Annotated in this window: 50 protein-coding genes and 1 riboswitch (2 of these 51 cut by a window edge); of the genes, 25 read left to right on the top strand and 25 right to left on the bottom strand. The window is 44.1% G+C overall.

Annotation, left to right across the window (positions count from 1 at the left end; translation table 11 throughout):
* A protein-coding gene (locus NL643_RS01255) for a DUF3360 family protein (RefSeq protein ID WP_005390668.1) crosses the window boundary here: on the bottom strand, nt 1-19 show its beginning. It extends 1,529 nt beyond the left edge of the window; the window shows 19 of its 1,548 coding nt (coding positions 1-19); its start codon is at nt 17-19; its stop codon lies off the left edge, out of view.
* Nucleotides 20-474: 455 nt separating this feature from the next.
* Between NL643_RS01255 and NL643_RS01250 the strand changes: the two genes are divergently transcribed.
* The 6 genes from NL643_RS01250 (at nt 475) to NL643_RS01225 (ending at nt 8,176) form a co-directional block, all read left to right on the top strand.
* The gene (locus NL643_RS01250) at nt 475-1,932 is read left to right on the top strand and encodes a 54K polar flagellar sheath protein A (protein WP_253643773.1); all 1,458 of its coding nucleotides are present in this window, start codon (nt 475-477) and stop codon (nt 1,930-1,932) included.
* Nucleotides 1,933-2,173: 241 nt separating this feature from the next.
* A complete protein-coding gene (locus tag NL643_RS01245; protein WP_005378438.1) occupies nt 2,174-2,944 on the top strand; it encodes an ABC transporter ATP-binding protein in 771 nt (256 codons plus the stop codon).
* Between the two features lie 82 nt (nt 2,945-3,026).
* A complete protein-coding gene (locus tag NL643_RS01240; protein WP_012841998.1) occupies nt 3,027-3,797 on the top strand; it encodes an ABC transporter substrate-binding protein in 771 nt (256 codons plus the stop codon).
* A gap of 81 nt (nt 3,798-3,878) precedes the next feature.
* On the top strand, nt 3,879-4,619 hold the full coding sequence (locus tag NL643_RS01235) for an ABC transporter permease (RefSeq protein WP_006742137.1): 741 nt from the start codon (nt 3,879-3,881) through the stop codon (nt 4,617-4,619).
* A 3-nt stretch (nt 4,620-4,622) separates the two neighbouring features.
* The gene (locus tag NL643_RS01230) at nt 4,623-5,300 is read left to right on the top strand and encodes an ABC transporter permease (RefSeq protein ID WP_005390676.1); all 678 of its coding nucleotides are present in this window, start codon (nt 4,623-4,625) and stop codon (nt 5,298-5,300) included.
* Between the two features lie 155 nt (nt 5,301-5,455).
* Nucleotides 5,456-8,176, top strand: coding sequence for an ImpA family metalloprotease (locus NL643_RS01225; protein WP_253643772.1), 2,721 nt, complete (start codon nt 5,456-5,458; stop codon nt 8,174-8,176).
* Nucleotides 8,177-8,273: 97 nt separating this feature from the next.
* On the opposite strand, the gene xthA is transcribed toward NL643_RS01225, so the two are convergent.
* The 5 genes from xthA to dinG all read right to left on the bottom strand — a co-directional run bounded on the left by xthA (nt 8,274) and on the right by dinG (nt 12,756).
* On the bottom strand, nt 8,274-9,080 hold the full coding sequence (gene xthA, locus NL643_RS01220) for an exodeoxyribonuclease III (RefSeq protein ID WP_085343555.1): 807 nt from the start codon (nt 9,078-9,080) through the stop codon (nt 8,274-8,276).
* A gap of 94 nt (nt 9,081-9,174) precedes the next feature.
* A complete protein-coding gene (gene rsmS, locus NL643_RS01215; protein WP_005378432.1) occupies nt 9,175-9,339 on the bottom strand; it encodes a pleiotropic regulatory protein RsmS in 165 nt (54 codons plus the stop codon).
* The gene (locus tag NL643_RS01210) at nt 9,339-9,884 is read right to left on the bottom strand and encodes a primosomal replication protein (RefSeq protein WP_048626180.1); all 546 of its coding nucleotides are present in this window, start codon (nt 9,882-9,884) and stop codon (nt 9,339-9,341) included. Before NL643_RS01210 ends, rsmS begins: the two co-directional genes overlap by 1 nt.
* Nucleotides 9,881-10,666 carry a TSUP family transporter gene (locus NL643_RS01205; RefSeq protein ID WP_005390688.1) on the bottom strand — a complete coding sequence of 262 codons (786 nt, stop codon included), beginning with the start codon at nt 10,664-10,666 and terminating at the stop codon, nt 9,881-9,883. The genes NL643_RS01210 and NL643_RS01205 overlap by 4 nt, the downstream gene beginning before the upstream one ends.
* Before the next feature lie 14 nt (nt 10,667-10,680).
* Nucleotides 10,681-12,756, bottom strand: a complete 2,076-nt coding sequence (gene dinG, locus NL643_RS01200) for an ATP-dependent DNA helicase DinG (RefSeq protein WP_253643771.1) — start codon at nt 12,754-12,756, stop codon at nt 10,681-10,683.
* A 515-nt stretch (nt 12,757-13,271) separates the two neighbouring features.
* On the opposite strand from dinG, the gene NL643_RS01195 reads away from it, so the two are divergent.
* Nucleotides 13,272-14,276: a porin gene (locus NL643_RS01195; protein ID WP_005390692.1), complete on the top strand. Its 1,005-nt coding sequence runs from the start codon at nt 13,272-13,274 to the stop codon at nt 14,274-14,276.
* A 264-nt stretch (nt 14,277-14,540) separates the two neighbouring features.
* Nucleotides 14,541-15,206, top strand: a complete 666-nt coding sequence (locus NL643_RS01190) for a DUF2057 domain-containing protein (protein ID WP_005390694.1) — start codon at nt 14,541-14,543, stop codon at nt 15,204-15,206.
* Between the two features lie 70 nt (nt 15,207-15,276).
* Here the strand turns inward: NL643_RS01190 and NL643_RS01185 are convergent, their stop codons facing one another.
* Entirely contained in the window at nt 15,277-15,978 is a 702-nt protein-coding gene (locus tag NL643_RS01185; RefSeq protein ID WP_253643770.1) for a pseudouridine synthase, read from the bottom strand.
* 311 nt (nt 15,979-16,289) lie between these two features.
* Here NL643_RS01185 and NL643_RS01180 point away from each other — a divergent pair, with 311 nt between their 5' ends.
* Complete coding sequence (locus tag NL643_RS01180; protein WP_253643769.1) at nt 16,290-18,515, top strand: NADP-dependent isocitrate dehydrogenase; 2,226 nt, start codon at nt 16,290-16,292, stop codon at nt 18,513-18,515.
* Between the two features lie 187 nt (nt 18,516-18,702).
* On the opposite strand, the gene cspD is transcribed toward NL643_RS01180, so the two are convergent.
* On the bottom strand, nt 18,703-18,921 hold the full coding sequence (gene cspD, locus NL643_RS01175; protein ID WP_005378407.1) for a cold shock domain-containing protein CspD: 219 nt from the start codon (nt 18,919-18,921) through the stop codon (nt 18,703-18,705).
* Nucleotides 18,922-19,625: 704 nt separating this feature from the next.
* Here cspD and clpS point away from each other — a divergent pair.
* Together clpS and clpA are read left to right on the top strand one after the other, a co-directional pair.
* The gene (gene clpS, locus NL643_RS01170; protein WP_031780157.1) at nt 19,626-19,946 is read left to right on the top strand and encodes an ATP-dependent Clp protease adapter ClpS; all 321 of its coding nucleotides are present in this window, start codon (nt 19,626-19,628) and stop codon (nt 19,944-19,946) included.
* A gap of 50 nt (nt 19,947-19,996) precedes the next feature.
* A complete protein-coding gene (gene clpA / locus NL643_RS01165; RefSeq protein ID WP_253643768.1) occupies nt 19,997-22,264 on the top strand; it encodes an ATP-dependent Clp protease ATP-binding subunit ClpA in 2,268 nt (755 codons plus the stop codon).
* 139 nt (nt 22,265-22,403) lie between these two features.
* Here clpA and infA read toward each other — a convergent pair whose 3' ends face one another.
* The 3 genes from infA to aat form a co-directional block, all read right to left on the bottom strand.
* Complete coding sequence (infA, locus tag NL643_RS01160) at nt 22,404-22,622, bottom strand: translation initiation factor IF-1 (protein WP_001040192.1); 219 nt, start codon at nt 22,620-22,622, stop codon at nt 22,404-22,406.
* An 81-nt stretch (nt 22,623-22,703) separates the two neighbouring features.
* Nucleotides 22,704-23,405 carry an arginyltransferase gene (locus tag NL643_RS01155; protein ID WP_253643767.1) on the bottom strand — a complete coding sequence of 234 codons (702 nt, stop codon included), beginning with the start codon at nt 23,403-23,405 and terminating at the stop codon, nt 22,704-22,706.
* Nucleotides 23,402-24,109 (bottom strand): leucyl/phenylalanyl-tRNA--protein transferase, encoded by a 708-nt coding sequence (gene aat, locus NL643_RS01150; RefSeq protein WP_253643766.1) that lies wholly within the window; start codon nt 24,107-24,109, stop codon nt 23,402-23,404. The genes NL643_RS01155 and aat overlap by 4 nt, the downstream gene beginning before the upstream one ends.
* A 39-nt stretch (nt 24,110-24,148) precedes the next feature.
* Between aat and NL643_RS01145 the strand changes: the two genes are divergently transcribed.
* On the top strand, nt 24,149-24,625 hold the full coding sequence (locus tag NL643_RS01145) for a glycine zipper 2TM domain-containing protein (RefSeq protein WP_182032776.1): 477 nt from the start codon (nt 24,149-24,151) through the stop codon (nt 24,623-24,625).
* Between the two features lie 290 nt (nt 24,626-24,915).
* Entirely contained in the window at nt 24,916-26,196 is a 1,281-nt protein-coding gene (gene aroA, locus NL643_RS01140; RefSeq protein ID WP_046874732.1) for a 3-phosphoshikimate 1-carboxyvinyltransferase, read from the top strand.
* A gap of 65 nt (nt 26,197-26,261) precedes the next feature.
* Here aroA and NL643_RS01135 read toward each other — a convergent pair whose 3' ends face one another.
* Complete coding sequence (locus tag NL643_RS01135; protein WP_005387884.1) at nt 26,262-26,510, bottom strand: YciN family protein; 249 nt, start codon at nt 26,508-26,510, stop codon at nt 26,262-26,264.
* 437 nt (nt 26,511-26,947) lie between these two features.
* Between NL643_RS01135 and topA the strand changes: the two genes are divergently transcribed.
* The 4 genes from topA to NL643_RS01115 all read left to right on the top strand — a co-directional run bounded on the left by topA (nt 26,948) and on the right by NL643_RS01115 (nt 33,767).
* Complete coding sequence (gene topA, locus NL643_RS01130) at nt 26,948-29,578, top strand: type I DNA topoisomerase (RefSeq protein WP_253643765.1); 2,631 nt, start codon at nt 26,948-26,950, stop codon at nt 29,576-29,578.
* 610 nt (nt 29,579-30,188) lie between these two features.
* Nucleotides 30,189-31,406 (top strand): glucose-1-phosphate adenylyltransferase, encoded by a 1,218-nt coding sequence (gene glgC / locus NL643_RS01125; RefSeq protein ID WP_005390714.1) that lies wholly within the window; start codon nt 30,189-30,191, stop codon nt 31,404-31,406.
* Nucleotides 31,396-32,853, top strand: coding sequence for a glycogen synthase GlgA (glgA, locus tag NL643_RS01120; protein WP_074191078.1), 1,458 nt, complete (start codon nt 31,396-31,398; stop codon nt 32,851-32,853). Before glgC ends, glgA begins: the two co-directional genes overlap by 11 nt.
* 110 nt (nt 32,854-32,963) lie before the next feature.
* On the top strand, nt 32,964-33,767 hold the full coding sequence (locus tag NL643_RS01115; protein ID WP_006742124.1) for an alpha/beta fold hydrolase: 804 nt from the start codon (nt 32,964-32,966) through the stop codon (nt 33,765-33,767).
* Between the two features lie 37 nt (nt 33,768-33,804).
* Here NL643_RS01115 and NL643_RS01110 read toward each other — a convergent pair whose 3' ends face one another.
* The 5 genes from NL643_RS01110 to torD form a co-directional block, all read right to left on the bottom strand.
* Nucleotides 33,805-34,125 (bottom strand): DUF2007 domain-containing protein, encoded by a 321-nt coding sequence (locus NL643_RS01110; protein ID WP_253643764.1) that lies wholly within the window; start codon nt 34,123-34,125, stop codon nt 33,805-33,807.
* Between the two features lie 20 nt (nt 34,126-34,145).
* Nucleotides 34,146-34,832, bottom strand: coding sequence for a TVP38/TMEM64 family protein (locus NL643_RS01105; protein WP_253643763.1), 687 nt, complete (start codon nt 34,830-34,832; stop codon nt 34,146-34,148).
* Between the two features lie 115 nt (nt 34,833-34,947).
* Nucleotides 34,948-35,538: a TfoX/Sxy family DNA transformation protein gene (locus tag NL643_RS01100; protein ID WP_005390721.1), complete on the bottom strand. Its 591-nt coding sequence runs from the start codon at nt 35,536-35,538 to the stop codon at nt 34,948-34,950.
* 116 nt (nt 35,539-35,654) lie between these two features.
* Nucleotides 35,655-35,744, bottom strand: a riboswitch (cyclic di-GMP riboswitch).
* 285 nt (nt 35,745-36,029) lie between these two features.
* Complete coding sequence (gene purR / locus NL643_RS01095; protein ID WP_005390722.1) at nt 36,030-37,034, bottom strand: HTH-type transcriptional repressor PurR; 1,005 nt, start codon at nt 37,032-37,034, stop codon at nt 36,030-36,032.
* A gap of 466 nt (nt 37,035-37,500) precedes the next feature.
* Nucleotides 37,501-38,148: a molecular chaperone TorD gene (gene torD, locus NL643_RS01090; RefSeq protein WP_006742122.1), complete on the bottom strand. Its 648-nt coding sequence runs from the start codon at nt 38,146-38,148 to the stop codon at nt 37,501-37,503.
* 266 nt (nt 38,149-38,414) lie between these two features.
* On the opposite strand from torD, the gene torR reads away from it, so the two are divergent.
* Nucleotides 38,415-39,125 (top strand): two-component system response regulator TorR, encoded by a 711-nt coding sequence (torR, locus tag NL643_RS01085; protein WP_005390726.1) that lies wholly within the window; start codon nt 38,415-38,417, stop codon nt 39,123-39,125.
* Nucleotides 39,126-39,197: 72 nt separating this feature from the next.
* On the opposite strand, the gene elyC is transcribed toward torR, so the two are convergent.
* The gene (gene elyC / locus NL643_RS01080) at nt 39,198-39,983 is read right to left on the bottom strand and encodes an envelope biogenesis factor ElyC (RefSeq protein ID WP_006742121.1); all 786 of its coding nucleotides are present in this window, start codon (nt 39,981-39,983) and stop codon (nt 39,198-39,200) included.
* A gap of 114 nt (nt 39,984-40,097) precedes the next feature.
* On the opposite strand from elyC, the gene cmoM reads away from it, so the two are divergent.
* From cmoM to mukB, 4 genes are read left to right on the top strand one after another with little or no spacing between them, the layout of a single operon-like run.
* Nucleotides 40,098-40,889, top strand: a complete 792-nt coding sequence (cmoM, locus tag NL643_RS01075; RefSeq protein ID WP_012841987.1) for a tRNA uridine 5-oxyacetic acid(34) methyltransferase CmoM — start codon at nt 40,098-40,100, stop codon at nt 40,887-40,889.
* Between the two features lie 2 nt (nt 40,890-40,891).
* The gene (mukF, locus tag NL643_RS01070; protein ID WP_182032611.1) at nt 40,892-42,229 is read left to right on the top strand and encodes a chromosome partition protein MukF; all 1,338 of its coding nucleotides are present in this window, start codon (nt 40,892-40,894) and stop codon (nt 42,227-42,229) included.
* On the top strand, nt 42,210-42,935 hold the full coding sequence (gene mukE / locus NL643_RS01065) for a chromosome partition protein MukE (RefSeq protein ID WP_168187816.1): 726 nt from the start codon (nt 42,210-42,212) through the stop codon (nt 42,933-42,935). Before mukF ends, mukE begins: the two co-directional genes overlap by 20 nt.
* Nucleotides 42,936-42,937: 2 nt before the next feature.
* On the top strand, nt 42,938-47,401 hold the full coding sequence (gene mukB / locus NL643_RS01060; protein WP_253643817.1) for a chromosome partition protein MukB: 4,464 nt from the start codon (nt 42,938-42,940) through the stop codon (nt 47,399-47,401).
* Nucleotides 47,402-47,543: 142 nt separating this feature from the next.
* On the opposite strand, the gene NL643_RS01055 is transcribed toward mukB, so the two are convergent.
* The 7 genes from NL643_RS01055 to NL643_RS01025 all read right to left on the bottom strand — a co-directional run bounded on the left by NL643_RS01055 (nt 47,544) and on the right by NL643_RS01025 (nt 54,182).
* Nucleotides 47,544-47,696 (bottom strand): hypothetical protein, encoded by a 153-nt coding sequence (locus NL643_RS01055; RefSeq protein ID WP_005390736.1) that lies wholly within the window; start codon nt 47,694-47,696, stop codon nt 47,544-47,546.
* 219 nt (nt 47,697-47,915) lie between these two features.
* Entirely contained in the window at nt 47,916-48,884 is a 969-nt protein-coding gene (locus NL643_RS01050) for an alpha-L-glutamate ligase-like protein (protein WP_006742116.1), read from the bottom strand.
* Nucleotides 48,885-48,887: 3 nt separating this feature from the next.
* On the bottom strand, nt 48,888-50,393 hold the full coding sequence (locus tag NL643_RS01045; protein WP_005390741.1) for an inactive transglutaminase family protein: 1,506 nt from the start codon (nt 50,391-50,393) through the stop codon (nt 48,888-48,890).
* An 11-nt stretch (nt 50,394-50,404) separates the two neighbouring features.
* Complete coding sequence (locus tag NL643_RS01040) at nt 50,405-51,151, bottom strand: ATP-dependent zinc protease (RefSeq protein WP_253643762.1); 747 nt, start codon at nt 51,149-51,151, stop codon at nt 50,405-50,407.
* A gap of 276 nt (nt 51,152-51,427) precedes the next feature.
* Nucleotides 51,428-52,399, bottom strand: a complete 972-nt coding sequence (gene cmoB / locus NL643_RS01035) for a tRNA 5-methoxyuridine(34)/uridine 5-oxyacetic acid(34) synthase CmoB (RefSeq protein ID WP_005390743.1) — start codon at nt 52,397-52,399, stop codon at nt 51,428-51,430.
* An 85-nt stretch (nt 52,400-52,484) separates the two neighbouring features.
* Nucleotides 52,485-53,222: a carboxy-S-adenosyl-L-methionine synthase CmoA gene (gene cmoA, locus NL643_RS01030; protein ID WP_253643761.1), complete on the bottom strand. Its 738-nt coding sequence runs from the start codon at nt 53,220-53,222 to the stop codon at nt 52,485-52,487.
* Nucleotides 53,223-53,315: 93 nt separating this feature from the next.
* Nucleotides 53,316-54,182 carry a DUF72 domain-containing protein gene (locus NL643_RS01025; protein ID WP_253643760.1) on the bottom strand — a complete coding sequence of 289 codons (867 nt, stop codon included), beginning with the start codon at nt 54,180-54,182 and terminating at the stop codon, nt 53,316-53,318.
* Between the two features lie 273 nt (nt 54,183-54,455).
* Between NL643_RS01025 and aspS the strand changes: the two genes are divergently transcribed.
* The 3 genes from aspS to ruvC all read left to right on the top strand — a co-directional run.
* Nucleotides 54,456-56,234: an aspartate--tRNA ligase gene (aspS, locus tag NL643_RS01020; RefSeq protein ID WP_074191083.1), complete on the top strand. Its 1,779-nt coding sequence runs from the start codon at nt 54,456-54,458 to the stop codon at nt 56,232-56,234.
* Between the two features lie 142 nt (nt 56,235-56,376).
* The gene (locus NL643_RS01015) at nt 56,377-57,123 is read left to right on the top strand and encodes a YebC/PmpR family DNA-binding transcriptional regulator (protein ID WP_253643759.1); all 747 of its coding nucleotides are present in this window, start codon (nt 56,377-56,379) and stop codon (nt 57,121-57,123) included.
* Nucleotides 57,124-57,214: 91 nt separating this feature from the next.
* Nucleotides 57,215-57,671 carry the 5' portion of a crossover junction endodeoxyribonuclease RuvC gene (gene ruvC, locus NL643_RS01010; protein ID WP_012841980.1) on the top strand. The gene runs 65 nt beyond the window's last position, so only the first 457 of its 522 coding nucleotides appear in the window; the start codon lies at nt 57,215-57,217; the stop codon falls past the right edge of the window.

Genomic DNA, 57,671 nt, shown 5'->3' with positions numbered 1-57,671 from the left:
TGTTAACTGCGTCTGACATAGATTCCTCATATATTTAAAAGTTATGAATTCTTCATTCAATTGTGTTAATCCGCATCCTGCGGCACGCTTATGCTAGCTATTATTAGATTTGTTACACGTCGACATTGTGCCTAAGCATAGCTAATAACTTATTGTGTTGAGGCACAAAAAAATCCTCATCTTTTGGCAGGAGTCTAGCAAGATAGCCATTTAGGGTGATTGATTTAGATCACTTTAAGAATGGTTGTGAAATAAAACTACAGAAAGTTTCTGGCATGCGAATGAGATGGTGAAATCTTGTGTAATTTCATTACACAAGTTGCATAAAATTAGAATTTGTTGCTCTTATCGTTCTGGGATGCAGGGTAAATATCAATATTCATGATGATTATATAAAGCTGGCTTTATTCTTGCTTTCTACAGGGCAAAGACGATTTTTTGGCTAATCATTGCCGCTCAGTTTAGGAAAAAGACATGAAACAGCTTAAAGTACTGCCACTAGTGGCAATCATCTCAGGGTTAATGGTCGGTTGTGGTGGCGGTGGCGGTGGTAGTTCCACACCAAGAACTACATTCACTTTTACTTTTGCAGCTCCAAATGTCATTAGTGAAACAAATGCACAAAAAGACAGCTGTACTATTTACGACCGTAGAGTAGATGGCAATGGCATCGAGCAGGTATTGACCTATCAACCAGCCGTAAGTGCACAGCTAACAGGAGGTAAGGTTGTCGGTTTCTATTCAGACAAGAATGGTGTCCGTCAAGGCGACTTTATCTACCCATCAGGCACTACTTTGAAATTTGTTCTAGAAGACATTCCTGAGGACGGCTATTTTACTTATCAGTTGCTTGATGCTTCTGGAACCGTATTTACGGCAAACAGCTTCAGTCGAGACTTTTTAAAGGACAATAACCTTAGAAACTCAACGTTCTCAATGAATCGAGAGGCGGTGTCTGCTTGTAATAAAAATGGCAACTTCCGTAAGGCTACCCGAACTGACCTTAAATATGAAGCAACGGAGGCTGGTGGCTTAGAGTACAACTTCATATCTCAAATTGCGAAAGAGTCTAAGCCTACCTATTCTATTGATTCTTTAGATGTAAGAGCAATTGGTTCGAAGATGGAGTCGACAGTCGTGCTGCAATATGCAGACGCAGCGAAAACAGAACTGCACCAGTATGGTATTCGCGATTGGTCGAGTGAATCACCATTGCCATTGGTTGGCATGAATGGTTCTTCTCCAATCTTGAACCCAACATCTTTCAAATATGACACTTTAGACATCAGTGTACTTGTTGGTGATTACAACTACGAAGTTGCAGAGCTACCTATGTCAACGACGAAGTTCTACCACCCGCTTGAGCCAAAAACGGAAACTTGGACTTACAGTGTTGCAGCTGAAAAACCTATCAATGGTTGGACGGTAGCGCTGAACCAAAAGATGTATCAGGACGCAAATTGGGATATCTCAATTGATCCAAGCGCTTACTACAACCTAAATGCTCTGCCTGCGTCGCATGTGGTGAGAGGTTCAACTATTGATACTGGTTTTGCTTTCACTGACCAAGATAAAGGCTTTAGCCGCCTTGCATATCGTGCAGAGTCTAACTCTGGAACACTACACCGAGTAACACACAAGGTATTTACAACTTTAGAGAGTGATGTCGTTGTTCCGGAGTTGTTCTACTACACATTCGATGACAGTGTGAAACAAGATTTGAAAGTTTCTTCTACAAGTGATTACTCACAATCTATTGTCGTGGAGTCTGCTGAAGCAAACCTAAATAGCTATGACTTTGTTTCTCTTTTCTCTCATGGTGATGTGACCGATCTTAAAGTGGATCACGATGGTCTTGTGATCAGTGAAGTTGATTCTGAGAAGGTCAATACGAATGCTCAGAAATCTGATTTTATGGTATTGGTTAAGTAGCGTCTTAACACTTTTGTAAATTTATTAAGCCCCTTCTAAAGGGGCTTTTTTATATTTAATATTCAGCTTTTGAAGAATAAGTTGCTATATATTGCATATTAATTTGGCTATCGTATCTTTCTATTCGAATTATTTAGGTTAATAATTTGTTGCAAGTTTCAGGGTGTGGTGCTAATTTGTTCCGAATTAGAGAGGGCGGAGTCCCTTAATTGCAGTGACAAAAACACAGGGAGTAGAGCGCATGAATGATGTACCAGCGCTAGATATAAAAGACCTGCACAAAACATTTGGACAAAATGAAGTTCTCAAGGGAATTTCTCTTGCCGCGCACAAAGGAGATGTCATCTCCATCATTGGCTCTTCCGGTTCTGGTAAGAGTACCTTTCTTAGATGTATCAACTTGCTAGAAACGCCTACCGCAGGTGAAATTTGGGTGAATGGTGAATTAATCCAAATGAAGAACAACCGAGCAGGGGAATCCGTTCCTGCTAATGAAAAGCAAGTGCAACGTATTCGCTCACGTCTAGCGATGGTGTTCCAAGGTTTCAACTTATGGTCACACCTGACAGTACTAGAAAACGTGATTGAAGCCCCTGTTCATGTTCTAGGCGTGCCAAAAGCCCAAGCGATTGAAAACGCAGAAGTCTTGCTTAAGAAAGTAGGCCTATATGAGCGTAAAGACTATTATCCTGGGCACTTATCTGGCGGTCAGCAGCAACGTGCCGCTATTGCCCGTGCGCTAGCAGTTGACCCTGAAGTGATGTTGTTTGACGAGCCAACCTCTGCGCTTGACCCAGAACTAGTTGGGGAAGTATTAGGGGTAATGAGAGATTTGGCAGATGAAGGACGAACCATGCTGGTGGTCACGCACGAAATGGCGTTTGCGCGAGACGTATCAAACCATGTGATGTTCTTGCATCAAGGCTTAGTGGAAGAACAGGGAAATCCAGCTAAGCTATTTACAAACCCGGATTCGGAACGATTACAGCAGTTTATCTCATCCATTTACTAATATTTTTAGGCGGCAGACTATTGCCTCCTAAGCCAGCACAACAAACAAAACGAAATAAAATAGCAATCACAGGAGTATGGAAATGAAAAAGTGGTTATTAGCAGCAACGATCGCTGCAACGGCAGTATCTGGTGTCGCTCAAGCGAAAGAATGGAAAACAGTTCGCTTCGGCATTGAGGGTGCTTACCCTCCGTTTAGCTGGACAGAAACGGATGGTTCGCTGAAAGGCTTCGACGTAGACATGGCCAACGCGCTTTGTGAAGAAATGCAAGTGAAATGTAAGATTGTCGCGCAAGATTGGGATGGCATCATTCCTTCTCTATTAGCGCGTAAGTACGACGCAATCATCGCTGCGATGTCTATTACTGAAGAGCGTAAGAAGAAAGTCGATTTCACTGGCAAATACGCACTGATTCCAAACAAATTTATTGCCAAGAAGGGTGCGAATCTGGATTTTGACAACCTAGATGGCAAGAAAATCGCCGTTCAACGTGCAACAACACACGACAAATATCTGACAGATAACTATGGCGATAAAGTAGAAATTGTTCGTTACGGTTCTTTTGATGAGGCTTACCTAGATTTAGCCAATGGTCGTGTTGCCGCTGTATTGGGCGACGCCTCTGCTCTAGAAGAAGGTGTGCTTAATAAAGCGGGCGGCGACGCGTACGAGTTTGTTGGTCCGTCATTGACCGATCCTAAGTGGTTCGGTGAAGGTTTTGGTATTGCCGTGCGTAAACAAGATAAAGATCTAACGAAGAAATTGGACGCGGCGATAATTTCTCTACGTGAGAAAGGTGTTTATCAAGAAATTGCTGGTAAATACTTTAACTACGATGTGTACGGTGAATAAACCGTAATTAAGCGACCGTTGGCTTGTTCCTAGAAGTAGTCAACGGTCGATTTTTTGAGTTTAGGGATTAGGAACTCACCTATGCTAGATTTACAAGGATACGAAGCTTCGATTTTAAAAGGGGCTTTAGTAACGATAGAAGTTGCAGTGCTTTCACTCCTTCTTGCGGTGATCTTAGGTATGCTTGGCGCATTAGCTAAGCTAGCGCCTTACAAATGGGCAAGGGCGATTGCCACTCTTTACACCACCGTCATTCGCGGCATTCCAGATTTGGTTCTGATGATGCTGATTTTCTTTGGTGGACAAATACTTTTAAACAATAGCCTGTACTCCATTAACGAAACGCTCAATGAGTGGTTTGCTTCGAGTGATCCAAACCATGAGTGGACGTCTTACTTACCTGATTATATTGATGTCAGCCCATTTATTGCAGGTGTACTCACGATTGGTTTTATCTTTGGTGCCTACATGGCGGAGACTTTTCGCGGAGCGATCATGGCGGTGGACAAAGGTGAACTAGAAGCGGCGAAAGCTTATGGTATGAGCTCAGCCTTATCGTTTAGAAGAATCTTACTACCTCAGATGATTCGTCATGCATTACCTGGATTTGGTAATAACTGGTTAGTGTTACTCAAGACCACAGCGTTAGTGTCCATCATCGGCCTGGATGACATGGTGAGAATGAGCTCGTTGGCGGCAGGTACGACGAAAATGCCGTTTACCTTTTACATGGCTGTCGCGCTCATCTTTCTATTTTTTACCAGCGTTTCGACCGGGCTACTCAAGCTTGTTGAGCGTAAGTTCAGTATTCATGCGAGGTAAGTTATGGATTTTTCTTTGATTATTGAAAGCTTCCCAACTTATCTTCAGGGACTTTGGACGACAGTTTGGCTGGTAGGATTAGCGTTGGTTATCGGTTTGTGTGTCTCGATTCCATTAGCTGTGGCACGTAATAGTACGAATTATGCCTTTAGCTTACCTTCTTGGGGATTCATTTACTTTTTCCGTGGAACACCGTTGTTGGTCCAGTTGTATTTGATTTATTACGGTATGGATCAGTTCTTTCCTGTGAAAGATACCTTGTGGGAAAACGCCTGGTTTTGTGCTTTAGTCGCTTTTATTCTTAATACGTCGGCTTATACAGCAGAAATTATTCGTGGTGCGATTAATGGCTTGCCCAAAGGTGAAGTAGAAGCTGCCAAAGCGTATGGGATGAGTAAGTTTATGACATACAGACGTATTATCTTGCCTAGTGCACTGCGTCGAGCATTACCAGCTTATTCAAACGAAGTGATTTTCATGCTGCACGGTAGTGCGGTCGCGGGTATCGTTACCATTATGGATCTAACTGGCGCTGCGCGCTTAGTTAACTCACGTTACTATGCGCCATTTGAATCTTTCCTAACGGCGGGGCTGTTCTACATGGCACTGACGTTTATGATCTTGTGGTGCTTTAAAGTGGCAGAGAAGCGCTTCTTGGCATACCTACGTCCTTTAAGTTAATAATTAATGTCAGCAATGGTATCGGAATGGGTACCATTGCTTTTTGATGATTTTGTTATCTTCATTCCTATTTTCCCTACCGATACAAAAGACTATTTCTTTTTATTCATGTACTTACATTAATATTTGATAAACCCATTGTTTAGTAAGTAAAAATGAAAAAAACAATTCTATCGTTGGGCCTTGCCGCCGTTGCCACTGGATGTGGTGGGGGAGAGGGAGAGTCACAATCTAATGCTCAAGTAAAACCAACGCCAGCTCCAGTTCAACAAGCTCTGGAAACTGGTAATGCACTGCTCGTTTCTGACCCGAACGATTTCATCCGAGAAAGTCGGCAAGTTGTGGAAGGGCACAAGAAACAGTCGAATACGATCAAATCTGCAATTGCGAAAAACCTTTCTGGCCTTTATTGGGATCCAACCCATGATGCAGCGATCTTGGCACCTCAGTATGGGTTCAACGACACCATCTTGATGACCAACAAGGCCATGGCCAACGGTTATAAAGATCAGGCGTTGTCAATTGGCGTTGCTGGAGAAAAAGCTAATGGTCAACGTTATGCGCTATTAGGTAGTAACCCATTTAGAACGGCACAACGCTTTCCCGAGTCTTCGAATGCAGCGATGACTCAATGGCTAAGCAACCTGGTCACTTGGTTGTCAGGCGGAACTACTTCAAACGTTGTCATCGCGCAAATGGATCAGTCTTATTACTTCCCTGATGAGCAAGCGACTCGGAATTGGCTGAAAGACAATGTTTCACAAGAGTTGGCGTTTAACGAGGCCAACCTATGCGATGGTTCGAAGCTACTTAGCTGCTTGCAAACCAATACTCCAAACTTATTGATCTTGTCACAGCATCTGCAATCTGGCGACACCAACCAACAAGTACTCGATGCTCTGGCATACGCTGAGCAAGCCCAAATTCCTGTTCTATACCTGCATTGGGATGGAGGACTAACTGAACTTGGCCGAGACATTTTGGAAAAATTCCATGTTGATTATGTGGGAGATAACTATTGGCGTAAGTTAGGCTTGGTTGATTGGGCGCCTTCATCACTCATGAACTTCGTGCCAGACTCTGTTGCTATGCAACAAGCGCTGCTGTCTCGTTTTGAATCTCAAAACTTCAATGTTGACTTGTCACAGTGTGATGACAAATCTTGTCCTGACACTGCGAATATGGAAAGTCAATTTTATGCAGGGGCAAACAGTATTCGCCATCGGTTGCAAAAGCTTGATGAACAAAAAGTAGATTTGTTTAATCAAGACGGCTACCAATACGAAAAACTCATGGTATTGCTGGCTGATCATTATCGTCAAACGGTTGTCTTCCCAATGGACAAACAGTCAACCCAAACGACCGAATTCCTAAAGTCGTACTTTGCCGATTACGTGCAATACAACAGCCGAAGCGTAAACCCAAAACAACCAAATATGGGGAACTTCAGCCGTAGTGAGTTTAGCCCTGAAGTAAAGAGAATCAGCGCAACGATTAATATGGAATCAAAGCGTAACTTCCGCTCTGCTGGTGTGTATGCGCTTCCTGGGGAGACCTTTACGGTCACGCGCAATGACAGTAATGAAGTGACGACTAAAATTGTCATCAACAGTTTAAGAAGTGGCGCAACTCATGAGTTCAGCAAAGATGGATACACGCGACCAAAAATGCTGACTTCTTTCGCCTATGAGGTGAAGCCGGGTGAAACCATCACGCTGACTTCACCTTATGGCGGGCCTATCCAGGTTCACTTTAACAATAATGATGTACCAGTAGCTCTAACATTTAGCCATGTAGCGCAACACCCTGTATGGAGAAGTGAAAAGGATAACGATGCGTTTATTCAGGAGCTTGAAGCGAATTTGTTCGATTGGGCTGAACTGATCACGCCTGGATTTGAGGTACATTCTAAACGTGACAAAATGCTTGAATCTGTCAACGATGAGATGTGGTCGACACCAGCTGAAATGGCGCTGGCGACAGAAGAGTATGTTCATAACTACCCACATGTCTTGGCTGGTTTCCAAGGGCCGGGTATCGATGAGGTTCCGGAAATTATCCAGTACGCCAAAAATCAAGGTTGGGAAATCGCCAATATTGATATGGTGAAGCATATGAACGCTGACCAAGCGACGTGTGGTTACGGCTGTTCTGGTAACCCATACGATGCTTACTGGTCATTCAGCCCACTCGGTCACGGTGATTTACATGAGCTTGGTCATGGCTTGGAAAAAGGTCGATTCCGATTTGCAGGCTGGGAAGGGCATTCAACGACTAATTACTACTCGTATTACAGTAAGTCTCGTTTCTTCCAGAATACGGGGAAAGTTTCAACTTGCCAAAGCTTAGATTTCAAAGGCCAGTTTGAATTATTGCAAGCAAGCCGAACTCAAGCGGATCCAAACGCTTACATGGCAGCGCAAAATCAAACTGGTTGGAGTTGGGGAGCTCGCGTTTACATTCAAATGATGATGGCGACGCAGCATGAAGGTGTACTGCAAAATGGTTGGCATTTATTGGCGCGATTGCACCTGATTGAACGTGAGTTTAACCGCTTGAAATCGGATGATGCGCTTTGGAATGAGAGACGATTGAGTATTGGTTTCACCAACTACTCTCGTGAAGAGGCAAATAGCATCTCAAACAACGACTGGTTGCTTATTGCTCTGAGCTACATCTCTCAGCGAGACATGACGAGCTATTTAGATATGTGGGGCTTCTCGTTCACAGAAAAAGCGAAACAGCAGGTTGTGGCGCTGAATCTACCGCCGATGCCTCTCACTTACTTTGCAAGCAGCAATACCGGCTACTGTCTGAACGAATTTGCTCAAACGCCAGTCAGTGTTGATGGTCAAACGGTTTGGCCGCTGAACTAGCTGAGTAGAAAGTAACTTGCATGAAAAAGGGAGACAGAGTCTCCCTTTTTCATGGAGTAAGCTTAGCGTTGAGTCCCGCTTATTGCTCAGTTATGTATTACTTGAACGTCGACCAAATTGGAGCGTGGTCTGAAGGTTTTTCAATACCGCGTAATTCATAATCGATCCCCGAGTCAATACATTTTTTCGCGAGAGAAGGGGTCGCCAAAATGACATCAATTCGTAGACCTCGGTTATCATCAAACCCGCGAGAGCGATAATCAAACCACGAGAATTTATCGTTCACTTCTGGATATAGCTTGCGGAAGGTGTCCTCAAAGCCCCAATCTAGCAAGGTTTTCAGCCATTCGCGCTCTTCCGGTTGGAATGAACATTTACCTGTTTTTAGCCAACGCTTACGGTTTGGTTCGCCGATACCGATATCTGCATCAATAGGGCTGATGTTGATGTCACCCATAACAATCAATTGCTCGTCACTATTGTGATGATCGTTTAGGTAGGTCATCAGATCTTTATAAAACTGACGTTTGTATGGGAATTTTGTTTCGTGGCTGATGTTATCCCCTTGAGGGAAGTAGCCGTTTAGCACTGTGACCTTTTCGCCGTTTTCATTTAAAAACGTTGCCATGATCATGCGCTTTTGGTGCTCTTCGTTATCCGTCGGGAACCCTTTTTGTACGTGTAGAGGTTCTTGCTTACAAAGCATTGCGACGCCGTAATGCGCTTTTTGACCATGGAAATACACTTTGTAGCCCATGGCTTCGACAGCTTCAATCGGGAATGCTTCATCGTGAACTTTAATTTCCTGAAGGCCAATCACATCTGGTTGGTGTTTGTCGATTAGCGCTTGGAGTTGGTGCAGTCGCGCACGTAGTCCATTGATGTTAAAGCTGATTACTTTCATTGTTTATCCTTTTTGAGGGCGTACTTTTTTATGAATAGTATCATTGTGCAAGAGCACTGAAAACGAGTCTCGGTGAAAGGAGCGAAACGTTGGGCTACTTTGCTTTTAATTTGTTTTCTAAGTCGTTTTGCACGATCTTTAAAGCGTTAAGCGCAACTTCTGGATCTATCTCATTGCTCTCAAGTAAATAGATCAAATCGACAGCCAATTTGATCTCTTCAGGTGCGTCATCTAAAGGCGAGGTTGGTTGATCGGCCATTATTGATGTTTTTCCCTATGTGTAATTTGGTTCTCTAGCTTAAGAAGTGCTGCTTCACAACGCGCTAAACGTTGCTCGGTTGCTAGTAACACTTTTTGAGCTTCGGCACGCATAAAACTCGGAGCGCTTTCGACAGCACGTTCTTTTTCTAACACCATCTCGCGCAAGCGTCTTGCCCACTCTTGGTGTTGAGCGAGCTCCTGATAAAGCACGTTGATAGGCTTGCGGAAATGGCTGCTATGTTTGATTTCATTCTTGCGAATTTTGGTGGTAGAAATCTCGCGTTGAATCGCACCTATTTGCGCTACTAACCGTTCAGTGAGGTACTCAGCACGCAGAGCGGTGAGCTTACCTTCATTTTGCTCACGCACAATCGCATCCAGCGTGGCTTTTGCTTCTTTTACGCAAGGAGTAAGTAAGCGAGAGCGACAACCAAATAAGCGCTCATCAAAAAGCGGAACATGGTGTTCGCCTCTTTGACGGTCAAGAACAGCGGCTTGCTTCGCCATTTGTTCTAGGTTTTCCTGGAGTTGAGAAATGTTCATGACAAACCTACAAACCATGCGTCATAAGCCAATTTTATGGCCAGTATACTGACGACAGTAACAAATACAGGGCGAATGAATTTAGAACCAAACCGAATGGCGGAATGCGCGCCAACAAAAGCGCCAGCCATTAAACATACCCCCATTGTTAAGCCTAGCACCCAGTTGATATGACCGAGGACTGCAAACGTAATCAAAGAGGTAAAGTTGCTGGTAAAGTTCATTGCTTTTGCTAAGCCAGAGGCGAGCAAGATATTCAGCCGATACAGAGCCATTGAACTGACCGTCCAAAAAGCCCCAGTTCCAGGCCCTGCGAGCCCGTCATAGAACCCTATGGATAATCCTTGCATGTACTGTTTTCTATGAAGTTTTGGGCAAGGCTCGGGAATTGGACTTTGATGAGGAGAGTGTGGTGTTTTATGGAAGACGGTGTATAACGCCGCCGCTAAAATAACAAGAGGTAACCCTTTTTCTAGCCAATCCGTGCTAATCGCGTCCACAAGTAGGGTACCTAATGTTGCTCCGACAAGCGTCGCTACAAATGCTCTTCCCCAGCATTGAGGCTTGAATAAACGTTTCTTGTAGTACGTAAATGCCGCAGTAGAAGAGGCAAAGGTAGCCGCAAGTTTATTGGTGCCTAGTGCAATATGAGGCGGCAAGCCCAACGATAGTAGGGCAGGTACGGTTAGCATGCCACCACCACCGGCAACTGCATCAATAAATCCAGCGACAAAAGCGACAAGCGCCAACACCAACAGCATAGTTGGCTCAATCATTTCCATAAATGGTGATTCTTCTAATATTCTATTTTACGTTTAAATGGAGGTAGTGAGTCGATTAAGGCTTGTCCGTATCGCTTAGTGACTAGGCGTCGATCAAGAATCGTTACTCTACCAGAATCTCTCTCTTTACGCAGTAAGCGACCTACGCTCTGGATCAGCTTTTTGCTTGCGTCAGGTACAGTTATTTGCATAAATGGGTTCCCTCCTTTTTTCTCGATATATTCGGAGTGAGCCTGTTCGACAGGGGAGGTTGGAACACCAAATGGAATTTTTGTTATCACCAAGTTTTCAAGTAATTCGCCAGGTAAATCTAGCCCCTCAGAGAAACTGCCAGTACCAAATAAGATGCTGGTTTTATTTGATTCTATTAGCTTTTTATGTTTTTTTAGAATTTCTTGACGTGAGCTTTCACCTTGAACTTGCAACGCCCAGCCTTTTTTTATGAAATCCGAAGACAGCGCCTTCGCAACTTGGTTCATCTGCCAATAGGATGAGAATAATACTAAGTTGGCTTTCTTGTCTTCCAAGTACTTAGGCAATATCTCAATAAGATATTCAGTAAATTGAGGCGCTGGTGGTTCATATTTCATCGCAGGGATGAGCAATTCTGCCTGGTTTTGGTAATCGAATGGTGACGCAAGCGCTAAAAACTGTGTGCCTGATTCTGGTTTTCCATCAATACCAACCTGATGGCAAAAGTAATGGAAGGAGTTTAATGCACGCATCGTTGCGGAAACTAAAATGGCGCCAATGCACCTGCTCCAAATTTGTTGGTCGAGTTGCCATCCAATTTCAAGCGGAGAAACACTCACAATGAAATCACCCTCGCGATCGGGGTGGGTTTCTAACCAGCGAGCTAAAGGCGCACCTTTTTCACGAGTTGGCTCAGCCATCAAGTGCCAGACTTGCGCTAGGTTTTCTAACCTTTGAATGTAGAAGCCGAGCTCTGCAAGCGCTGGTTCAGCCAATCTTGTCGCAAGCTCCCCATCTTTTACTCTTTCCGCAATAAGGTCGGCAATTTTTGCCACACTTTGATTTGCTTTTTTACTGAACTGCTTCAACTCTTTGGATTGGTTCTCTAGCCATTCTGGTAGTTCACCGTGCTCAAAGCGGTAGATGCCTTCTTCAAATTGAGCTGGATCGAACTGTTTAGGCAGTTGAGTCAGTGCTGGTATCAAGTTCTGAACCGCGTCTTGAAGGTCGTTGCGAAATCGAGCTACGCGTTTCTCGTCTGCGAGCGACGAAAATTTGCTAATCGACTGATTTAACTTCTCAAGCCATGCTGCCGCACCTTTTAAGCTCGCAGATGCTGAAGCATGATCGCGGGCGACATGAGGCAAGTGATGTGCCTCGTCAAAGACGTATATCGTGTTTTCTGGCTCAGGTAAGATTACTCCGCCCCCCAAGTCTGCGTCTGCCATGACGAGAGAGTGGTTCGCAATGATGACATCATTCTTATCCAGCTCCGAGCGCGCTTTTTGAAATGGGCATCCGCGATGGCCGGGTAAGCTGTTATTACAACTGTGTTTATCACTAACAATCAGTTGCCAAAGCTTATCATCGATGGTTTTAGGCCAAGAATCACGGTCACCGTCCCATTTACCTTGCGCAAGAGAGCGATGCATTGTTTCCAACAGCTCTATATCTTTTTGCTTAGGCTTGGTTTCGAACATGGCTAACTGACCACCATCAGCACCACAAGCTGAAGCAAGTTTTTCTGCACAACAATAGCGTTGACGGCCTTTTGCCAAAATAAAAGAAAACTCTCGGTCGGTAATCCGACGAAAAAGAGGGAGGTCTTTATTTATGAGCTGCTCTTGCAGAGCTACGGTCGCCGTTGAGATAACCACTTTTCTATTGTTATGTACAGCCACGGGGATGGCAGCCATTAGATAGGAGAGCGACTTACCAATTCCAGTCCCTGCTTCTGCAACCAGTATTCGGTTAGATTTGTGGTACTGACCGCACAGTGTTTTTGCAATCTCTGCAACAAGGTAGTTTTGTGCTCTTCTAGGTACAAAGTTATCAAGTTGATCTTGCAGGTTTTGATAGCTATTACGAATCGATTTTTGAATGTTACTGGTCAGCATACGGGCCTCAAATGCGTTGGAGGCGAATAGTAGCACACATCACTAGTTGTACAGTAGTTCACAAAACGGAATGCTTTTATGAGGAATGTAGATCTTCTTCACAAAAAAATATTGAACCTTATCTAAATGAAATTAATTTCATTATATGAAAAATATAAAACTCCAAATATGATATTTGTATGGTTTTTTATCCTATATATTTTGTTTTTTAGTATTTGTTTTGGGTTTAAAATCTCATTGTTAATGGTTTTATAAATTATGAAAAATCAAGAGGATTGATTAGATGTTCGTCGAATAAATAAAGATAAACTTTTCAAGTTATTGTTTTTAAATATTATTTTTGTTTTTTTACATTGGTATTTAGAAAATTTGACAGCCAGAATAATCTTTTGCACTCTTAGCTCCAGATTTTGAGAAGGCGCTGTATAACGTTTTGTTAACGCTCTATCTCAAACATATAAAAAAAGGGAACCGGACAAGGATATCCCGAACTAAGAAAAGGCAGTGGATTAATTATGAAAAAAACTCTAGTAGCTCTTGCAGTAGCTGGCATCTCTACGTCTGCTCTAGCAGCAGGCAACATCTACGACAACGGTACAACTTCTTTCAACCTTAAAGGTGAGATCGATACTTACGTAAGTACTGTTGAACGTAAAGAAAACGGTAAAACTTCTACTAAGCGTGATGTAGACGTTGACCTTTGGGCTAAAGTCCAAGTCGATGCTGAACACAAACTAAACCAAGACGTTAAAGTATTCGGTTCATTTGAACTAGAAAACGGTGAATTCTTCGATAACGACAACAAACTTACTGGTGAAATTGACGGAGAACACGCACGTGTACGCACAGATGATCTTTACTTCGGTGCTTACTTCGGTGACAACTGGGGTGTAGCTGTTGGCGAAGTTGGTGACTTTGGTGATTCTCTGGACGCAATCACTATCGACAACACTAACGAAGGTCTTGGCTACGTTGATGACTTCGTAAAATCAAAAGAAAGTGCTGGTCACGCTGTTTCTGTTAAAGGTAGTTTCGATAAGCTAACTGTTATCGCTGATGCATACTTAGATCAAGACGAGAAAATCGATACTGCATTCGGTCTATCTGCACAATACGCAATCAACGAAATGTTCACTGTTGGTGCTTCTTACCAAGATCAAGAAAACCGTAACCTTGCTGGTGATGACTACCAAGTAATGGGCGCAGCTGTTCGTTTCAACATGGACAACTTCTCTGCTGCAGTTAACTACGTTGCTGAAGAGCTAAACAAAGCTGACCAAGATACATGGTCTGCAGTAGCAGCTTACCAAATGAACGAAGCTCGCGTTTACACTTCATTCGGTTTCACTGAGTACGAAGGCGACCACGACCAATCTTACTACACGTTTGGTGCTGACTACGCTGTAACTGGTAACGTTCTAACGTTCATCGAATACACTGCAAGCGAAAACGATAACAAAGATGCTTCTATGAAAACTGAAGGCGATATCGTAGTTGCTGGTGTTTACTACACGTTCTAATCGCAGAACTTAAGTAGATATAGTAAAGGTCGCATTTATTGCGGCCTTTTTTATATTAATAGCTTGTATCTCCTTAGGCACCTGAAAGCATTGACCAAGTGAGTACATGAAGATTTTTGAGAATTGAATGCGCTTACGAGTTATCTACAGTCAATGATGTAGAAATGATTGGCTTTTCAGCAATGATTTCCTCAAACTGTGATGAATCGTAAGCGATATTTAACTCTTTTGATGTAATTAATTGAATTTTAAGGTTATTAGGATATGAGACTAAAAGCTTGGACAGTAGCATTTGTGCTTGGGTTGTTTGGTACAACAGCGAACGCAGACACAACAAATAAAGCTGATACTTCAGCAACCCTAACTACCGCTCAAGGCGTTCAAGTGCTATTTGTAAATGGCGTTAGTGCGGATGATTTGAGTGAACCGTTTGGTCTTGTTGATGGCTCTAACCAAGTAGTTGTAAAAGTAAACAAAGCGATTGGGCGTGGTGATAAACGTACTCAAGTTTACTCTGCACCATACATTCTTGGCTTTAGTTCTGGCACGGGTGAGCTTTATATTGATGCGCCACCTTTTAGAGAAAAACGTCAGGCAGACAAGCTGTTTGAGCAAGATAAAATGGACTGGAAAGTAAGTTTCAACGATAAGTCTATTGATTACTCGCAATATAAAATGCCAGGTGAGAAAGGCGCGTTCCCATATTCAAACCTTGATGAGCAACTAGCGGAGTACAATGAAGCTCATGGCGTTTTCTTTGCAAACGGTAAGAGAGTCGAATTGTCTGAGCTACAAGCAGCGACGGCTGAAATTGTAACCAGCAAAAGCGCGCAAAGAGTAAAATCACCCGTAACAAAAGCGAAGATTGCCTACCTAGAAATGACAGACGAAGAACGTCAGGCATTCAAGAAGTGGGTTGCTCAACAATAATCGTTATTGGTAACGACAAAAACTAAAAAAGCAGGCGATTGCCTGCTATTATGTTTTTTGAGGTTTAAGCCTAGAGCTTTATTTCTCGCCACTCCCCTGGCTTTAAATCGTCAAGAACAATGCCGCCCATCGAGTAACGAACTAAACGCAGCGTTGGGAAGCCAATGTGTGCAGTCATGCGACGCACCTGGCGATTTCTTCCCTCAATAATGGTAATGGCTAGCCACGTTGTTGGGATATTTGCCCGAAAACGAACAGGAGGGGTTCTATCCCAGACTTGTGGTTCTGGAATCACTTCAACTTCGGCTGGTAGGGTCATACCATCTTTTAGCTCTACTCCCTTTCTCAATTTTTCAAGATCTTGCTCTAGAGGAGCGCCATCGACTTGAACCCAATAAGTCTTCGGGGATTTTGACTTTGGCTGCGTGAGCTTCGCCTGCAAGATGCCATCGTTAGTGAGTACCATCAAACCTTCGCTGTCTCGGTCCAATCGGCCAGCCGCATAGACATCTTTGATTGGGATATAGTCCGCTAACGTTTTGCGACCATCGCCATCGGTAAATTGACTGAGCGTATCGTAAGGCTTATTGAAAATAATGACTTTACGATCTTTTGGATCCACTTTTGGCTTCTGGTTTCTTGCTGAGCGAACAGGGCGACGGTTTGTTTGAGTACGAGTCTTCGAGCCATTGCGAGCTCCTGAGTGTTTAAAATGGCCCGTTTGGGATTGATTGCGACTGCGACCTTTTTCCTGACCTGTACGAGATGACATGTTAACTACCCTGCAAAAATGTAAATGAACTGTGTTTGAAAGTTTTAAGTTTTCTCATGATCGGATATGATTTGCGCGCCTAAAACTAACAAACGCGCACAGAATGATAGACTAATTCGTGTTATTTGTTTAATTATATCAGTGCACTCATGGATTCAGAGCCCAGAGCTTCAAACTACAACAAAGAGTGCGAACCGCATGTGGCGTTAGTGAGGAGACATGTACTGCTAACGTGCAGCAATGCGTCAATTAAACCAACTCAGACGCTGAGTTGATCAGCCAACAAGTTGATTAAAAAATAGGGAAATTTCATGCCTACAGAAAAACCTACAATTATCTACACCATCACTGATGAAGCGCCGGCGCTAGCAACTTATTCATTACTACCAATCATTCAATCATTCACAGCATCGTCTGGCATCAATGTAGATACTCGTGATATTTCACTAGCAGGTCGAATTATCGCTAACTTCCCAGAGCATCTAAAAGAAGAACAGCGCATTGGCGATGCGTTGACTGAGCTTGGTGAACTGGCTCAAACTCCAGAAGCAAATATCATCAAGCTGCCTAACATTTCAGCTTCAGTTCCTCAGCTTAAAGCGGCGATTAAAGAGCTTCAGGCGAAAGGTTACGATTTACCAAACTACCCAGAAGAACCGAGCACGTACGAAGAGAAAGCGATTAAAGCGGCTTACGACAAAATCAAAGGTAGTGCGGTTAACCCAGTACTTCGTGAAGGTAACTCAGACCGTCGTGCTCCAACTTCGGTTAAGAACTACGCGAAGAAAAATCCACATTCAATGGGTGCGTGGTCATCAGAGTCTAAGTCTCATGTTGCGAGCATGTCAGACAATGACTTCTTTGGTAGCGAAAAGTCCACGACTATCTCTGGTGCAACAGAGGTAAAAATCGAGTTTGTTGGTAATGAAGGTACAGTTAAAGAGCTCAAGTCTGCGTTCCCATTACTAGATAAAGAAGTCATTGACACTTCAGTGATGAAGAAGAAGGCGCTGGTTGAATTTTTCGAGAAAGAGATTGCTGAAGCGAAAGCACAAGACGTGCTGTTGTCTCTTCATATGAAAGCGACGATGATGAAAGTTTCTGACCCAGTCATTTTCGGCCATGCAGTAAAAGTTTACTACAAAGACGTTTTCGATAAATACGGTAAGCTGTTTGAAGAACTGGGCGTTGATGTAAACAATGGCATTGGTGATGTTTACTCGAAAATTGAGTCTCTACCTGAAGCACAAAAAGCAGAAATTGAAGCGGCAATTCAAGCGGTTTACCAAACTCAACCAGAGCTTGCGATGGTTGACTCTGATCGTGGTATCACCAACTTACATGTACCAAGCGACATCATTGTAGATGCTTCTATGCCAGCAATGCTTCGCTCTTCTGGTCAAATGTGGGGACCAGATGGTAAACAAAAAGACACCAAAGCGATGATACCAGATCGTAGCTACGCAGGTATTTACCAAGCGGTGATTGATTTCTGTAAAGAGCACGGCGCATTTGACCCGACCACGATGGGTAGCGTGCCTAACGTTGGCTTAATGGCTCAAAAGGCAGAAGAGTATGGTTCTCACGACAAGACATTTATTCTAGACGCAGCGGGTACTGTTCGCGTTGTTGATACTGCGGGTAACGTATTGTTAGAGCAAGCGGTTGAAGAAGGCGATATCTTCCGTATGTGTCAGGTGAAGGACGCACCAATCCAAGATTGGGTTAAGCTAGCAGTGACTCGCGCACGTGCAACAGGTGTTCCAGCCGTATTCTGGCTAGACGAAAACCGTGCGCACGATGCTGAACTCATTAAGAAAGTAAATACCTACTTACCAGAGCACGATACTGACGGTCTAGAGATTAAGATCCTATCTCCTGTTGATGCTTGTAAGTACTCGCTAGAGCGTATGAAAGCGGGTCTGGATACTATCTCTGTAACAGGTAACGTTCTTCGTGACTACCTAACAGACCTATTCCCAATTCTAGAGTTAGGCACGTCAGCTAAGATGCTATCTATCGTTCCATTGATGAATGGCGGTGGTCTATTTGAAACAGGTGCTGGTGGTTCTGCTCCTAAGCATGTTCAACAAGTAGAAAAAGAGAATCACCTTCGTTGGGATTCTTTAGGTGAGTTCTTAGCACTAGCTGCATCCCTAGAACATCTAAGTGTGGTGGCAAACAACCCGAAAGCGCAAGTTTTGGCGGATACGCTAGACAAAGCGACTGGTGAGTTTTTAGATACCAACAAGTCTCCGTCACGTAAAGTGGGCGAATTAGATAACCGCGGTAGTCATTTCTACCTCGCACTTTACTGGGCGAAAGCACTTGCCGAGCAAACAGACGATGCTGATCTCGCTGCTGAGTTTGCACCGATTGCGAAAGCGTTGTCAGAGCATGAAGAAAAAATCGTCGCTGAGCTAAACAACGCACAGGGTGTGAAAGGAGAACTGGGCGGTTACTACCTGCTAGACGATGCATTGGTTTCTAAGTTGATGCGCCCAAGCGAAACCTTTAACGCGATCATTAACAAGTAAAATAGATGAAAAGAGCACGTCGCTTTCGACGTGTTTCTTATTTTATCAATACTTTGTATGTGGTCTATCTGCATTTCATAAGCTACAAATAGTAAGAAACCCGCTATCTTGGCGGGTTTATTTTTCTCTTCAGAACATCAAAATGATGTTTCGAGAGCAATATTTTTATTTTTCGACAGCGCTCTAATTATTTGGCTTGACCTTCAAGAGGCACGACGCTACTCGCGTGACAGCCTTTGGGACCTTTTTCAATCTCGTATGAGACTTGTTGGCCTGCTTTCAGTGTACGATAACCGTCCATCTGGATAGTTGAGTAGTGGGCAAAGATATCTCCCTCTTCTTCATCTGAACAAATAAACCCAAATCCTTTGGCATTGTTAAACCACTTTACTGTACCTGTAGCCATGCTTTTACATCCCTCATGCATTTTTTACTGAGTTGTTACAACAACCAAGTTATACCTTTAACCTGGTACTACTATTGTCAGCGAACGCTAACAAACATCTAGTCAATGAGAAATCACATTCACCAAGCTGCTTAAAAACAAATGGATTCAAAATGACGATTTATGCATCAACACTTTCCACTGTAGTCAATGAATCCCGACAGTCAATAGCATTAAGCAACAAACAGAAACATAATTGAAAACAAATCACTTTTGAGATTAACAAATTTGCAAACAGTTTTTCGTATATACGCGGAAGTTTGGTCAATTAGCCTGCAAAGTAGTATTCACTGGAAAAACCATACTGTTCGTGTTGCTTATGATAGATGAATCCTCTAACTGAATAAAAAATGAAGTTTTCGTGATAATTACCCCATTCTCAGTTAGGAAGTGTGATCTCGGTAGAAGACTGAGAGATGTTTCGCAATAGCACGGAGGGGGTAAAAAGAAAGTTATTTTATAAGTAAAAATGTGTAACTTATCGACAAGCATCTTTTATTTGCGCCCCCTCAAGACCTGCATTAGTCTCTATATTAGGTAGCAACTTTTATCGATCAAAGATCGAATTCGGTGCCATATCTCACTACACCGCGCTGCACGCTTGTGGTAGATTGTTTTTATAGGTCGAAAACATCAACCCTTTGATACGATATCTTTGAATTGCCATGAGTAAAAATTTTGAATGGGTCACTCCGGACTCTGATCTTCTGGAGCGAGAAAGTACGAAAGTTCAGCCACCTAAGCTGTACAATGTTGTACTAAATAATGATGACTATACACCTATGGATTTCGTCATAGAGGTACTTGAGCGATTCTTTTCACATGACATTGATAAAGCGACTCAGATCATGCTCAAGATTCACTATGAAGGAAAGGCAATCTGTGGCACATACAGTGCAGAAATTGCCGAAACAAAAGTAGCGCAAGTTACGATGTACGCAAGGGAAAATGAACATCCGCTACTTTGCACTATGGAGCAAGCGTAAACAAAGAAGACTTGCTCGAACAACCCAAGTTGTTTTTTCGGGAGGTACTTATGCTAAATAAAGAACTAGAGTCAAGCCTTAACGGTGCATTTGCTCGGGCGCGAGATAAACGCCACGAGTTTATGACTGTCGAACACCTCCTACTTGCATTATTGGAAAATGATGCAGCTAAGGAAGCCCTTTTAGCTTGTAAAGCGGATCTTGACGCTTTACGTAACGAACTCGATGTATTTATCGATCAAACTACGCCTCTTATCCCAGACAGTGATGAGACGCGTGAAACCCAGCCGACTTTGAGTTTTCAACGTGTGCTACAACGCGCCGTCTTTCATGTACAGTCGTCTGGCCGCAACGAAGTAACAGGTGCAAACGTGCTTGTGGCGATCTTCAGTGAGCAAGAGTCGCATGCCGCCTACCTACTGAAGAAAAACGACATCTCCCGATTAGATATTGTTAACTTTATCTCCCATGGTATTACTAAAGCGTCAGGTGCAAGCGAAGACCCATCATCAGATTCGTTCAGTTCAGAGAGTGTCGAAGAGCCGAATTCTGAAGAACGTTTGGAAAGCTTTGCGACTAACCTTAATCAGGTCGCTAAAGATGGTAATATCGACCCACTGATTGGTCGCGATAAAGAGCTAGAGCGCACTATTCAAGTACTTTGCCGCCGCCGCAAGAATAACCCATTACTAGTGGGTGAAGCCGGGGTAGGTAAAACAGCCATCGCAGAAGGTCTTGCTTGGCGAATTGTAGAAGGGCAGGTCCCGGAAGTTATTCAAAACAGCGTGATTTACTCATTGGATATTGGTTCTCTATTGGCTGGTACTAAGTACCGTGGTGATTTTGAAAAACGCTTCAAGGCGATTTTGAAACAGCTTGAAAAAGAAGAAGATGCAATTTTGTTCATCGATGAGATACACACAATCATCGGTGCGGGTGCGGCTTCTGGTGGTCAAGTTGATGCCGCAAACCTTATCAAACCTCTACTAAGTAGCGGTAAGTTGCGTTGTATCGGCTCGACTACATACCAAGAATACAGCAACATTTTCGAGAAAGAGCGTGCGTTGTCCCGTCGCTTCCAAAAGATTGACGTTGTAGAGCCTTCTCTAGATGACACAACTAAAATCTTGATGGGCTTGAAGCCGAAGTACGAAGCACACCATGAAGTACGTTACACCAATAAAGCACTGCGTGCCGCGGTAGAACTTTCGGCGAAATACATCAATGAACGTCATTTACCAGATAAAGCCATTGATGTCATTGATGAAGCTGGCGCTCGCAGTCGTCTTGCTCCTGCAAGCCGCCGTAAGAAAACGGTTGGTGTTGCTGATATCGAAGCGATGGTTGCCAAGATGGCACGAATCCCAGAGAAGTCGGTTTCTTCTTCAGATAAAGACATCTTGAAGAACCTAGATAGCAAGATGAAGATGTTGGTATTTGGTCAAGATAATGCGATTGATGCATTATCCGAAGCGATCAAGCTGACACGTGCAGGTTTGGGCGTGGATAACAAACCAGTTGGTTCATTCTTGTTTGCTGGCCCTACTGGGGTGGGTAAAACAGAGGTGACGGTGCAGCTATCTAAGCTTCTAGGGATCGAGCTACTTCGTTTTGATATGTCGGAATATGGTGAGCGTCACTCCGTGAGTCGCTTAATTGGTGCTCCTCCTGGTTATGTCGGTTACGACCAAGGTGGTTTGCTGACAGACGCTGTTATCAAGCACCCACATTCAGTCGTATTACTCGATGAGATTGAGAAAGCGCATCCAGATATCTTTAATTTGCTATTGCAAGTGATGGATAACGGTACATTAACGGACAACAATGGTCGTAAAGCAGACTTCCGTAATGTCATCCTCGTTATGACAACCAACGCGGGTGTGGCTGAAACTGAGAAGAAATCAATTGGTTTGATTCAGCAAGACAACAGTCACGATGCGATGGCGGAAATTAAGAAGGTATTCACTCCTGAGTTCCGTAACCGTCTTGATAACATCATCTGGTTTAACAGCCTTGATGAAAGCGTTATCCATCAAGTTGTTGATAAGTTTATTGTTGAACTGCAGGTGCAACTTGATGCTCGTGGCGTATCAATGGAGGTATCGCAAGATGCACGCCATTGGTTAGCGAATAAAGGTTATGATAAGGCGATGGGTGCTCGCCCAATGGGACGCGTTATCCAAGAGCAACTTAAGAAACCTTTGGCTAATGAATTGTTGTTTGGCTCTCTAGTCGACGGCGGCACTGTGAAAGTAACGCTAGTGAACGACACACTTAAATTTGAATATTTGAGTGAGAAAGAGGCAGCGATGCATTAATCGCTGCCCCGTAAGGGAAGTAAAAGCGCACGATTTTATCGTGCGCTTTTTGTTTGCCTGAACCTACTCGGAAATAAAAATCATGCAATAAAAAACGGAGCAAACTGCTCCGTTTTTTATTGCATCCGAAAATCAGAGATTAACGAGCGCGGAAGACGATGCGGCCTTTTGACAGGTCGTATGGAGTCATCTCTACAGTTACTTTGTCACCCGTTAGGATACGGATGTAGTTCTTACGCATCTTGCCAGAGATGTGAGCAGTCACAACGTGACCGTTTTCAAGTTCAACACGGAACATAGTGTTTGGTAGAGTGTCAAGGACCGTGCCTTGCATCTCGATTACGTCTTCTTTAGCCATTTAATCCTCTTTAGAAATTAGGCAATATTAGCGGGCTATATTCTGCCGCTAAATAGTAATTATGTAAAGTTGAGGCGTATTCTACCCTCGCCAACGCTGATTTACTAGCCTTTGGTGGCGTTGAAAGCGTGTTTTGTAGTTCATTGCTGGACACTCATCAATCTGATAACCCAAATAAAGCCACTGTTGTTTGTTTTCTTGGCAGTATTTTATTTGATAGAGCACTGCCAAAGTGCCAAGAGATAACGGGTAGTCAGGGTCAAAAAAAGTATAAAACGCACTCGAACATTGAGTCATTACATCCGTTACCGCAATGGCGAGTAATTGATTTGACTCATCGTAAATATGCAAAAATGAAGTGGTCAACCAGCTGGTTTGGGCAAACCGATAAAATTCATCACGCTTTGGTGGGTACATAGTGCCGTTTTTGTGTCGTTTGCAGATGTACCGACTGTAAAGCGCAAACCATTCCTCATCCATTTCGGGTTTCATTTCCCAACGTAAAGGCTGTGCTTTACTGAGCAGCCTCTTCTGGCTTTTTGATAGCGTCACATCCGGAATCGAGACTCGAATTGGCTGGCAAGCATTACAATTCTCACAGTGCGGTTTATATATGGTATCTCCGCTACGACGAAAACCGTTGGCCATCAGCAGTTGATAGTTTTCTTCAGTATGCAGCCCTACATCAAGTGCCACCGCCACACGCTCTTGCCGTTCAGGCAAGTAACTGCAAGGGTGATTATTCGTTAATCCAATTCGAATATGTTGTATATCCGTACTCATACTGAATCCTGCAAAACTTGGGGCTTATAGGTATCAAATAGTGTTTGTTTTTCTCTTAAAGATAGTAGTTTTTGCATAAACTCGTTACGCTCTAGTTCAAATGCGCCAAGTGATGCCAAGTGCGAGTTCATAACCTGACAATCGATTAATTGACCTTGCTTTGACGCCAAATGGTTGCATAAGTACCACAATGCAATTTTAGATGCGTCATCTTTTAGGCTAAACATCGACTCTCCGCAAAAAAGTTGACCAACGCAGATGCCATATAGTCCCCCAATGAGCTCGTTGTCATGCCATACTTCTACAGAGTGACAGTGACCAAGTTTAGCTAACTCAATATAAGACGCTTGCATTTCCTCGTTGAGCCAAGTTTCCTCTGCAGGACGTGTTGATGAACATAGTCTAATCACTTCTTCTGTCGCGAAATTGAGCGTTACTTTATAGTTATGTTTACGCTGAAATTTTTTGAGACTTTTAGACGGTTTAAACGCTAAGGGATCAAAAACAGCGCGTGGGGAAGGGCTCCACCATAGAATAGGTTCTCCAGGACCATACCAAGGGAAAATGCCTTGATAGTAACCATTGAGGATTCTCATGGGATCTAAGTCACCGCCAAAAGCAAGCAAACCATTGGGATCGCTGAGTGCTTTATAGGGTGAGGGAAAGTTGAACGTTTCATCGAGTTCAGTTAAATAAATAGCCATAAGAAGTCGTTACCAACATTGGAGTCAGAGGAGTTTATGATGACCTGGTTAAGAAATATCGTAAAAGTATGGCTTGGGATCATACTGTTTTTACCACTTGTCGCCAACGCAGCCTATGAAAGAAATGTTGCCAAGCCGGTAAATGAAGTGGTGTATGGGAAGGTTGACTCTGTCCGTTATATTACTCAGCAAGAGGTCGTTCAATCGAAAAATAATGGTTGGAAAACGCTACTTGGTGCCACAATAGGCGGTTTAGTCGGCAATCAATTTGGTGGTGGTACTGGACGAGAAGTTGCGACGGCAGTTGGTGCACTTGCAGGTGCAGCGGTTGCACAAAATCAAAGTAATTACCAATACACGGTTGAATATAAGTTAGTTGAGCTACTCATCAAAGTGAAGGGCGACAAGCTGATTAATGTTATCCAAGATGTTGATAAAAATATGCTATTTAGTCGAGGGGATGAAGTTCGTATCTTATATTTTGATGATGGAGTCAGGGTTGATATCGCTTATTAATCCTACGTTATTTTAACCTAAGGTAGCCTAACCAGGCATGCACAGTAGGGCTGGCTTATCGTCAAATAAAGTCGAAATAGCTTGCTGTTTCGTCGCGCCTCTTTCGCTCTTATTTACATCGCTGGCAATGCCTTTAATTCTGCATCTTTAGGCTACTTGAGTATATTCATAAATTAGCGCCGATTTGCTCTGGTTTTGTCGTGTTTTTTTGGGTAGTCTGAATTCACGAAGAATTGTTTAGCTCTCATAAAAAATCGTATGTTGAGGGCACAAAGGATTATCAACTTTTAATGGAAAGCCTAACGTTACAACCTATCAATAAAATTCAAGGGGAAGTGAATCTTCCTGGCTCTAAAAGCGTTTCTAATCGAGCTCTTTTACTTGCTGCTCTTGCTAAAGGCAGAACTCGCCTTACTAACCTCCTCGACAGTGATGATATCCGTCATATGCTGAATGCGCTGACTAAACTCGGCGTTCAATACCAACTTTCCGAAGATAAAACAGAATGTCTCGTTGAAGGCCTTGGTCGTCCGTTTTCTGTCTCAGAACCGGTAGAGTTATTTCTCGGTAATGCTGGCACTGCGATGCGACCATTAGCTGCGGCTCTTTGTCTTGGAGAAGGGGAGTATGTACTGACGGGCGAACCTCGTATGAAAGAGCGTCCAATTGGTCACCTTGTCACGGCACTGAAAGATGCTGGTGCGAACGTTGAGTACATGGAAAACGAGAACTTTCCGCCTCTCAAAATAGTCGGTACTGGCCTAAAAGCAGGTACAGTTTCTATCGATGGATCCATTTCAAGTCAGTTCTTGACCGCTTTCTTAATGTCTGCGCCATTGGCTGAAGGTGAAATTCGCATCAACATCGAAGGCGAGTTGGTTTCTAAGCCTTATATCGATATCACCCTGCATATCATGAAGCAGTTTGGGGTCGATGTGATCAACAACGACTATCAAGAGTTTGTGATTCCTGCCGGTCAGCAATACATCGCTCCAGGTGATTTCTTGGTTGAAGGTGACGCGTCTTCTGCTTCTTACTTCTTGGCGGCGGCAGCCATCAAAGGCGGAGAAGTTAAAGTCACGGGTATCGGTAAAAACAGCATTCAAGGTGATATTCAATTTGCTGATGCGCTTGAAAAAATGGGTGCAGAAATTGAATGGGGTGATGACTACGTAATTTCACGTGTTGGTCAATTGAAAGGCATCGATATGGATTACAACCATATCCCTGATGCTGCAATGACCATCGCGACAACAGCGCTATTTGCCGAAGGCACTACTGCTATTCGTAACGTTTATAACTGGCGTGTAAAAGAAACAGACCGTTTGTCAGCTATGGCGACGGAATTACGTAAAGTTGGTGCGGAAGTGGAAGAAGGGGAAGACTACATCATTGTCAAACCTGTCTCTCAGTTAAAGCATGCTGCAATTGATACTTACGATGATCATCGAATGGCGATGTGTTTTTCTCTGGTGGCACTTAGTGATACGCCTGTGACGATTAACGATCCAAAGTGTACGTCGAAAACGTTCCCTGACTACTTCGACAAACTTAAGGCTTTAAGCTGCTAAATATTCTGACCTGAAACAGGAAAGCCAGAGTGAATAACACTCTGGTTTTTTTTTGTTTTCCGCTACTATTTAACCAGCGTAAATTCCTTGGAAAGGTGATGCGCTAAGTATTTGAACATATTGAATACTGCAGTCGTATTTGAAGTTGGTAAACCTTTGTCATCAAGGAAGTATTCACCTTTAAAAACTAAAACACCTTCTTTTTCTTCTACGCTTGTTGCTCGCATCCCTTCGATGTAATCATCGTGTTCTTGGATGATTTGGTTAGCGATCAAAAGAAGGTCGAACTCTTCGATAAACGTTCTATCAGACATACTTTTTCTACCATTCATTTCAGTTGAGAACGCTGAGTATACCTACAACTAAAATGGGTTTGCATGATTAATTCAGTCAATCGTTCACTTAGCCTAAACAGATCAATTTTTAGAGTGTAAGTATGATTAGTTGGAGGATATGGAAGAGCCACTGAACGAAACTATTTTGTGATGGGTAACAAAATTTATTGCATTGGATTAGCGGATGCTAAGTTTGCCTGTTTAGATATGCCGCTCAATACCTTTCAGAACCCTGTCTCTTTGAAGTATAAAGACGATGAATTGTCAACCAATCGGATCTGAATTTCAAAAAAGCAGTTGATCTTCTTTTCATCTCGCACAATAGTAAAAAAAGAAGCAATGAAATAGAACATTATGCGGGTGGCCTTTAAACAAGGTTTCTACCCGCATTATTATGAAGGACGTTAGAGTCAGTTATGGGTAAATCACTCGTTATAGTGGAGTCACCAGCCAAGGCAAAGACGATAAATAAGTACCTTGGTAAAGACTTTATTGTTAAGTCTAGTGTTGGTCATGTGCGTGATCTGCCTACGGCCGGTCAAAGCACTGGTGAGAAAAAAGCCGCAGCCATCTCAACAAAAGGGATGAGTCCGGAAGAGAAAGCGCGCGTTAAAAAAGAGAAAGACCGCAAAGCGTTGATCAAAAAAATGGGGATTAACCCATATCATGACTGGGAAGCGAATTACCAAATCCTTCCAGGCAAAGAAAAAGTTGTCAACGAACTACAAAAACTCGCCAAAGACGCAGATTGCGTTTATCTCGCAACCGATTTGGACCGCGAAGGGGAAGCAATCGCATGGCACCTTCGTGAGATCATCGGTGGCGATGAAGAGCGATACAAACGTGTAGTTTTTAACGAAATTACGAAAAACGCGATCCAACAAGCTTTCCAGACACCTGGTGAGCTGAACATGGATGGTGTTAATGCCCAACAAGCGCGTCGCTTCATGGACCGTGTCGTTGGTTTTATGGTTTCACCTTTACTTTGGAAGAAAGTGGCTCGTGGTTTATCTGCTGGTCGCGTGCAGTCTGTTGCGGTGAAACTATTAGTTGAGCGTGAGCGTGAGATTAACGCGTTTGTACCAGAAGAATTCTGGGATATTCATGCGAATACGAAAACGAAAGACAAAGCTGACTTTAAACTGCTTGTTGCTCAGAAAGATGGTTCTGCGTTTAAGCCAGTTAATGAGGCAGAAACCAAAGCAGCGATGTCTGTGCTTGAGAATGCAAGTTACGAAGTATGTAAGCGTGAAGATCGCCCTACAAAGAGCAAGCCTTCAGCACCTTACATCACCTCTACGCTTCAACAGGCAGCAAGTACACGTCTGGGCTACGGCGTGAAAAAGACCATGATGCTAGCTCAGCGCCTCTATGAGGCCGGTTACATCACTTATATGCGTACTGACTCGACTAACCTAAGTGCCGAGGCTGTGGACGCTGTACGTGACTTTATTGGTTCTGAGTTTGGTGATAAGTACTTACCAGCGAAACCATTGATGTACGGTAGCAAAGAAGGGGCACAGGAAGCGCACGAAGCGATCCGTCCTTCAAATGTGGGTGTTAAAGCGGAAGACCTGCAAGGTGTCGATGCTGATGCGCACAAACTTTACGCTTTGATTTGGAATCAGTTTGTCGCGTGTCAAATGACGCCAGCAGAATACGATTCAACAACCATCAGCGTAAAAGCAGCAGAATACACGCTTAAAGCGAAAGGCCGTATCCTTAAATTTGACGGCTGGACTCGTGTACAACGTCCAATGGGCAAAAACGAGGATACAATCCTTCCTGCGGTACAACTTGGCGATAAGCTAAGTTTAGAGTCACTTGACCCTAAACAGCACTTTACAAAGCCACCTGCGCGCTACACTGAAGCAGCACTGGTTAAAGAGCTGGAGAAACGAGGTATTGGTCGTCCGTCGACTTACGCATCGATCATTTCTACGATTCAAGATCGTGGTTACGTGAAAGTTGATCAGCGCCGTTTCTACGCTGAAAAAATGGGTGAAATTGTTACTGACCGCCTTGATGACAGCTTTAACGATTTGATGAACTACGACTTTACTGCGCGTATGGAACAGAAATTGGACCAAATCGCTGAAGGTGAAGTGAACTGGAAAGCTGTGTTAGACAACTTCTTTGCTGATTTTACTGGCGATCTTGAAAAAGCGGAGCTGGATGAGTCAGAAGGCGGTATGAAGTTAAACCACATCGTCATGACGGATATCGAGTGTCCGACGTGTAGCCGTCCAATGGGTATCCGTACTGCTTCGACAGGTGTGTTCTTAGGCTGTTCTGGTTACGCGTTACCACCAAAAGAGCGTTGTAAGACAACCATCAACTTGGGTGACGAAGAAGGTATTATTAACGTTCTAGAAGAAGACGTTGAAACGGCCGCGCTTCGTGCTAAAAAGCGTTGTCCGATCTGTGAAACGGCGATGGATGCATACCTGATTGATGACAAGCGTAAGATGCATGTTTGTGGTAATAACCCGAATTGTGAAGGCTACCTTGTTGAATACGGTGAGTTCAAAGTCAAAGGCTATGATGGTCCAGTTGTTGAATGTGACAAATGTGGCTCAGATATGGTGCTTAAGAACGGTCGCTTTGGTAAATACATGGACTGTACGAGTGAAACGTGTAAGAACACTCGTAAGATTCTGAAGAATGGCGAAGTCGCGCCACCGAAAGAAGATCCTGTTCATTTCCCCGAGTTACCATGTGAAAACTCAGATGCGTATTTCGTACTTCGTGATGGTGCTTCAGGTCTATTTATGGCGGCAAGCAACTTCCCGAAATCGCGCGAGACACGTGCTCCTTTGGTTGCTGAACTGGCACGTTTTGAAGAGCGTTTACCTGAGAAGTTCAAATACCTAGCGACCGCACCGCAAGAAGATCCTGATGGTCGTCCTGCAGTTGTACGCTTTAGTCGCAAAACAAAAGAGAACTACGTTCGTTCGGAAGAGAACGGCAAACCATCTGGTTGGACAGCGCTCTTTGTTGAAGGTAAGTGGGAAGTCACAGATAAGCGTAAAAAAGCGAAAGCATAAAAATGCACCATTAAGGTAATGTAAAAAGGCAGCGATATCGCTGCCTTTTTTGCGTAGGGGCCGACAGTTTTCTCCTGCGCATTCTTCCTCTAATCGACCTTTCCTCACTTTAACAAGCACCATTGTCGCTAGAAAACACCAGAGTCACGATTTATTAGTAGCGAACGTATTTTTTATGTAAAAAACATTCGTCGTAACTTTCATTTTGCGTTCATATATTTGTTATATATTAAGCTCAAAAAGTCGGTCGTGTAGTGAATCCGTTCGTAAATTGTTTTCATAATGTAATCGTTTGCTTTTGCATGTGTGATCTAGATATCGTCTTGAGTAAGCAAGAACTGTATGGAACACAGAATGGCGTATTAAAAATTGTAATTTAGAACCTGCTTAGATAATTTATTACAAAAATTAGTGCAACTGTGTGCATTTTGCGTCGAAAAATAAGAAAAGAGTGGACGTTGCATACTGGAAGTGCCGTAGCTTTTTTATCGTGTTGTAAGAGTTCAAAGAAACTCCTGATACGGTTACTAAATGTATTCGCTTGACTCCCCGAGTATGACTCATTCAAGCGAGTACCAAATCCAAGCTATAACGATATGGAGAACAACAAATGGCTGGTGTTTTGGGAATGATTCTTGCTGGCGGTGAAGGCTCTCGTTTGAGACCTTTAACAGAATCTCGTAGTAAACCTTCGGTACCGTTTGGTGGTAGCTATCGATTGATCGATTTTGCTCTAAACAATTTTGTAAATGCGGATTTAATGCGCATTTACGTCCTCACCCAATTTAAATCTCAATCTTTGTTCCATCATTTAAAAAAGGGCTGGAACATTAATGGCATCACTGACCGCTTTATCGATCCTATTCCTGCTCAAATGCGCACTGGTAAGCGTTGGTACGAAGGAACGGCAGACGCGATCTATCAAAATCTCCGTTTTATGGAATTAGAGGAACCAGAGCAAGTTTGTATTTTTGGCTCTGACCATATCTATAAGATGGATATCAAACAAATGCTGAACTTCCATTCAGAAAAGCAGGCTTCTCTGACGGTATCGGCATTGCGTATGCCACTAAAAGAGGCGTCGCAATTTGGGGTTATCGAAGTGGACAGTGAAGGTCGCATGATAGGCTTTGAAGAGAAACCAGCAAACCCGAAGTCAATTCCTGGCGATCCTGATTACGCTTTAGTTTCAATGGGTAACTACGTTTTTGAGGCTCAGGTGTTATTCTCTGAGTTGGTTGAAGATGCGGATAATGAAGCTTCATCACATGATTTTGGGAAGGACATTATTCCTAAGATGTTCCCTCGAGGTGACGTGTTCGTGTATGACTTCAGTACTAACAAAATCAGCGGTGAAAGAGAAGAGGTGTACTGGCGTGACGTGGGAACCATTGATGCGTACTGGGAAGCGCACATGGATCTGCTAGAAAAAGACGCACCGTTTTCACTATATAACCGTAAATGGCCGCTGCATACTTATTATCCTCCACTGCCGCCAGCGACATTTACAGACTCTGATAATGGCCGTGTTCAGATCATCGATAGTTTGGTATGTAATGGCAGTTACGTCAGAGGCTCAAGAATAGAAAAGTCGGTGCTTGGGTTCCGCAGTAATATTGCATCTGCTTGCGATATCAGCGAATGTATCCTTCTTGGTGACGTGAAAATTGGCGAAGGCTGTGTTTTACGTCGTGTGATTGTCGATAAGGATGCCGATATTGCCCCTGGTACTCAGATTGGTGTGAATCTTCAAGAAGATAAAAAACACTTCCACGTGTCTGAGGAGGGCATTGTTGTTATTCCGAAAGGAGCTCGAGTTGGCTACTAACAACTTATCTATTCTGTTTGTAGCTTCTGAGGTTGAAGGTCTCATTAAAAGTGGTGGCTTGGCAGACGTTGCCAAGGCACTACCGGAAGCCCTTCAAAACCTACAGCAAGACGTAAGAATTACCATCCCTGCGTACAGCAGTATTGATAAACTCGCTGACGCAGAAGTTGTATTAGAAACAGAACTAACATCATGGCCGCATACGGAGTATCGAGTTCTGCGGCTCATGCTAGGTCAAAATCCTGTTTATCTGATTGATTGTCAGCCGTATTTCAATCGACCATCGATGTATGCGGAGAACAACCAAGCGTATACCGATAACGGTGAGCGCTTTGCGTTTTTTAGTGCGGCATGTTTAGACATGTTGCCAAAGCTTGCTTTTCAGCCGGATATCATACACGCGAACGATTGGCACACTGGTCTTGTTCCATTTTTGCTCAAGCACAGGTATGGCAATGATCCGTTTTTTGCTCATACTAAAAGCGTCATTTCAATTCACAATGCGGTCTTTAAAGGCGTATTTAGTTATGAAGACGTGCAGTGCTTGCCAGAGTTTCATTGTCGAAACGTTCCCGATGCTGCGGTGAGTGCAACGCATATTACGATGCTCAAAGCTGGTGTAATGAATGCAGATAAGATAAACGCGGTCAGCCCTACGTACGCAGAGGAACTCAAAACAGAGCTTGGCAGTCATGGAATGGCTTGGGAGTTTCAGCAACGCGCGCAGGACTTAGTTGGTATTTTGAACGGTTGTGATTACAGTGCTTGGAACCCGGAAACGGATACTTACTTGCCAGTTAATTACTGCGCTGACCAACAAAGTATGACGCAAGGCAAGAAAGCGTGTAAACAAGCATTACAACTGCGGCTAAATTTGCCTGAAAAAGATGTAGCCATGTTCGGTATGGTTTGTCGGTTGACCCAGCAAAAAGGTGTGCATTACTTGTTGCCCGCTTTGGCCGATTTTTTGAAGCACGATGTTCAACTAGTTGTCGTTGGGACCGGAGACCCTGTACTAGCCGCTCAGCTAGAAGAGGTTGCTGCACAGTTTTCTAGTAAATTTGTCTTCGTAGAAGCTTATGATAATGAACTTGCGCATATCGTTGAAGCGGGTTCTGATTTCTTTCTGATGCCTTCTGAGTTTGAACCATGTGGTTTAAACCAAATCTATAGTATGGCTTATGGGACATTGCCGATAGTACGTGGTGTCGGTGGTCTAAAAGACAGCGTCAACGATTATGATGTGAACCCTTCTGAAGCGACGGGGTTTGTTTTTTTCGAACCGACACCGCAGGCATTGTTGTTAACGATGCTAAGGGCACTGTTGCTCTATGCTCAAAACGAACCTGAAGTGAATAAAGTACAGTTGCACGCGATGCAACAAGATTTTTGTTGGCAAAAGGCCGCAGAAGCTTATTTGCAACTTTACAATTCGGCGTTAAATTGACTTAAAATTGTAACGAAAGGCACCGAATGAGGTGCCTTTATTATCTTGAGTAAGGGGAGTGTGGTAGGATGGCTTTTTACTCAATAGCACGACCTTTTTGATACTTGAATATGACCCAGCCGCTACTTTTTCATAAAACCTATTTGCACCCTACTAGTCATGAGTGGGTTGTATTTGTGCATGGTGCTGGCGGTAGCTCTTCTATCTGGTTCAAGCAAATCAAAGCTTACAAGCAACATTTTAACTTATTGCTGATCGATTTAAGAGGTCATGGAAAGTCAAATCAGTTACTTAAAGAGCTCATTGCCAGCCGTTATACCTTTACGGAAGTTACCCAAGATATTTTGAAAGTATTGGACCATTTAAAGATCCAATCCGCTCATTTTGTCGGTATGTCACTTGGTACCATTATTGTTCGAAACCTTGCTGAATTATCAGCAGAGCGCGTGCGTTCAATGGTGCTCGGTGGTGCTGTCACAAGGCTCAATACTCGTTCTCAAATATTGGTTAAATTAGGTAATTTTTGTAAGCACATTCTGCCGTACATGTGGCTCTACAAACTTTTTGCGTACATTGTTATGCCACAGAGAAGCCAGCGAGAGTCTCGCCATCTTTTTATTCGTGAGGCCAAGAAGCTTTGCCAAAAAGAATTTAAACGTTGGTTTATTCTTGCTGCTGATGTAAATCCTTTAATGAAGTATTTTAAAGATCGAGAGTTACCCATTCCCACACTCTATTTAATGGGCGACAGAGATTACATGTTTATTAAGCCTGTTAAAGAAATGGTTGCGGCGCATAAGCTTAGTGTTTTACGAGAGATCCCAAACTGTGGTCATGTTTGTAATGTTGAGCGCCCTGAAGATTTCAATCAACATTCCATCGAATTTATTAAGCAGCAAACGGTTTCTGCTTAGCGCTTAATAAATCGATTGAATAGGAGTAGGGGAGTTATTAAGGCTCCCCTATTTGATGTCCACATTGCCAACAAGCACCAAACTGCCCCTCGTTTACCTCATGGCACTTCGGGCACTGCCAATCTTGATACTCATTTCCATCGGATTGTTTGCGGTAGGCTTGTACTATTCCTTCTGCTTTTACTTGTTGTTTGGCGTCAAAAAGCCAGACATAAGGATCGGTATCATCACTAAACGGCAGCTCTCCTTTTAAACCGAAAATACCCTCTCCGCGGACTTCACAATAGGCTTGCTCGGTTTTCAATAATTCGCACACGATATGCGCTTCTGCTGGGTTTTTAGCAATGAATATTTTCATTAAACACGTCCACTTACTAATTATGAGTTTTGCTGACTCGGTGTTGGCCTTACTTTATTCATAACCCATTTAGTGATGATTGGAAACAGCCCCAGTAACGCAAAAGAGGCCAATACCGCAGGTGAAATAATGCCTGACAGGCTTTCAATTGTTGCTAACTGAGTACCGGCGTTTAAGTAAACTGCAGTGCCTGGCAACATACCTACTTGGCTAGTAAGGTAAAATCGACCTACAGACATTGGCGTTAAGCCCATCAACAAGTTGATAAGAAAGAAAGGGAATACCGGAATGAGACGCAAGGAAAATAGATAAAATGCACCGTCCTTTTCGACACCTTGGTTAATTGCGATTAACTTATTGCCAAACTTGTTTTGTACCCAGTCACGCAGCAAATATCGGCTGCTTAAAAATGCTAGCGTTGCACCCATAGTACTGGCGAAAGAAACCAGTAATAAGCTCGTCCAAAAACCAAATAGAGCCGCACCAAGTAATGTAACCACAGCAGCCCCAGGAATAGAAAAAGCGGTAATTGCAATGTAGGCAAAAAAGTAAATAGCTGCCGAAAAAACAAAGTTCTGATCGATGTATGTGGTCAGCGCTTCTTGTTGGGCTTTTGCATTTTCCAACGTTAAATGCTGACTAAAGTTAACGCCTAAAAAGATAATGATCGCGACCAGGATTAGGCCTAATATCAGTTTCTTATTCATATTTATGATTCCAATTTGGGATATATGTAATAAGACAGAAGGAAAGTCGAAAAAATTTCACAAAAAAACCGCAGATTAGACTGCGGTTTTACAAGATAGTTTTTAAGGCCGACTTTTATTGGAGGCCATTCATCAACTCATCTCGGCGAGCTTGAGGTACAACGCTCCAATGAGTACCGTTAATAGCCCCTTCTAGTGCCCATAACAGTTCAATGTTGACGGTTGCAGAGTGCGTATCTCTTATCGCTTTATAAGCGTTAAGTGCACCTTCCTCTTCCAGTTTTTCTACTGACTCAATGCCTGCTTTTTTTAGCATGCGTTCAGTAGCCAGTCGTAAGTTAGGCAAATCTTTTAAGCGATTAGGCTTTGTAGTTGCTTGCTGTTCTTTTTCAAGCTTTGCCTTTTTCAACGATTGGTTAGCTACTTCGATTAAGCGTTCGCTAGACTCCCATAAATCGTTGGAAATTGCGTAGTACTTAGTAACGACTGGGAAGCCACGTTTCTTATAAACGTAAGGCTTTAGCCCTTGTTTCTCGAAGTCAGATGAAGTTTGTTGGTCTGCTCTTATATGAAGCTGATTATTTACAACTAGTGCAAACATTGTTTCATCAGCGAATAGTCCGAAGCCACCAAACATTGAGCGCGACTTGATATTACCAAGTGCCTCAAATAGCTTCATAGAGTCTTTGAGTATCGGTTTATCCATGTTTTGTTATCTCGGTGTAATTAATATTACGCCACCAAAAGTCAGGTCCGAGAGAGTAGCAAACATGCGCAAAAGCAATGTCATTACAGGGTAAAGTCATCGCTTGCACACTTGCCATCGGTAACCCCGCTACCTTCCATATAGTACTATGGTTCAGGCCGGAGGCTTTGCGTCCCACCCTTTCGAATGGTTTGCCCTGTGCGTGACAGAATGAGCATACTTCGTATATTGAATTAACATCACGTTTTACCCGTAAAAGTGTGATTCTGGTTCAATAAAAAGTGTCGACAAGCGCATATTTGTGCATATTTGAGAATGAGGCGGGATGATCTCGAGGTTGTGAGGGAGTGTGATTTACCTACATATAAAACAGAGACTTAGAGATTCGAGATTTTTTGTCTAACAAACCTAAGTCAGGGAAAAGTTATTTAGAGTCAAAAAATAAGCGCCCTTTTAGAGCGCTTATTTGACATCGTTATATTTGGCGAATTTTAGTTCATTTTCTTCACGGTGTTTCGAATTACAAGCTCAGGTTGCATTTCGAAAATTCGCTTTTCGTGTTCTTTATCTTTGATTCGCTCAAGTAGGATCTCGAACGCATTTTTACCCACACGACGTTTAGGTTGGTGGATAGTGGTTAACGGTGGAGAGAAGTATTCCGCAAGCTCGATGTTGTCGTAGCCGATCACTGAAATATCATCAGGAACTTTGATACCGTTTTGTTGTAGGCGGCTCATTAGGCCCAGAGCCATTGTGTCGTTAAAACAGAATACCGCTGTCGGACGTTTGTCCATTGCTGTAATTTTATCTGCGACTAATACGGCCGTATCACATTCAAAGTTACCTTCAAGGATCCAGTCCTCATTTACAGTTAGGTTCGCTTCGCTCATCGCGCGACGGAAACCTGCAATGCGCTCTTGGCAAGCAAGTTTTTCAAAATGACCGCTTAGACAAGCAATATCAGTATGGCCATTGTCGATCAGATGTTTGGTTGCGATGTAGCCACCTTCTTCTGAGTTATCCATGATCTTGTCCGCTTGTGAGCTTTCTGGACCCCAATCCATGACCACTTTAGGGATGTCGGCATGACGGTCAAGCATCTCTTTAAGCTCTTCGGTTAAGTCAGAACACATCACTAGGATGCCATCAACACGTTTTTCAGCCAGCATACGGATGTAATCGCGTTGTTTTTCGTAAATCCCACCCGTATTACACAGAATCAGAGTGTAGCCTTGGCGGTAACAGTAGCTCTCAACCCCGTCAATCACTTCTGAGAAGAATAGGTTGGTTGACTGCGTTACTAACATGCCAATCGTACGAGTTGAGTTGCACTTTAGGCTGCGTGCAACCGCACTTGGCGCGTAATTCAACTCGTCCACGGCTTTCATTACTTTTTCTTGCGTTGCTTCTGCAACGAAACGCGTTTTATTGATAACGTGCGAAACTGTCGTAGTGGAAACGCCGGCTAAGCGAGCAACGTCTTTTATAGTGGCCATAAATGGTGTCCTGTATCGAGCTACTGAAATATGTCGTGTTGGATGTACCTGATGCTCTAATGGTTTTACACCCAGCAATCTAAGGTTGGCGCTAAGTGTTTCGGCAGCGGTTGGTCCAAGTACGACAAAAGGGTACGTAGCAGCATCGGTCGATGAATTTTATCTTTTTTCTATCTGATGAGAAATTGCCATCAACCTGTTAAAAAACACAAAAACCGCTATATTTCAGCGGTTTACATATAAATCATATTTAATCGTTTGCGCTCACATTTTAGCCCTATGTGGACTGACTAGCAATGTTTTCAGTAAGAGATTTGTGTATTTGAAGTCACATTTTGACTGCTAAATAACCAAGCGTCTTTGAGCTAAGTTAAGGCAAACGAATAATATACCCAACTTACTTACATTCAGTTATTTCAGGTATACAGGAAGCCCGACAGGCGGGCTCCTTAAAAATAGGCGGCAATTATTCACCAAGAAGGTAAGCGCTGTCTAGTTTACAAAATGCAACTAATAGTTTCGCGACGCTCGAGTAGAACCCAAATTCGTCGAATTGTTTACATTTGTCTGCAAACTGAGGTAACCAAGACATTAACTGTTGCTGGATAAAGTCGTTTTGTTTAACGAAGGCTTCTTCCATGTGTTTTTCTTGCTCAAGTTCGTTTGAGCGGATAATCATGTTGCCAAGAAAGTCGAGTTCAACGGCTAAGTGGTCCGCAGGCTCTTTTAGATTTTCATCTACTTGAACGCCAAATTCTGCCATCAACTTTTCCATTTCCTCGGCTGGCTTGTCATTCAGCAAACCTGATTCACCGATGTACATAGATGCGTAAGGAAGAGCGCCGTATTTTTCTGTCTTCAAAAACAGTTCACAAAAGTCCGCAGCAAGCTCCAATTGAGCGTCTTCACGATCTTGCAATCGGTTTAGCGCATCAACGAGGCTATCAACGGCTGGTTTCAGTGACTCATTTTCACCTAAACCTGCTAGAAAACTGCGAATTTCAACACTGTGGTAGGCTTCCAGCTCTTTCTCTGTTAGCTCTTTTGCGAACAAGCTCGAAAACCACCAGTAAATTTCAGCGCGTTTTTCATTAAAAGCTTTCACTTCTTGCATCTTGGGCTCCTGAATGATGCTTCAAGTTGTGCATCACAAAGTCAATTAGGGATATCCCCTAAGTGTAATCAATTAAAATGAATAGCAGTAACTATAATTATTATGTTTTATGGTCAAAAATTAACGTTTATTAATAGCGATGGGTAAGCTTGTTTTGAATCAATAAAAACGCTAAATCTTGCTTTTTAATGTATCTATGACTAGAAATGTTACTAGTTATGAATAGAATACGTCTTGGATAATAAGAAGACAGAAAAGTGGTGTAAATGAGCTATCACGTATTAGTCGTAGAAGATGATGTTGTAACTCGTAGTAAGCTTGCGGGATATTTCCAAAATGAGGGTTACCAAGTCAGCGAAGCAGAGAGTGGCGCAGAAATGCGTGAGGTCCTGCAAGCGGGCGATGTAGACCTAATCATGCTGGATATCAACCTGCCGGGTGAAGACGGCCTGATGCTTACTCGTGAATTACGTAGCCAATCGGATATTGGTATCATATTAGTAACAGGACGCACGGATAGCATTGATAAAATCGTAGGCCTAGAAATGGGCGCTGACGATTATGTGACAAAACCTTTTGAACTGAGGGAATTGTTGGTTCGCGTTAAAAACTTGCTGTGGCGTATTTCAGCAGCGCGTAGCGGTAGCGCGAAAGCGAACGAAACCAGTGAAGAACATATTGTACGTTTTGGAGAGTGGACATTCGACATTCAACGTCGTGCGCTGAGCCGTAACGGCGAACCCGTAAAATTGACCAAAGCAGAATACGAACTTTTGGTGGCGTTATCGTCTTACCCTAACCAGGTGTTAAGTCGCGAGCGTATTTTGAATATGATCAGCCACCGAGTTGATGCTCCCAATGATCGTACTATTGATGTTCTTATTCGACGTATGCGCGCAAAAATGGAGTTTGATCCAAAGAACCCGCAAATTTTTGTGACGGTGCACGGCGAAGGCTATATGTTTGCTGGTGATTAAACTGAACAAACCTAAGTCTTTAAAAGAAAAAGGAGAGCTTCGGCTCTCCTTTTTTGTGGTTTCAAGATAGTACTACTTTGCTTCAACCATTGGTGTTTGGCCGACAGTATCACGCAATCTTTGCCAAATGCTGCCCAAGTACTCATGCCAATAAAGCTCTGTTTGTTCTAAGTAACGCGCTTTAGGTGAGTATTTATCCCAAGGTTGACTGATTTCGCTAATAGCCAAGAAGTTGGTCGGGGCTGGGATTGGTTTAATGCCTGCTGCGTTGAACTCATACAATGCACGGCTCATGTGGCTCGCAGAAGTGACTAACACAATCTCCTTTTGTTGAACGAATGCAGCCGCTTGACGCGCCTCTTCCCACGTATCTTTCGCATCTTCTAATAAAATGATATCGGATTTCGCGACTCCCAACGCAAGGGCAACGTTCGCCATCATTCTTGCGTGGCTAATTTCAGATCCGCCAGCATAGCCAGACAAAATTAATTTAGCACCTGGATACATTCTTAAAATACGAATGCCTTCAGTTAAGCGCATTAATGCTGCACGGCTTAACTGCGAGGTGGGTGGAATTTCGTCATCGATAACATGACCATTCCCTAAAACCATCACGTAGTCGATGGTGCCAGAAACTGGCAAAAAGGCTTTATGCTCTCGCTCTAATGGCATAAGAAGCTTGGTTGAAACAGGTTGGAAGGCAACAAGAAAAATGCCAACAAAAGAGAATAGAACAACGAAGCAGCCAGTTTTACGTTTTGTGGTAAAACTAATGAGAGCAAGACCCAACAAGCCTATCAGCAGCAATGCCGGAAGTGGCATAAGCAAGGCTGACACTACTTTTTTCAGCTCAAACATACATAAATAGTCCGAAAAAACATCAATTGATAATAAAAATGAGGGTACCCCTCTTTATTCCTGCTTTCCTTGTGCCAGAATAGCGGCACAATCCGTTATGATAACTCAGCAGAAGTGACAGAAGACCGCAATTTCGACGATATCGCCCACAAATTTGCAAAAAATATTTACGGCTCCGACAAAGGGGAGATCCGCCAAATCATTGTGTGGGAAGATTTTCTACAGATTCTAAGTGAATTAGATGCTGACCAGCAACCCCTAGAGGTGTTGGATGCTGGTGGTGGTTTGGCACAAATGTCGCAAAAGCTTGCTAAGCTCGGACATCGAATCGCTTTATGTGATCTATCTTCGGAAATGCTGCAGTTGGCTAAGCAGGATATTGAAAAAAACGGTTTGCTTGAGCAGTATCGCCTGATTCATTCGCCTGTCCAATCCATTGGTGAGCATATGGATGAACAGGTGGATCTTGTTATGTTTCACGCCGTCATGGAGTGGTTGGTCGATCCTAAGGCCGCACTTGAAACGGTACTAGAACAAGTAAAACCGGGAGGCATCGCATCAGTGATGTTCTATAACCACCATGGTTTAGTCTATAAAAACGTGGTTTGTGGCAACATTCCTCATATATTAGACGGCATGCCTCACCGAAAAAGATTTAAACTACAGCCGCAAAAAGGCTTAAAACCTGAAGAAGTCTACCAATGGATAGAAGATTCAGGCTTTAGTATTTGTGGCAAATCTGGTATCCGCTCATTTAGTGATTACATAGGCAATATGCAATACATGGGCGATTACGAGTTTGAAGATGTGTTGGCGCTAGAAAAACAACTTTGTCGACAAGAGCCATACCTCTCATTAGGCCGCTACATTCATGTGTGGGCTAAAAAGAACGATAAACAGGAATAACAATGAGTGAGATGACTCTCAATGCTGCAGAGCAACCAATCGATGAGTTGGTTGGCTGGGTTAAGCAGCACGATTTCTCGTTGAACCTGACCACAGAGCGATTGGCATTCTTGATAGCCATTGCCGTACTGAGTAATGAAAGGTTCGATGAAGAATTGGGTGAAGGTGAATTGCATGATGCGTTTGCCATCGTCACTCGATTATTTGATGAGACTGGCGAAGCATCCGCTTTTCGTGCTAACAACGCCATCAACGAGATGGTAAAGCAGCGCCTTATTAGCCGTTTTGTCAGTGAGATTACTGATGGAGCGAGCATTTACCGCTTGTCGCCTTTAGCGATAGGAATTACCGATTACTACGTGCGTCATCGTGAGTTCTCGAAACTGCGCCTTTCTATTCAACTGTCTATGGTGGCAGATGAAATGGCGAAAGCGATTGAGGCAGCACAAAAAGGTGGCACACCGGGCCACTGGAAGAAAAACGTATACGGAGTTTTAAAATATTCTGTAGGCGAAATCTTCGATCAAATCGATCTTAACCAGCGTGTTATGGATGAGCAGCAGCAATCTGTAAAACAACAAATTGCCGATCTGCTAAATAAAGACTGGCGCGAAGCGATCAACAACTGTGAAGCGCTCCTATCAGAAACATCAAGCACGTTGCGTGAACTTCAAGATACGCTGCAAGCCGCCAGTGATGAACTGCAAACTCAGATCCTAGATATTCAAGAAATTGTGTACGGCGATCCTGAGCTAGAGTTCATCGAAGAAGCGTTGTTTGGTCTGCAAATGAAGCTGGATCGAATCACAAGCTGGGGCCAGCAAGCGATCGACCTTTGGATTGGTTACGACCGACATGTGCACAAGTTCATCCGTACTGCAATTGATATGGATAAGAACCGTGCGTTTAGCTCGCGTCTGCGTCAATCCGTCAAAGATTACTTCGATGCGCCTTGGTATCTGACTTATGCAGATGCGGAAAGGCTTTCTGACCTTCGTGATGAGGCGTTGGTGCTACGTGATGACGAAGTGACCGGCCAAGTTCCGATGGAAGTAGAGTATGAAGAATTTCAACAAGTCAATGATGAGTTGTCTGAACGAATTGGTGACATGCTAAAAGCGCATAAAGATCAAGGCACACCAATCGACTTGAGCGTGGTACTGCGAGATTACCTTGCACTGCACCCTTACACTCATCATTTTGATTTAGCTCGCATTATTGTCGATCAAGCTGTGCGTCTAGGGTATTCAGAATCGGATTACCAAGCGATTCAACCAGACTGGAAAGCGATCAACGAATTTGGGGCAAAGGTACAAGCGAATGTCATCGACCGATACTAATGAATACATGTCAGATAAACTGGCAAAAGCAATTTCTAACCCTCTGTTCCCAGCGCTAGACAGCATGCTACGAGCTGGGCGTCATATCTCAAGTGAAGATCTGGATAACCACGCGTTGCTGTCGGATTTCGAACTTGAGCTTTCTTCTTTCTACCAACGCTACAACACCGAATTGGTGAAAGCGCCAGAAGGTTTCTTCTACCTTCGTCCACGTTCAACTTCTTTGATTGGCCGCAGTGTGCTTTCTGAGCTGGATATGCTGGTGGGTAAGGTACTGTGTTTCCTTTACCTAAGCCCAGAGCGTCTTGCGCACGAAGGCATCTTCACTAACCAAGAGTTGTACGACGAGCTACTTGCTCTGGCTGATGAAAACAAGCTGATGAAGCTAGTGACGAACCGTGCTACCGGTTCTGACCTTGATAAAGAAAAGCTGTTTGAAAAAGTACGTACGTCACTTCGTCGTCTACGTCGCCTAGGCATGATCATCAACATCGGTGAGACCGGTAAATTCAGCATCAGTGAAGCTGTATTCCGCTTTGGTGCCGATGTACGTATTGGCGATGATATGCGTGAAGCGCAGCTACGTCTGATCCGTGATGGTGAAGCGGTAGTGCACACCAAAGAGCCAAGCCAAGGCAGCCTATTGTCTGAAGAAGAACAAGACGACCAAGCCCAAGAAGAAACAACAGAAGAGGGTGAAGCATGAGCATGATTGAACGCGGTAAATACCAATCGCTGACCATGGTCAACTGGAACGGCTTCTTTGCCCGTACGTTTGACATCGATGGTCTGGTCACCACGCTATCAGGTGGTAACGGTGCAGGTAAATCAACCACAATGGCGGCATTCATCACCGCATTGATTCCTGACCAAACGCTACTGCACTTCCGTAACACAACCGAAGCGGGCAGCAGCCAATCGTCTCGCGATAAAGGTCTATACGGTAAGCTACAACCGGGGGCGTGTTATGCAGCGCTAGACGTGGTGAACTCACGTAACCAACGCCTACTTTTTGCCGTAAAACTGCAGCAAGTAGCGGGTCGTGATAAGAAAGTAGACATCAAACCGTTTGTTATTCAAGGCCTTCCAAGCCATATAAAACCAACAGATATTTTGGTTGAAAGCGTATCTGCGACTCAAGCTCGTGTACGTCAAATCAACGAAGTAAAAGAATCGATCGCGGAATTTGAAGGTGTTCAATTCAAAGCCTTCTCTTCTATTGTTGATTACCACGCACAAATGTTTGAATTCGGTGTGATTCCGAAGAAATTGCGTAACTCTGGTGACCGCTCTAAATTCTACCGCTTGATCGAAGCATCGCTTTACGGTGGTATTTCAAGTGCGATTACGCGCTCGCTACGTGACTACCTTCTGCCACAAAACGGCGGCGTGAAGAAAGCGTTCCAAGATATGGAATCGGCGCTGCGTGAAAACCGCATGACGCTAGAAGCGATCAAAACTACGCAAGCAGACCGTGACTTGTTCAAACACTTGATTACAGAGTCGACCAACTACGTGGCAGCGGACTATATGCGCCATGCCAACGAGCGTCGTAAAAAACTAGAACAGACACTGTCTTTGCGTTCAGAGTTATTTGGTTCTCGCGAGACCTTGATTGAGCAAAACAACCTGCTTAACCGCGTTCAAGAAGAGCTGGAACTGCTGATCGAATCAGAATCTTCTTTAGAGCAAGACTACCAAGCGGCTTCGGATCACTTGCAACTGGTGCAAAACGCGCTGCGTCAGCAAGAGAAGATCGAACGTTACCAAGAAGATCTTGAAGAGCTGAGCGAGCGTCTTGAAGAACAAATGATGGTAGTGGAAGAAGCGCAAGAACGCGTGATGATGGCTGAAGAGCAAGCGACCGTTGCAGAAGAAGAGGTGGATAGCCTTAAGACGCAACTTGCTGATTACCAGCAAGCTCTTGACGTTCAGCAAACTCGCGCGCTTCAATACCAACAAGCCGTTCAAGCGTTGGAGAAAGCGAAGCAGCTACTTGGTGATGACAGCCTAACGGCAGAATCCGCACAAGCGATAGTGGCGGAGCTGAAAAACAAAGAGTCAGAAAATACCAATACGTTGTTGTCTGTGAAACATAAGCTCGATATGTCATCAGCTGCGGCAGAGCAGTTTGATACTGCATTGAAGCTTGTACAGAGCATCGTTGGACCTGTTGAGCGCAAAGAAGCCTCTGAGCACGCAAAATTGGCAATCGCTAAAGCTCGAGAATCACAGCAAATTGCACAAAACGAACAGCAATGGCGAGCGCAGCATCGCGATCTTGAGCGTAGCCTTAACCAGCAGCGTCAAGCACGTGAGCTGGTTGCTGAGTACAAAAAGCAATATCACGTTGAGCTAACCGATGAAGTTACGTTTGAACAAGAACGTGAACGTCATGCGATGCAAATCGAATCACTAGAGATAGCTCAAGAAGAAGTTCGTGATCAGCGTGGTGAACAGCGCCGTCTAGAGCAAAACGCGGCGGCAGAAATCAGTAAACTTGAAGCGATAGCGCCAGCTTGGATTGCGGCTAATGATGCGCTAGAGAAACTGAGAGAGCAGAGCGGGGCAGACCTTGAGGATCGCCATGCGGTAATGAACCACATGCAGGTTGTTCTTGAGCAAGAAAGGGCGCTGTCCTTAGCTAAAGATAAACTTGCTGAGCGTCGCAGTCAGCTTGACACTGAGATTGAACGTCTTGCTTCTCCTAGTGGTTCAAACGACCCTCGCCTGAAAGGTTTGGCTGATACTTTAGGCGGTGTATTACTGTCTGAGATCTACGATGACATCACGATTGATGACGCGCCTTACTTCAGTGCGATGTACGGTCCGGCTCGTCACGCTATCGTTGTTTCTGACCTGTCAGGTATCGAAGAGAAACTGGTAGAGCTAGACGACTGTCCAGAAGACTTGTACATCATTGAAGGTGACATCGATGCCTTTGATGACAGCTCGTTCGATGCAGAAGAGTTAGAGGGCGCGGTTTGTGTTCGCATGAACGATCGCCAAATGCGTTACTCTCGCTTGCCTGAGATCCCATTGTTTGGTCGTGCAGCACGTGAGCAGCGTCTAGAGTTGCTGCGTAACGAACGAGAAGAAGTGGTAGAGAAGCACGCAAAAGCGGCGTTTGACTCTCAGAAAATGCAGCGTTTGTACCAAGCATTTAACCAATTTGTGTCTAACCACATTCAAGTGGCTTTTGACGCTGATCCAGAACAAGCGCTCGCAACCATTCGTGATAAGCGTAACCAAATCGCTCGCGTGCTGGCGGATCTGGATGCAAAAGAGCAGCAGCAACGCTCTCAGCTTCAAACTAGTAAGCAAGCGCTGTCTTCTCTGGACAAGCTAGCATCACACATGGTGCTTGTTGAAGATGAATCATTGCAAGCGCGTTTTGATGAGCTAGAAGAGAAAATCGCTCAGCTTGCAGAGGCGAAAAACTTCTTAAACAATCATGCAAAAGCCGTCGCGCAACTAGAGAATATTGCGTCTGCGCTTGATGCTGACCCAGAGCAATTTGATGCACTAGAAGCAGAATACAAAGCAGCAGATGAACAGTTACAAGATCTTAAGAAGCAAATCTTTGCACTCTCGGATCTGGTTGAACGTCGTCACTACTTCGCTTACTCAGACTCTGTTGATCTTCTGAACAAAAGTAGCGAACTGAGTGAGCAGCTCAAAGCGAAGTTGGTTCAAGCTGAACAGACTCGTACTCGTTCTCGTGAAGAGTTGAAGCAAGCACAAGGACAAATGAACCAATACAACCAAGTATTGGCGTCTTTGAAGAGTTCGCATCAAGCTAAGCAAGAAACCGTACAAGAGTTCAAACAAGAGCTGCAAGAGTATGGCGTAAATGCCGACGAAGGTGCGGAAGAGCGTGCAATGCGCCGTCGTGACGAGCTGCACGAACGCTTACATACTTCACGTAGTCGTAAGAGTGAATACGAGCGCACGATAACGTCGACCGAGCTTGAGATGAAAGGCTTAGCGAAACGTCTGAAGAAAGTGCAGAAAGAATACGCAGAGCTGCGCAAATTTGTCGTTGCAGCGAAAGCGGGTTGGTGTTCAGTACTTCGCTTAGCGCGTGAAAACGATGTTGAGCGTCGTCTACACAAACGTGAACTGGCGTATATGTCGGCAGATGAATTGCGTTCCATGTCGGATAAATCATTGGGTGCGCTGCGTCTTGCTGTTGCAAACAATGATGACTTGCGTGATGCACTTCGTTTGTCTGAAGACAACGCTCGCCCAGAGCGTAAAGTTCTGTTCTACATTGCGGTATACCAACACCTTCGTGAGCGTATTCGTCAGGACATCATCCGTACTGATGACCCAGTTGAAGCAATCGAAGAGATGGAAGTGGAACTGGCGCGTCTAACGGAAGAGCTAACGCAACGTGAAAACCGCCTAGCGATCAGCTCTGAGTCGGTAGCGAGCATCATCAAGAAGACGATTCAGCGTGAGCAAAACCGTATTCGTATGCTGAACCAAGGCTTGTCGAACATCTCGTTCGGTCAGGTCAAGGGCGTACGTCTAAACGTGAAAATTCGCGAAAGTCACGAAGTGCTACTGAACGGTCTAGCGACACAACAAGAGCAGCATAAAGATCTGTTCGAATCGACTCGCTTTACCTTCTCTGAAGCAATGGCGAAACTGTTCCAACGTGTGAACCCACATATCGATATGGGTCAACGTTCTCCTCAGGTTTTGGGTGAAGAGCTACTGGATTACCGTAACTACCTAGAGCTAAGTGTAGAAGTGAACCGTGGTACAGATGGTTGGCTACAGGCTGAGTCTGGCGCGCTATCAACAGGTGAAGCGATCGGTACCGGTCAGTCAATCCTTCTGATGGTTGTTCAAAGCTGGGAAGAAGAATCTCGTCGTCTGCGCAGCAAAGACATTGTGCCTTGTCGTTTGCTCTTCTTGGATGAAGCAGCGCGTCTGGATGCGAAATCGATCGCGACATTGTTCGAATTGTGTGACCGTCTAGATATGCAGCTTCTTATCGCGGCACCAGAAAACATCAGCCCAGAGAAAGGTACTACCTACAAGTTGGTGCGTAAGGTGTTTAAAGACCATGAGCACGTACACGTAGTTGGTCTACGAGGTTTTGGTCAAACGGATAAGCCTAAGACCGAAGCGCAAGAGATGATCGAAGAGTTTGAATCGTAAACTCCGAATCTAGTAAAACGCCCGCATTTATTGCGGGCGTTTTTGTATTTGTTAGCTGGAGGCTTCAAAGCGTATAAAATAAGCCGAGACTGTAGGACGACAGTCTCGGCTTATTAATAGAACTTAGCGGGGAGGCTAAGTTTTATTCCTCTGAAATATCGTCTCTGATATCGATCATTTCAGCAAGCTCTTCAAGTGCTTGGACAGAAAGCTCAGACAAGCGTTGTAAATGCTGGTCTAAGCTCTCTTGTTCTTCAAGCTCTGGTTCATCGTTATCTGTTTCTTTTGTTAGCATTTCTCAACCTCTCAAGTTGAGTAAGGGGAGACCTCATCATACTCAAAAGTTAAAGGAGAAAAGAAACGATCTATGTTGATTCTGTTAGCTCGATCATTGATTCAAGTTATAGGTGAGATGGGTTTGTTTAATAAGATGAGTAGGTAGACGGTTTTGGAAACGGAAACAAAAACGCCAGCAATCCGAACAATTACTGGCGAATGATATTGTGATTGGCGATTAGAACTGTGGTTTTACCCCAAACTGCTCTGCTGCGTAGGCGACACGTTCAATCGGCTTTGGATACTCGGCAGGTGTGCCGAGGCTCTCTATGTGTTTCAAACGAGGAAGCAAGCCTGCACCATTGGCGATTTGGATTGCTAAGCCAGGACGAGCGTTGAGCTCTAAAACCATAGGTCCTTCCTCTTTATCCAGCACCATATCCGTACCCATGTATCCCAACCCTGTCATCTCCCACGCACTAGACGCAAGCTCAAGCAAGCGCTCCCAGTGCGGGACTTGGAGGGTAGAAAGGTCTTTGCCGGTATCCGGATGGTGGGTGACTGGATGGTCGAATTGCACCGCTCGGATTGCTTTACCTGTGGCGATATCAATGCCCACGCCCACAGCGCCTTGGTGAAGGTTTGCTTTACCGTCCGACGCCGCCGTAGAACAGCGCATCATTGCCATAACAGGGTAGCCTTTAAATACGATGATTCGAACATCAGGCACGCCTTCATAACTGAAGCCATCGAAACAATCATCAAATTTAATCAGGTTCTCAACGACTGCGACGTCGTTTTTACCACCAAGAGAGAAAAGGCCAGCAAGCGCATTACTGATATGACGTTCAACTTCGTCCTTACCAATTGTAGAGCCGGAAGGTTTGGTATAGACCCCATCTTTATGCGAGGTAATAACCAAAATACCCTTACCACCACTACCTTGAGCGGGCTTGATAACAAAACCAGGCCAATCTTGCACCATTCTATGGATTGTCTTTACTTCTGCTTGGTTATGAATAACGCCGATCAGGGCAGGGACTGTCGCCCCTGCTGCCTGCGCAATAATTTTAGTCTTGAGCTTGTCATCAACTAATGGGTATTTAGAACGATCATTGTAACGGCCGATATAACTGTGGTTACGTTTGTTCATCCCCATAATGCCTTTATGGCGAAGCTTAGCTGGCGAAGTAAAACTTTCGAACATCGTTTAGTCCTCCGCTAGTGGTTTGAAACGACGTAACTCAGTTAGACGGTAACCTGTGTAAGTACCTAGCAATAGAATACCGGCCAGAACAATCAACTGTAGACCAATGAAATTAAAGGTTAGGTGCTGAATGTATGAGTTCGTCATCGCTAAGTAAACCAATACTGCGGTGAGCAGTGAGCCCCCACCTTGCAGAGCAACTTCTTTCGCGCCTTCTTCTTCCCATAGGATAGACATACGTTCAATTGTCCAAGACAAGATGATCATCGGGAAGAACGTAATTGTTAAGCCTTCCGTTAAGCCCATCTTAAATGCGACTACTGTGAACACCGAAATGATCATAATAACGGTAATAATGACCGCTGATATCCGTGCTACAAGCAGTAAGTTCAACCTCGATAAGTAACTTCGAATAATCAAGCCTGTGCCAACGATCAGTAAGAAACCGACAATACCCGTTAATAGCTGGGTTTGAACAAACGCAACAGCAATCAGTACTGGCATGAAAGTACCGGATGTTTTTAGACCGATAATCACACGCAAGAACACCACGATAAGGGCACCGATAGGGATCAGCATGATGGTCTTAAACATCGCTTGTTCTTCAAGAGGCAAGCTATGAATTGAAATATTCAGCAGCCCATCAGCTTCTATCTTGTTGTTCGTCGCTTGCTGTGGAGTCATTTCTTGCTTGATCATTGAGAAATGAACTTGGCTATTTTTACCACCAACAAGATCAAGCAGGGATACATTCGACTCATCCCAAACTAATAAGTTTGGTTTCACGGCTTTCTGTTCGGAATTTGGTGAGAACAGTACCCAATCTTTACCTGACCAAACCTGAACCATTGGTTGAATGGTTTGGCGTCGACGGCCATCTTCTAGTTCGATAACACCGACAGTTTTGCTCTGTATACCTGCGGTAAGCAAAATATTATGTAGTGCATCAGTACGGCTGAAGTCATTCAGTAGTAGCGATGAGTTTTGACTGTCTGGGTCATTAAGCGCTTTGATGAGTTCACGAGTAAAGGTCACATTGTCGGCAGAACGACTCATCGCACGCTCAACAAGGGCATTTGCCGCCGCAGCTTGTGGCGCTGATAGCGTTGGTGGCGTAATGTCTTCAGTTGGTGGTAGAGGCGTAACTTTAGCCTGAGGGTCCACTAAGAACTGCGCTTTGTAGTAAATGGTTTGAGGACCTTTGGCCTGACGAATTGACCACTCGGCACGACGTCCAGAATCAGAATTAATGTAGGAAACGCCATAACCAGAAGAGGAAGCGGATTCACCGATAAGCGTATAACCACTTTGTGTATGAGGTGCTGCGAGTGAAGCTTTGACTTCATTGCCGTTAGCATTGAACTCAATACGTGCCTCTACATCCCATACCTGACGAGTTTCGCCTGGTGTCCAAGGCACGCCGTAGTTTTCATGTCTGAAAACACTCAAAGCAATGCCCGCAATCACCAATAAGATGATTGAAAGGTAAAACGGTATTTTTGACGTCATAATCTACCTTATTATTTTTTATCTTCGTCCGTTTGGATATAGGTACGACTTACATCGACAAGTGCGATGTCGCGCATAAATTCTCTACCCAGTAAAATAGGATGGTTCATATGCGAGCGATCTGCCAACGTAAATTGCGCTTTTTCATGAATTTTTCCAACGCGCACCCAAAGTTCGACTACAGCGCGACGTTCTAGTTCTTCACTGGTAACTTGGCGAATTTTTACGTAACGAATGACTGGCGCTTCGATCCAAGTATTTTTTTCTTCTTCAGATTTACTGGTATCTGCCAGGTGGAATCGAACCCAGTTTTTGCCGTTTCTTTCGAACTCTTCAATATCAACTGCATTTAAAGATGAGGTTGCGGCACCGGTGTCGACACGTGCATCAAAAGTCTGCTTAATGGAGTCGATAGTGACCTTTTCAATTGAGCCAAGGACAATATCATGAGTTGGTGTTGGTTCCACAGGAGCAGGAGATTGGACAATAATCGGGTCTTTTGGCTTTTTCACTTCTGCCATTGCTTCATCACGAAATGTCAGAAGTTCAACCTGTAGTTTATCGACTTGTTCTTCAAGGCTGTCGATATAGTCCGATTGGTTGCTGAGCTGAAGCTCTAAGTTAGTAATGCGATTATTGACATTCGCTTCTGAAGTTTGAATAGCCGCTAACGTTTCTTGGTGGTACTGTTCGCCTTTGGTTAGTGAGCATCCAGATAGTAAGGCGATGGCAACAATCGGGGTCAATCGTAATAACATTGAAAACCTTGGGATTGGATTAAGTTGTTTATTTTTTAGGAGTTTAGCTCATATCGATAAAGCCTCACAAGTAAGAATGTTTCTCTATTACTTATTGTTTGAGGAATAGTGATGAAAAGCTAAAAATCAAGGACATAAAAGCGCATCCTTATTTAGAGCGTGCTTATGTTTTGATGTAACAAATGGACTCGAAAAACAAACACGCTCAGTACGAGGAAAGAGGGTAATGTCTTAACTCGTAAAATGAGTTAAGACAATGTCAGGAATCTCAGCGAATTATGGTTTGCGAGCGACAAGAACCGCGCGGCGAGGGGCAGGGTAACCTTCTACAGTCTTGCTTGGGTCGTTCGGATCTAGATAGTCTGGTAGAGAGTTATGCGTCATCCAATCTGTGGTACGTTGTTCATCAACCGAAGTGACATTTTCATCAACGATGCGCACATCTTCAAATCCTACCAACTCTAACCATACTTTCAGCGCTTTTGCTGAAGGGAAGAAATAGACATTACGCATTTGTGCGTAACGAGAAGTTGGAACCAACACTGCATTCTCATCACCTTCAATCACTAGTGTTTCTAGTACGAGTTCACCACCAGACACCAATTGATCTTTTAGTTGCACTAAGTGATCCAGAGGCGATCGGCGATGGTAAAGCACGCCCATGCTGAATACCGTGTCGAACGCTTCTAACTTAGGTAGTTGTTCAATACCCAACGGCAGTAGGTGCGCACGTTGGTCATCTCCCATTAGTTTACGAATTGCTTCGAACTGAATTAGGAACAGGTGAGATGGATCGATACCGACGGTTAAGCGTGCACCTTCACCCAGCATGCGCCACATGTGGTAGCCGTTACCACAACCAACATCGAGTACGCTGCGGTTCTTTAATGGAGAAATATGAGGAAGCACACGGTCCCATTTCCAGTCACTGCGCCACTCAGTATCAATATGAATGCCGTGTACGTGGTATGGCCCTTTGCGCCATGGGTGGAATGTACGAAGTAAGTTCTCTAATTTCTTCAGCTCACCTTCATGGAAAGGAGTGTCGTTGCTGATGGTCACTGAATTCTTGATGTCAATTTGATCCGGTGAGCCTTCTGGAATCTTGTTCAGTGCTTTCAACCAGCGACCAAAGTCACCGTGCTCTGCATTTTGCCAATCCGTTAGCTGTTGTGGTAGCACATTGAGCCAAGGTTGAAGACGTGTGTCTTGGGCAATCAATTGGTAGAAGTTTGCAAAGTTAAACATAGTTAGTTAATCGCTGAGTTGATGGTATTAAAAGTATTAAATAACAGCCTAAAGTGGCGTGATTCAGGGCCTTTGTATGCACGGTTTATTTAATTGCGAACATAGAGCCAAAGTTAAAGCATTGGAACCAAACATCGTAGCTAGAAAAGCCAATTTTAGCGAAACGCTCTTTATGCTCTTTCTTTGAATCTGGGCGCATTACGTTTTCTATCGCGCTGCGCTTTTGGCTGATTTCTAGTTCGCTATAACCATTTGCACGTTTAAAGTCGTGGTGAAGGTCAATTAATAGCTCGTTTGACACTTCATCTTCGAAGACGAATTTCTCCGACAAAATCAAAATTCCGCCTGGACGTAGACCTGCGTAGATTCGTTCAAGCAGGGCGTAACGATCGTCTGGAGAAAGAAATTGCAGAGTAAAGTTCAGTACGACAACTGATGCGTTTTCAATATCGATATTACGAATATCCGCTTCAACCACATCTACAGGAGTATCGCTTCGGTACGCGTTTACATGCAATTTGCAACGCTCAACCATGGCTGGAGAGTTGTCTACCGCAATGATTTTACAGCGTTCTTGTTTGATATGACGACGCATAGACAGCGTAGCGGCACCCAAAGAACAACCTAAGTCGTAGATGTTTGAGTGAGGCTTCACAAAGCGTTCTGCCAACATACCGATTGCAGAAATAATGTTGCTGTAACCCGGCACCGATCGTTGAATCATGTCAGGAAATACTTCCGCTACGCGTTCATCGAACGTGAAATCCCCAATTTTATCGATTGGAGCCGAAAAAATAGTATCTGGATTGCTCTTAGGGTTCATAACCAAGTCTCTGCATACAAGCCGCCTGAAAACGTCAGGCATCAAAAAAGGCGCGTATTTTATGGGAATTTCACGCCTCTGTCATGTGTTGCGTTAGAACATCTGCAACTGCGAGTTGCCATCGTTAGCCGGGAAAGATGCCAAGTCAGGAAGTGTTATACGCTTCTGTATGTCTTTATACAGATTGGCTGCCAACTCCGGCGCAATTATATTGTCCGCAGTATGGATCATGACATACGGCTGTTTACCTTCTGCAATCCATTGCGGCAACTTGCTGAGCCATGGTGTAAAAAACTCGTAATTTTGCTGTTCTTCTGGATGACCAATAAAGCGAACCAAAGGGTGTGAAGCGGTAGCAATAGCGTGGACTGGTACTCTTGGTTTTTTTATTTGCGCATCAATGATCGCTTCATTATCTGGCTTAGCGGCAAAGACAGGGCGGCTATCCATAATAATGCGGTCAATGTTATTTTCTACTAACCATTGGTTAAGCGCTCGCTCTTCTTCACCTTTGGAGAAAAATGCCATATGACGAACCTCAACACCAAGAGGGAAGTTAGGTGGAAAGCTCGCACAGAACTTTTTCAATCGATCAAGGTGCTCAGGACCAAATGCGGCTGGCAATTGAATTGTCCATTGCCCCACACGGTCATGCAACGGCTCCATGACTTTCATGAAGTCTCTCAGTTGTTCGCTGCAACCTCTTAGCATTTGCTCATGAGTGATGGCTTTAGGAAGTTTGAAAGTAAAGCGAAAATCATCGTGGGTTGCTGATCTCCAGTTTTGCACCGTGTTGAGCGTCGGCGTGGCATAAAATGTCGTGTTGCCTTCCACGGTATGGAACACCTGTGCATACTTTTCTAAACGTTCAGCGGGCTTTGTCCCGCTGCCGTAAAAGCTTTGTTGCCATTGATTGTGCGACCACATCGTCAATCCAAGTCGAAGAGGTAAGTTATCCATTATTCTTTACTGCTTGCTACTCGTGTGAATACTTTACGAGAGTTTTGCTGAAATAGGTAATTTCACGCTATAATCCCCACCAATTTTTTCGCTTTGGTGCGCTTTTGAACATTTGTTGTACTAAAAAGCACCAGTGAATGATAAAACACACGTAATTGTATGTTGAGTAGTCGATTTTCGTGGACATTCAGCGTATAACTGAATCTTTACTCTGCTTGGCAATGAGGCTGACAGAGCGTAGTTAACAACATTTGAGAGATTGGGAATTTCATTATGCGTACCCATTACTGTGGTCACCTGAACAAGTCCCTTGCAGGACAAACTGTAGAACTTTGCGGCTGGGTTAACCGTCGTCGTGATTTAGGCGGTCTTATTTTTATTGATATGCGAGATCGCGAAGGTATCGTTCAGGTAGTTGTTGATCCAGATATGGCGGATGCGTATGAAGTGGCTAACACACTTCGTAATGAATTCTGTATCAAACTAACGGGTGAAGTACGCGTTCGTCCAGAAAGCCAAGCAAACAAAGACATGGCAACAGGTGAAGTTGAGATCCTTGCGACAGGTCTTGAAATCATCAACCGCAGTGACGTTTTGCCTCTAGACTTCAACCAAAAGAACTCTGAAGAGCAACGTCTGAAGTACCGTTACTTAGACCTTCGTCGTCCAGAAATGAGTGACCGCATCAAGCTACGTGCTAAAGCATCTAGCTTTGTTCGTCGTTTCCTAGATGACAACGGCTTCCTAGATATCGAAACACCAGTACTAACGAAAGCGACACCAGAAGGCGCGCGTGACTACCTAGTACCTAGCCGTGTTCACAAAGGCAGCTTCTACGCGCTTCCTCAGTCTCCACAGCTATTCAAACAGCTGCTAATGATGTCTGGTTTTGACCGTTACTACCAAATCGTTAAGTGTTTCCGTGATGAAGACTTACGTGCTGACCGTCAACCAGAATTCACTCAGATCGATATCGAAACGTCATTCATGACGGCTGAGCAAGTACGTGAAGTGACGGAAAACATGGTTCGCGATATGTGGCAAGAGCTACTAAACGTAGACCTAGGTCAGTTCCCAGTAATGCCATTCAGCGAAGCGATTCGCCGTTTCGGTTCTGACAAGCCAGACCTACGTAACCCACTAGAGCTAGTAGACGTTGCTGACCTAGTGAAAGACGTTGAGTTCAAAGTATTCTCTGGCCCAGCAAACGACGAGAAAGGCCGCGTTGCCGTTATTCGCGTTCCAGGTGGTGCATCTTTGACTCGTAAGCAAATTGATGGCTACGGTGAATTCGTTGGTATCTACGGTGCGAAAGGTCTAGCTTGGATGAAGGTTAACGACCGTGCTGCAGGCATGGAAGGTATCCAATCTCCAGTGGCTAAATTCCTAAACGAAGACGTGATCAACGCTATCCTAGATCGCACTCAAGCGGAATCTGGTGATATCATCCTATTTGGCGCTGATAAAGCGGGCATCGTTGCAGAAGCAATGGGTGCACTGCGTCTGAAGCTAGGTAAAGATCTAGAGCTCACTGACGAATCTGCATGGGCTCCACTATGGGTTGTTGACTTCCCAATGTTCGAAGAAGATGACGAAGGCAACCTACACGCGATGCACCACCCATTCACGTCACCTCTAGGTGTGACTGCGGAAGAGCTAAAAGCGAACCCAGCTGCGGCAAACTCTAACGCTTATGATATGGTTCTAAATGGTTACGAAGTTGGCGGCGGTTCTGTTCGTATCCACAACGCAGATATGCAAGAAGCCGTATTTGATATTCTAGGCATCACACCTGAAGAGCAACAGCTTAAGTTCGGCTTCCTGCTTGATGCACTGAAATTCGGTACGCCTCCACACGCTGGTCTTGCATTCGGTCTTGACCGTCTAGTGATGCTGCTATGTGGTACTGAGAACATACGTGATGTTATTGCATTCCCGAAAACAACAGCAGCGGCGTGTCTACTAACAGACGCACCAAGCATTGCGAACCCAGCAGCGCTAGAAGAGCTAGCAATCGCAGTGACTGCAGCGAAAGAAAAAGACGCAGAATAAGCGCACAACATTTGAAGAAAACTCCCGCAACTGCGGGAGTTTTTGTTTAAATAAACCCAAGAAACTTCCAAAGCAATTTCCCAAGCAACGCTTTTTAGCTCATGTTTGCTATTAAGCGTCAAAATACATTAAAAGGTGAATTATGGCAGGTCATAGTAAATGGGCGAATATTCGTCACCGTAAAGCAGCGCAAGATGCGAAGCGCGGCAAAATCTTTACCAAATTAATCCGTGAAATCGTTGTTGCGGCAAAAGAGGGAGGCGGTGAGCCAGAAAATAACCCACGTTTGCGAGCTGCAATTGATAAAGCGTTGTCTAACAACATGACGCGTGACACTGTCAACCGCGCTGTCAGCCGAGGTGCTGGTGGTGAAGGCGATGACAATATGGAAACCGTAATCTATGAAGGTTATGGTCCGGGTGGCACTGCGGTCATGGTCGAATGTATGACGGATAACCGAAATCGCACAGTATCTGGCGTACGCCATGCGTTCTCGAAGTCAGGAGGCAATCTGGGTACGGATGGTAGTGTAAACTATCTTTTCGACAAGAAAGGCGTGATCTCATACGCCCCAGGTTTAGATGAGGATGCGGTAATGGAAGTAGCATTAGAAAGTGGTGCTGATGACATTGAAACGGCAGAAGATGGCTCGATTGATGTCTACACGGCCCCAGGCGATTTTGGACTCGTAAAAGATGCCCTTGATGCTGCAGGTTTTGAGGCGGAGAACGCCGAAGTGTCGCTTATCCCTTCAACGAAAGCAGAACTGGATGTGGACACTGCGCCAAAACTGCTTCGTTTGATTGACGCTTTAGAAGATCTGGACGATGTTCAGGAGGTTTATCACAACGGTGATATCTCTGACGACGTTGCAGCCTCTCTAGAGTAAACTCAATGTGCAGTGAGCGGTATTCGCTCCGAAATTAGAAAGTAATAATAAGAAATTGAGGTCGCATTCGGCCTCATTTTTAGGAACATTCATGTCAATTATTTTGGGCATTGACCCAGGTTCACGCATTACCGGTTATGGGGTCATTCGTCAAAATGGACGCCATTTGCAATACCTTGGTAGTGGCTGTATTCGTACTTCAGAAAAAGAACTTCCGGGCCGTCTTAAGCAGATTTACGCTGGCGTCACGGAAATCATTACTCAGTTTCAACCGGACGTATTTGCGATTGAACAAGTGTTTATGGCTAAAAATGCGGATTCAGCATTAAAGCTTGGCCAGGCTCGTGGCAGCGCAATTGTTGCTGCTGTAAATGCAGAGTTGCCGGTATACGAATACGCCGCGCGTCTTATTAAGCAAGCAGTAGTCGGTACTGGTGGCGCGGACAAAGCGCAAGTTCAGCATATGGTTCAGCAGATGCTTAAACTGCCCGCCAAGCCTCAAGCGGATGCAGCCGATGCTTTAGGTGTGGCGATTTGTCATGCCAATA

The sequence above is a fragment of the Vibrio sp. Y42_MX_L11 genome, assembly GCF_024181785.1.
Taxonomy (GTDB): domain Bacteria; phylum Pseudomonadota; class Gammaproteobacteria; order Enterobacterales; family Vibrionaceae; genus Vibrio; species Vibrio diabolicus.
This window is presented reverse-complemented; position numbering and strand designations above follow the sequence as displayed.

Bases quoted from the DNA above. Each gene is read 5' to 3' on its own strand.
- NL643_RS01250 (WP_253643773.1), top strand. From the start codon at position 475: ATGAAACAGCTTAAAGTACTGCCACTAGTGGCAATCATCTCAGGGTTA.
- NL643_RS01245 (WP_005378438.1), top strand. From the start codon at position 2,174: ATGAATGATGTACCAGCGCTAGATATAAAAGACCTGCACAAAACATTT.
- NL643_RS01240 (WP_012841998.1), top strand. From the start codon at position 3,027: ATGAAAAAGTGGTTATTAGCAGCAACGATCGCTGCAACGGCAGTATCT.
- NL643_RS01235 (WP_006742137.1), top strand. From the start codon at position 3,879: ATGCTAGATTTACAAGGATACGAAGCTTCGATTTTAAAAGGGGCTTTA.
- NL643_RS01230 (WP_005390676.1), top strand. From the start codon at position 4,623: ATGGATTTTTCTTTGATTATTGAAAGCTTCCCAACTTATCTTCAGGGA.
- NL643_RS01225 (WP_253643772.1), top strand. From the start codon at position 5,456: ATGAAAAAAACAATTCTATCGTTGGGCCTTGCCGCCGTTGCCACTGGA.
- xthA (WP_085343555.1), bottom strand. From the start codon at position 9,080: ATGAAAGTAATCAGCTTTAACATCAATGGACTACGTGCGCGACTGCAC.
- rsmS (WP_005378432.1), bottom strand. From the start codon at position 9,339: ATGGCCGATCAACCAACCTCGCCTTTAGATGACGCACCTGAAGAGATC.
- NL643_RS01210 (WP_048626180.1), bottom strand. From the start codon at position 9,884: ATGAACATTTCTCAACTCCAGGAAAACCTAGAACAAATGGCGAAGCAA.
- NL643_RS01205 (WP_005390688.1), bottom strand. From the start codon at position 10,666: ATGGAAATGATTGAGCCAACTATGCTGTTGGTGTTGGCGCTTGTCGCT.
- dinG (WP_253643771.1), bottom strand. From the start codon at position 12,756: ATGCTGACCAGTAACATTCAAAAATCGATTCGTAATAGCTATCAAAAC.
- NL643_RS01195 (WP_005390692.1), top strand. From the start codon at position 13,272: ATGAAAAAAACTCTAGTAGCTCTTGCAGTAGCTGGCATCTCTACGTCT.
- NL643_RS01190 (WP_005390694.1), top strand. From the start codon at position 14,541: ATGAGACTAAAAGCTTGGACAGTAGCATTTGTGCTTGGGTTGTTTGGT.
- NL643_RS01185 (WP_253643770.1), bottom strand. From the start codon at position 15,978: ATGTCATCTCGTACAGGTCAGGAAAAAGGTCGCAGTCGCAATCAATCC.
- NL643_RS01180 (WP_253643769.1), top strand. From the start codon at position 16,290: ATGCCTACAGAAAAACCTACAATTATCTACACCATCACTGATGAAGCG.
- cspD (WP_005378407.1), bottom strand. From the start codon at position 18,921: ATGGCTACAGGTACAGTAAAGTGGTTTAACAATGCCAAAGGATTTGGG.
- clpS (WP_031780157.1), top strand. From the start codon at position 19,626: ATGAGTAAAAATTTTGAATGGGTCACTCCGGACTCTGATCTTCTGGAG.
- clpA (WP_253643768.1), top strand. From the start codon at position 19,997: ATGCTAAATAAAGAACTAGAGTCAAGCCTTAACGGTGCATTTGCTCGG.
- infA (WP_001040192.1), bottom strand. From the start codon at position 22,622: ATGGCTAAAGAAGACGTAATCGAGATGCAAGGCACGGTCCTTGACACT.
- NL643_RS01155 (WP_253643767.1), bottom strand. From the start codon at position 23,405: ATGAGTACGGATATACAACATATTCGAATTGGATTAACGAATAATCAC.
- aat (WP_253643766.1), bottom strand. From the start codon at position 24,109: ATGGCTATTTATTTAACTGAACTCGATGAAACGTTCAACTTTCCCTCA.
- NL643_RS01145 (WP_182032776.1), top strand. From the start codon at position 24,149: ATGACCTGGTTAAGAAATATCGTAAAAGTATGGCTTGGGATCATACTG.
- aroA (WP_046874732.1), top strand. From the start codon at position 24,916: ATGGAAAGCCTAACGTTACAACCTATCAATAAAATTCAAGGGGAAGTG.
- NL643_RS01135 (WP_005387884.1), bottom strand. From the start codon at position 26,510: ATGTCTGATAGAACGTTTATCGAAGAGTTCGACCTTCTTTTGATCGCT.
- topA (WP_253643765.1), top strand. From the start codon at position 26,948: ATGGGTAAATCACTCGTTATAGTGGAGTCACCAGCCAAGGCAAAGACG.
- glgC (WP_005390714.1), top strand. From the start codon at position 30,189: ATGGCTGGTGTTTTGGGAATGATTCTTGCTGGCGGTGAAGGCTCTCGT.
- NL643_RS01115 (WP_006742124.1), top strand. From the start codon at position 32,964: ATGACCCAGCCGCTACTTTTTCATAAAACCTATTTGCACCCTACTAGT.
- NL643_RS01110 (WP_253643764.1), bottom strand. From the start codon at position 34,125: ATGAAAATATTCATTGCTAAAAACCCAGCAGAAGCGCATATCGTGTGC.
- NL643_RS01105 (WP_253643763.1), bottom strand. From the start codon at position 34,832: ATGAATAAGAAACTGATATTAGGCCTAATCCTGGTCGCGATCATTATC.
- NL643_RS01100 (WP_005390721.1), bottom strand. From the start codon at position 35,538: ATGGATAAACCGATACTCAAAGACTCTATGAAGCTATTTGAGGCACTT.
- purR (WP_005390722.1), bottom strand. From the start codon at position 37,034: ATGGCCACTATAAAAGACGTTGCTCGCTTAGCCGGCGTTTCCACTACG.
- torD (WP_006742122.1), bottom strand. From the start codon at position 38,148: ATGCAAGAAGTGAAAGCTTTTAATGAAAAACGCGCTGAAATTTACTGG.
- torR (WP_005390726.1), top strand. From the start codon at position 38,415: ATGAGCTATCACGTATTAGTCGTAGAAGATGATGTTGTAACTCGTAGT.
- elyC (WP_006742121.1), bottom strand. From the start codon at position 39,983: ATGTTTGAGCTGAAAAAAGTAGTGTCAGCCTTGCTTATGCCACTTCCG.
- mukF (WP_182032611.1), top strand. From the start codon at position 40,892: ATGAGTGAGATGACTCTCAATGCTGCAGAGCAACCAATCGATGAGTTG.
- mukE (WP_168187816.1), top strand. From the start codon at position 42,210: ATGTCATCGACCGATACTAATGAATACATGTCAGATAAACTGGCAAAA.
- mukB (WP_253643817.1), top strand. From the start codon at position 42,938: ATGATTGAACGCGGTAAATACCAATCGCTGACCATGGTCAACTGGAAC.
- NL643_RS01055 (WP_005390736.1), bottom strand. From the start codon at position 47,696: ATGCTAACAAAAGAAACAGATAACGATGAACCAGAGCTTGAAGAACAA.
- NL643_RS01050 (WP_006742116.1), bottom strand. From the start codon at position 48,884: ATGTTCGAAAGTTTTACTTCGCCAGCTAAGCTTCGCCATAAAGGCATT.
- NL643_RS01045 (WP_005390741.1), bottom strand. From the start codon at position 50,393: ATGACGTCAAAAATACCGTTTTACCTTTCAATCATCTTATTGGTGATT.
- NL643_RS01040 (WP_253643762.1), bottom strand. From the start codon at position 51,151: ATGTTATTACGATTGACCCCGATTGTTGCCATCGCCTTACTATCTGGA.
- cmoB (WP_005390743.1), bottom strand. From the start codon at position 52,399: ATGTTTAACTTTGCAAACTTCTACCAATTGATTGCCCAAGACACACGT.
- cmoA (WP_253643761.1), bottom strand. From the start codon at position 53,222: ATGAACCCTAAGAGCAATCCAGATACTATTTTTTCGGCTCCAATCGAT.
- NL643_RS01025 (WP_253643760.1), bottom strand. From the start codon at position 54,182: ATGGATAACTTACCTCTTCGACTTGGATTGACGATGTGGTCGCACAAT.
- aspS (WP_074191083.1), top strand. From the start codon at position 54,456: ATGCGTACCCATTACTGTGGTCACCTGAACAAGTCCCTTGCAGGACAA.
- NL643_RS01015 (WP_253643759.1), top strand. From the start codon at position 56,377: ATGGCAGGTCATAGTAAATGGGCGAATATTCGTCACCGTAAAGCAGCG.